Below are 57,671 nucleotides of genomic sequence, written 5' to 3'. Positions count from 1 at the left end.
CCCGGCCATGACCCAGGCTGTTTTTGCCCTGTTATATGCCCGCCTGGGTAACGGCGATAAAGCATATCATTTTTTTAAAGACGCTTACGAGCCAAACCTTAACCCGCCATTCCGCGTAATTGCCGAAACCAAGGGTGGTACCAATCCCTATTTTGCCACAGGCGCGGGCGGTATTATCCAAAGCTTACTCATGGGTTTTGGCGGTTTAGATATAACCCCCGCAGGTATTACACAGTTAAAAAGCAAGCTGCCATCCAACTGGAAATCGCTAAAGATAACCGGCGTTGGGATGGATAAACACACTTACGTTATTAAATAATTACTTTAACCGCATTTAAAGGAGGCACCTACGGAGCCAAATTAAAGCATTTTGATTCTATAAACACGTGACTCCGCCGGAGTCTCCGCAATGCTATTAAGTTAAGCGTTTTCAACCCTGTAGGGGTATGACATTTGTAGAAAAAAATAGAAAAATAATGCTCCGTGCCGTAGGTACGGAACTTATGTAGCGTACCTACGGCACGCAAAAATGTTAAATTACAATGTGCTACAAATGTTTTGCTCCGATGGAGCAGACTTAATAGCATTGGAGGCCTTGTTCTGATCCCTGTATCTTACCGGACAGCCGTTTTATTAATTGCTTTGTTATTATTCCTAATAATAACAAATACACTTTTTTAGGCTACAGCGTAGCCCCGTGTTTATAGTAAATGACAGGTGAGGTTGGCTCCGTAGGTGCCTCCTCTTGTTTGTTAATTCCTTGAACCTGGCCTTGTTTTTATCGGCTTAAGCTTCTGCTTTTTTCAATTCTGGTTTTCCGGCAAATCTTTGCTTTCATGTTCGGTATCAATATGGTACCGGTTAATCAGGTGTAGCAATACCCCGTTGGTCCAGCCGAAGCCATCCTGTAAGGGGTATTCGCCGCCGCCTGCGGTAAGTTTGGTATCAACCACATTATATTTTTCAAGCAGCTTGCCGGTTTGTTTAAATACCCGGATGTTTAAGCGTAGCCAGCGCGTGGCAATTTCTTTGGCCAGGGCGTTGTAGTGGTAGTTTTCCAGGCCATCAATGGCCATATACTGTAAAGGCGCCCAGCCATTTGGGGCATCCCATTGCTGGCCCGAAAAGTTAAGGGTGGTAACCAGGCCACCGGCTTTCAGGAAATTTTTCTTCAATCCTTCGGCTACCAGGCGGGCCTGTTCAACAGTGGCAATCTTAAATTCCAGCGGGAATTCGGCTGCCAGCGTAGGTACATTTGATAGCTGGTTTAGCTGCCAGTTGTAATCATCAAACCAGCCCGTTTTTTGGTTCCAGCAGTACTTCAAAATAGCGGCTTTACGGTGGGCGGCCCTTTCGCGGTATAGCTTGGCCAGCTTGGCGTTTTGAATTTGGTTAAGGCTGCGGGCTATGGTAAGTTCAAGGTTATAAAGCAAACAGTTCAGGTCGACTGGCACCAGGTTGGTGGTTTGTATGGTTGGCAGCTTGCCCGATGCATCAAACCAGCGCGTGCTGAAATCCCACCCCGAGGCTGCTGCCGCCCTGATGTTATGGTAAAATTGTGGCAGCGGTTGTTGGGTTTCTTTGCCGGCGGTTACATCCTGCACAAATGATTCTTCGCGTGGCTGGTCGCTCTCGTCCCAGTAGCGGTTCAAAAGTTCTCCGTCTGCCATCTTTACAACCCTGTGCGAGGCCTGGTTAGCAGCCAGGCCTTCCCAGCCCTGCATCCAGTACAGATATTCTTTGATTAACTGCGGCCTGAAATGGATCAATACTTTCTCCCTTTCGTTTTTGGCCAGCAGGTTTACCATCATAGCAAAAAATGGCGGTTGTGACCGGGTAAGGTAATAAGCCCGGTTACCATTAGGTATAAAGCCATATTTATCAATCAGGTATGCAAAATTCTCCACCATATTGTGAATCACCTTTACCTGGTGACTTTCCTGCAGGCCCAGCATGGTAAAGTACGAATCCCAGTAGTAAATTTCCCTGAACCTGCCACCCGGTACTATATAAGGGTTTGGCAAGGCCAGTGATGATGAAAATGGTTTAGCCTCATCGGGCCGGCGCTGTAAAACATGCCATAAAGTATCAATATGTTTGCGGATGCCCGCTTCAATATCTGTTTGAAACGAGTTATGCGATACCGGCATATCAAAATGTGCCAGTACAAATGTTTTAATATCAAAGCCGGGTTTATCCTTTTCATCCTGGTAGGCTTTCATGACCATGGCCGGGTCCTGCTTGGGCACAGCATCTACAAAAGTTTTATTATCCGGAAAAATCTGGCCAAGCTGAACAGCTTCAAACAAGCCCGGAAATTGTTGCCGCGGTGTTAGCGTTTGTGCTTTAACGCTAATGGTAAAAAATAAAAACGCGAGTAAAAAAAGTCTTCTCATTTAATATATCGATGCGCCTTTTTAAGGGTAAGGCAGTGGGTTTATAATAGTGTATAAATTTAATGTTTTTAAGTATAAATGTGTATCATTAACACTATTAATTTGCTGAGTTTTTTAAACATATTTTGAAGCATGCATAAAATGTCATAACTTGAACATTATTACCAGGAACGCCAATTTAACCTGCTGCTTTTTAGTTGTTTGCTAACCATGAAGATTTTTACCCCGCTTATCATAAGTGCTGCCTTTTTGCTATTGGGCGGTAATTACAGCTGTGCCCAAAACAGCCTGCCCAGTAAAGATAGCCTCGATCGTAAATGGTGGAAAGAGGCTGTGGTTTACCAGCTTTATCCGCGCAGTTTTAATGATGTAGATGGCGATGGCATTGGCGATTTAAAAGGAATAATTGCCAAACTTGATTACATCAAAAGTTTAGGGGTTGATGCGGTTTGGCTTAACCCGATATATGGGTCGCCAAATGACGACAACGGTTATGATGTGAGCGACTACCGCGACATTATGAAAGATTTTGGCACCATGGCTGATTTTGATGGCATGCTTAAAGGCATGCATGCCCGCGGCATAAAACTGGTGATGGACCTGGTAGTAAACCATAGCAGCGACGAGCACGAGTGGTTTAAAAAAAGCCGCAGCTCGCGCAACAGTCCTTACCGCGAATATTACCATTGGTGGAATGCCGAAAAAGGCAAACCGCCTTACCGTTACAGCCTTTTTGATGTAAACCATGATGCGTGGCGATATGATTCGCTTACCAATGCCTATTACCTGCATTATTTTTCGCGCAAGCAGCCTGATCTTAACTGGGAAAACCCCAAGCTAAGGCAGGAAGTATACGATATCATGAAGTTTTGGGGCGATAAAGGGATTGATGGTTTTAGGCTGGATGCATTCCAGTTTGCGGCAAAAGATACCACCTTTCCGGCTTTCCCAAATGGGTTTGAAAAAAACTTTACCCAATATTACGGTATGCAGGGCAACCTGCATGGTTACCTGCAGGAAATGAACCAGCAGGTGTTAAGCAAATACAATGTAATGAGCGTAGCTGAGGGGGCTGGCAATACTTTTGAAGATGCACACAATTTGGTTGATGCCGACAGGAATGAACTGAACATGGCTTATGCGTTTGAAGCAGTAGACATAGCCAAACCCGAAGGTTATAGCCTGCTGCGACTAAAGCAGATATTTACCAAATGGGATAGCGCGTTTGCTGCAAAAGGATGGCTCTCCATTTTCTTGGCCAATCATGACCAGGCAAGGCTGGTTACCCGGTTTGGCAACGATAGTCCGGAGTTTAGGGCGGTATCATCAAAAATGCTGACCACCTTTTTAATGACCATGCGCGGTACCCCTTATTACTATAATGGCGACGAACTGGGAATGACCAACGCCGGATTTAGTAGAGCTGAAGATTATCGTGATGTACAAACCCTGAACGAATACCATCGCCAGAAAAACCTTGGCACCGATATGCAAAAGTATTTACAGCGCATGAGTTTTGAAAGCAGGGACAATAGCCGCACACCCTTTCAATGGAACAACAGCAAAAATGCCGGCTTTTCAACCGGAAAACCATGGATTGCGGTAAATCCCAATTATACAACCATTAATGTAGCTGCCCAGGAAAAGGACGCCAATAGTACCCTTAACTATTTCAGAAAAGTTGTAAAACTGCGCAAAGACAACCTGGTACTGGTTTATGGTAAATACACCTTGCTTGATGGCCAAAACGACGATACTTACAGCTATACCAGGGAGCTGGATGGTAAAAAAATGCTGGTATTATTAAATTTTAAAAGTAAGGCGGCCACCACCAACACCGGGGTAGATTTTAGCAAAGCCAACGTTTTATTGGGTAATTATTCCCAATCTTCCAAAAACGGAACGCTTAAACCTTATGAAGCAGTAGTTTACGAGCTGAGATAAAGTGTTTGAAATCAGTTATTTGATTGCGAATGGCTGCGATTATTGCGGCCATAGGTTTTATGTGATTATACCTAATGGCGAGGTCTTGGTTGTAGCCTTTAAAAAATCTATAAACTCCACACAAATTTATTGGATAATTACCACTGCATTTGCGGGTACAATGCTTATGGCCTCCAGGTATTGGAAAACAGGTGGATGTAATTAATGGGGGATAGCCATATTTTTTTTAAAAGTATATGTCCTATTATGCATATCTCAATCGCTATTAGGGCATAAGTAAAACATCAATAAATAACACCATGAAACAACGACTCAATGTTTTTGAAAAAGGCCAGGGCGCTATGAAAGCTTTGTATGGCCTGGGCATTTACCTGGCTAAATCGCCGGTTGAGCAAACGCTTTTAAATTTAATTTATTTCCGGGTATCGCAGGTTAACGGTTGTGCCTATTGCCTGGATATGCACTCGAAAGACTTACGGGCCAACGGCGAAACCGAGCAGCGCCTGTATATGTTAAATGCCTGGCGGGAAGCCCCTTTTTATACCGATAGGGAACGCGCAGCATTGGCATGGGCCGAAGCTTTGACAAAAATTGCAGGTGGTCCCGTACCCGACGAAATTTACGCAGCAGCCCGCGAACAGTTTACCGAAGAAGAATTGGTTGATTTAACTTTGGCTGTTATCACCATTAACAGCTACAACCGCATTAACCTTGCATTCCCTAATGTGGCTGCTGTTGGTACGTACAAAGTTGGCGCGCACGCCGTTCAATAAATTGGCAAGGCATAAGGTAGTAAATTGAACACCTTAATTAAATAAGCCCGGTTATTATCTTTTGATAAATACCCGGGCTTATAAATACAATTCAAATCGACGGTTAGCCGGTTTTTGGTTTACGCCTTAAAAATCTGGCCACTAATTTTTTAGCCCTTGCCGAATTCTGAAATTTCAGGACAATAACCGACCAAGCGGCAATCAATAATGCAGCAATCATAACGTTGTTGTAAAGTGTTAGTGAATGAGGATACAGAAGCTGTTAGTGTATTGATTTGAAAACAAATACGTTATTGCCTTATTTGTTTTTTAGCTTCTGTAATAGCAGGATAGCATCAAATGGTTACGACCAGGCGCTGCCCGTCGGGGACATCTAAATTCCAAAGTTCGGCAATGTCTTCCAGTTTAACGGTGATGGTATCCACTTTGAGTTTTCCTACGGCCGCAAGGGCAAACATTTCGGGCAGTATAGCGGTAAAAAGCTGGCCAACCTCCTGCTTTGACCATGCGCCAAGCCCCGATCCGGTGAGCTGAAGATCGACGCTCCGCAAATTGGCGGCAGATAGCTGGATGATATCGCCGGCCATGCTACCAACCGATACATACCTTACCTTGTTTGTAAACGAACCATCGCCCTTTAAACAGGCAAGTATCATTTCGGCGGTATGGCCCCACAGGTAATCTATAATAACGTCAATGGGGGTTTGTGCGTGAATAGCTTTAATACGGGCCTTAAATTGTTCATCATCCTGCAAAACAGAAACAGCCTCATCACCACCCATCGTCAGCAGGTCATCAAGCGATTTTTGATTTCTGCCGGTTACAATCACCCTTTTTGCACCATAATGTTTGGCAATTTGCACGGCTACCCGGCCTGTAAAACCGGTAGCGCCATTTACCAGTACCACATCGCCCGGCTTAATATCGGCTTTAAACCGTAAACCCATTGCCGCGCCTATTATGGCGTTAGGCAAGGCAGCCGCAGCCGCATCATCAAGTCCATCGGGTATTTTTACTATCCGGTCTTTGTTAATGGTTGCTTTTTCGGCCAGCATACCACTCACACCCATGCCATAAACCCGGGTTCCGTCTTCCAGCAGGCAAACGCCATCGCCCCCAATTATCCGGCCGCTTGCCGCAGGGGCATCGCTTGAGTAGTGTTTGCCGGCGGCACGCCCCTTATCAAAGTGTTTAATGGCCACGGCTTTTACCGTTACCAATAGCTCATCGCTATTTTGAATTGCCGGCTCTGGAAAATCAACATATTGAGGTAATTCCCCTTTTTGATACATTACTGCTGCTTTCATCTTTTTATTTTTTTGTTAAGACAAAATTAGCCCGCAACATAGCGCCGCAACGATAACATATGTTATCAAGTTCAGAAATGTAATTTGCCTTTTGCAAGCTTGCTTTTAATGCGGCTTAAGTGTACTTTGCTGATACCCAGGTATGAAGAGATATAATGTTGTGGTACCCTCTGGACAATATGCGGCCTTTCGTCCAACAGTTTTTGATAACGCTCTTCGGGCGTATCCCTGATAAAAGAAACAAACTCGTTGATGTAATGGGTTTGCCTGCCGGCAGATAGCTGTAATATCATTTGAGCAAAACCGGGTTCCCGGGTTAGCTCATCCATCAATTGAGTAACGTATTGTTTGGGGAGTAAATAGACTACTGATGGCTCTATCGTTTCAACCGTGAATGCGCTTGGCGTGTTATTGATAAAGCTTTCGAGCGAAGCGAGGCCTTCATCCTCAAAAAAGAATTGTACAGTTTTGTCATCCCCTTTATTGTAAAAAAACGTACGCACACAGCCTTTCTCAATAAAAATATAGTGCTGTGATACTTTTCCTTCTTCCAGCAAAATAGTTTTTGCCGGTACCTCCAGCCGTTTCTGATATTCCAGGTACTTATCCCAAAAAGGGTTCAATTGGGGGAATTTATTTCTGAAATGGAAAATCATAACCTGTATAATTAATATGCTAAGATAAGCTCCCTTCCTATAAAATAGAGATATTAAAAATAGAAGTGCGAAAACCGGTATTAACGATCAAGAAGGTCAAAGAGCCATTTGCGGCAGATAGCCCGCGCTAAACGCATTGACCGTTGATCGGGGTGTGAGTACAGTAACCTGTTCCGCCTTTATTGGCAAGCCCGTTTTTTCATACCCCGCAGGCGTCCAATGATAAAGCTGGTTATCGGCTACCAGGTAGGGTTCGCCGTTAACCTGTATAAAAGTACCGTTGGGCAGACCCTGTACATCGGCATCGAACGTTACTTTGTTGCCGTTTTTATCTATCCTTTCCTGGTGTGTAATCTCGTCAATTTTCCCGATGGCGGTTTTATTATCAAACCCAAACCCAGCATTGCCCTTAAGCCAGGATGTTTTAAACTTGTTGGCATCATCGCGGCGGCATTCAAAACAAGGGCGATGGCCGGCTGCAAAAGCGGTGGCCTCATCCAAAAAGAACAGTTCTGTCCACAACCCCGGCGACATCACCTCGCGGTGCCTGCCTTTAAACTGCAACAGGCAGGTAATCCAGGCTTTAAGCTTAAAGGGGCGCAGTATGGTTTTGGTATCACCATGCAACTGACCTCGGTTACCTATCCAGGCACCCCGTGCACTGGTTTTGATAATATCGCCCTGAGGGTTTACCCGATTTTGCAGCATGTTAAATAATTAAAGTTTACCAAAAAGAGCCTGTTTTTTTGCTTTCTGCCTTAGGCCTTCGGCTTTCAGCTCCTTCCCTAATCGCACTCAATATTGTGGCCTATCCGCAAAATGTGCCCATCGGGATCTTTTACCAGCATCTCGCGCATAAACCAGGGTTTATCTTCCGGTGTCGATAAAATTATAGCGCCTTTTTCTTTAATAGTTGCATAATATTCATCCACATTATCAACATTAAGGCAAAGCCATGTTCCGGCATGGCCCTGGTCGCCTTTGCAAAAAAAGATGGTGGTGTCGCCTGTCAATGCACCGCCAAACGTTGGCGGGTCGTCCCATGTCCATTGTTCTTCAAAACCCAGTACCTGTGTATAATAGGCAAGGCTGCGCGCAACATCATCAGAATAAAGTATCGGGATAACAGAGTCTATTTTCATGACTAAAGGATATGTATACGAATATATTTAATATAGCGGATAACCTGTCAATTATCGCAACGTGTTATTATTCCTTTTTCCAGTCCGAATATTTAGTCTCCTCCGGTACGTCTGTCGGGCTTTCAAAATCCAGGTTATAGCCGTCGGGGTCCTTTATTGTAACTACCCACATATTGTTTCCAACAAAAGGCTCATTGGGTTTAAGACCATGTTCCACAAACTCGTGATATAATGCCAGCGCATCCTGGCACTGAAAGCACACAGATACCCCCAAACCGCGCCCGGGCGTCTCTTTATGCAGGGTTTGCAGCATAAGTGCACCGCCGCCGCGCTGAAGCCAGCACCATTCTATTTTATCTTTTGGTACCCATTGATTAACCAGCGTAAAGCCTAATTCTTCCACATAAAAGTGTAATGATCGCTCCATTTCGGTGACCATAAAAAAAGGTACCGCTTGAGTAATGTTTGGGGCTTTGGTGATTTGATTGGCCATGGCGTGGAGGGTTAATAGTGGTGGATACCACAAAGTTAAGGTGTAGACGTATTCGGGCAAATAGATATTTGCCATCAATTGCAATATTCCAGACTTGTAGTTTCAGAATTTTACAACTATCTATGGCGTGTTGGGTTTTTGAGGCGGGCGGGCCTGTCAGTCTGAGCCTGTCGAAGACTCGTGCGTAGAGGCCTTTGCCCGCTTGGTTCGACGGGCTCACCATGACGCCCCTTTTACAACGTTATTCACCCTAATCAATCACCCCATTAATATCAGTCACCAGCGCCTCGCTCATATAATCTAAAAAGGGGCGCATATCCCGCAATGCCTGGCAAACACTTTCAAAAAAGCCGGAACTCAAAAATTCATCATCGGTAAACCGGTGCACAACCAGGTATTGCTTGTACCGCAACAAGTCGATAGCTTCATGATCGGCGGGGTAACCTTTAGGAGTGGTTTTCACGGTTTCGCCGCGTAAGGTGCCAAAGCTTTTGATAAAAACTGCACTGTTGAGGATCTTACGCAAGGGCTTATCATCAAAAGCAATGTCATCCCTGATGCGTTTTAAATCCTGCGGATTGGGCGCCCAAAAACCACAGGCAACAAAGGTGTTTCCGGGTTCAAAATGGTAATAGTAGCCGCCGCGCCTGTATTTGGTAGCACGCCTGAAACCGCCGCTCCAATTGGTTTTATAGGGCGTTTTATCTTTGCCAAACCGGGTATCGCGGTAAATGCGGTGCATGCTTTTTTTACCTGTTGGCGTTTCAATAACATCGTGCAGGTTTAAGTTGGCCAGTATGGCATCTACAAAACCCTCCACAAAACCAAGCTGTTGCTGGTAAAACTCTTTATGCGCGGTAAACCATTCCCGGTTATTGTTATTTTTCAGGTCGTTTAAAAAGTCGATAGCAGAAACGGGCAATACAGGTTGACTCATGGCATCAAAAATAACTATTTGCGCCTTAAGGTAAGTACTGCAATTTCGGGCCAGATACCTATACGGCCCTTAAGCCCAAGAAAACCGAAGCCCCGATTTACGTATAAATATTTGCCGCTTTGCTCATAAAGGCCGGCCCATTGTTTGTACACATACTTAATGGGGCTCCACTTAAAGCCAAACAATTCAAAGCCAAATTGTGCACCATGTGTGTGGCCGGATAAAGTAAGGTGAACATGCTGGTGGTGCCCCATAGTTACCGCATCCCAATGCGATGGATCATGCGACATCAATACTTTAAAAGCATCATCGGGCACACGTGCGGCAGCTTTTTCCAAATCGCCATATTTATGGAAACCGCCCTTGCCCCAATTCTCTACGCCGATAAGCGCCAGCGACTCGGCATTTTTATCGATAGTTAACGATTCATTTAAAAGCAGGCGGAAGCCTATTTCTTTATGCACATTTTTTAGGCGTACAAGGTTGGCATGCTTGTCGTTCACATTATCCCAGCGCATATAGTCGCCATAATCATGGTTGCCCAATACCGAATATTTGCCATAAGGGGCTTCCAGTTTGGCAAAGGCCGGTATCCAGGGATCCATTTCGGCAGCGTGGTTGTTTACCAGGTCGCCTGTAAATAGTATCATATCGCTCTGTTGGGCATTCACCAGGTCGAGGCCTTTTTGCACACCTTCGGCATCGCTGAAACTGCCGGAATGAATATCAGATAACTGGGTGATGGTAAAACCATCAAATTCCTCAGGCAGATCTGGGAAGTACAACGTCTCGCGCCTTACTTTGTAATAATGGCGACCGCGGGTAACACCAAACAACAGCAGCAGGAAAAATACACCTGCTATGATGAGCACAAACTGGCTTACGCCCACGCTATGCGGCGGAAAGCCACGGAACAGGCGTGTAACATCTTCCAGTAATAAAACAATGCTGCCAATAAGTTTGGGCACAAATGATAACAGCATTAATGCCATTAACCACGATATAACTTTGGTTTTACCGGTAAAGGCGCTGAAAACGATAGTAGCACCTAGCAAGCCATCAAAAAGCCAATAGGCCAGGTAAACCGTTGTATTGGCGGTAAGCGTTTGTACCGCCGCAAAAAAATAAACATCAATGATAAGCCATAGCAATACAATGGCAGGGACTCTTTTCTTCATACTTAGGTTAGACGAACAAGTATCAAAAAGATTTTAAACATTTAAACTTCATTGCGTTAAGATGACAAATGGTTTTGTAGAGACGCATCACATGCGTCTCCCGCAGGATATTCACAATTTGCCGGTCGGGTTTGCATGTGTGATTTGCATGGGGGAGACGCATGTGATGCGTCTCTACAAAAAGGGAAAATATAAAATCATATCACCACCCTAAACGTCAAATTAACCCTGGCTTTCATCGGTTTTACAGATTTTGCTATGCGGTGTTCCCAATGCTCCTGCAATCCGGCCTTCATCAGCAAAAATGAGCCATGCTCCAGCCGTACCGAATATTTTTCATGATGATGCTGTTTGCTGCGGATATCAAAGCTGCGTACCTGCCCAAAACTTACCGATGCGATGACCGGGTTTTTGCCCAGTACATCTTCGCGGTCGCTGTGCCAGGCTACCGAGTCGTTGCCATCGCGGTAATAATTAAGCAGTACACTGTTAAATTGGATGCCGGCCAATGGCTCTATTTTATTTTTAATCATCAGCAGTTCGGGCGTCCAGTAGTTGGGCTTGCTTTGGGTTAGTGAGGCATAGTCATAAACTTCTGGGTCGCCGTACCAGGCGGTCAGGCGCGGGGTGATGATGCCTTTATCATAAATCCTTTGCATCCGCTGTTTCCAGGGAGTTTCGGCAATAAACTTTTGGAGCAGGCTGTCGCTTTCCTGCTCATTAAAAAGGCTGGGGCGGTAATCTAATAAATGGGTGGGCAGGCCCTTACTTTGCCCGGCATCGGGAAAAAAACATAGCTGTTCCATATCAACCTCCAATTTTTGCTAAAACAAATCTGTGCTAATTTTTTTTACAAAGATATTAAAATACTAATATTTTTAGTATTAGATTTGTAGTCTGTTTCTGATGGAAGAATTTTATATCGATGTGAAGATCAGCCGTGGCATGACCCGGATACAGGTGGACGAGGTGCCGCCTGAGCAATGGGATTTGCCCTATGCGCCGCAATTTATCATCGAGTTTTATAACGGCCGGGAATTTATTACCATGATGCTGCAACTGGAGCAGGGGGAGTGGTATGATCGTAATGCCCGTGTACAGGATGACGATATACAGCGTTATTTTGAACCTGTGCCTGATCCGCGTAATGCCGATTATGAAAGCCCGTTAAATGTACAGGCCATCCAGGAAATTGGCCATGCTATCAGCAGGCACATGGTAGTGCACCTAACAGTTTATATGGGGTTATTTATACCTGTTTTTCGTGAACCAACTTTAAACTGAAACTCATGGAAGCAAAAGAGGATATTATCAGCCAGCTGAAAAAAGATATTTTATTGTGGGAGGGTTTTAAAGTACCCATTGCCGGGGCCGACGATAGCTTTGGCCTGGGGCCTATTGAGGCTGCTTTTCCAAACGGTATTTTCCCGGTAGGTGCAGTGCATGAGTTTTTAACTACCGAGCCCGAACACGCCGCGGCCACCAGCGGCTTTATTGGCGGCATACTGGCCCAGTTGATGCGTACCAATGGGGTTTGCTTGTGGATAAGCAAAGCGCGTACAGTTTTCCCGCCTGCGCTTAAAGTATTCGGCGTACCGCCCGAGCGGGTGATATTTATAGACCTGCAGCGCGAAAAAGATTTGCTATGGGCAACCGAAGAAGCCCTGAAATGCGATGGCCTGACAGCTGTTATTGCCGAATTGCCGGGCATCAACTTTACCCAATCGCGCCGTTTGCAGCTGGCGGTTGAAAGCAGCAAGGTTACCGGGTTTGTTTTACGTACCGATGCTAAAAAGTTAAGTACCACCGCCTGTGTATCCCGCTGGCAAATAACGCACCTGCCCAGCGAGTTGGAAGATGGTTTACCCGGCGTAGGCTTCCCGCGCTGGCAGGTGGAACTTTTAAAGGTGCGTAACGGCAACCCGGGCTGCTGGCAGGTAGAATGGGTGGCCGGCAGCTTTGTACCTGTTATGGAAGAAAAAGTGGTAACAGAAATAGCATACCAGCAATATGCCTAAGCGGTTTATGTCCATATGGTTCCGTCATTTAACTACCGACTGGCTTACCCTGAAGCAGCCGGAGTTGAAAGATGTGCCTTTTGTTTTTGCGATAAAAGATCACGGGCGCATGCTAATAACCGCCACCAACCGTGCCGCCGAAGTGCATAGTGTAAAAGCAGGCATGGTTGCTGCCGATGCCAAAGCCATAATAGTTGGCCTGCAGGTGATAGATGAGCAACCCGACCGTGCCGCCAAATTATTACATGCCTTAGGCGAGTGGTGCATCCGCTATACGCCCATCATCGCCATTGATATGCCCGATGGGCTGATCCTTGATGTATCTGGCTGTACCCACCTTTGGGGCGGCGAACGGGAATACCTGAAAACGATAGTACTTAAATTAAGAAGCAAGGGCTACGATGCCCGCGCCGCCATGGCAGATAGCATTGGCACGGCCTGGGCCATTGCGCGTTTTGGCAGGCTGAGCCCCATTATTGAAAGTTACGGGCAGGCCACGGCCTTGCTGCCATTACCGCCGGTGGCCTTGCGGCTGGAGCCGGTTATTACAGATCGTTTGCAAAAACTGGGGTTGCGTACCATCGGCAGTTTTATCCGCATGCCACGGTCGGTACTACGCCGGCGGTTTGGGGAGCATCTGCTGCTGAGGCTTAACCAGGCTTTGGGCAACGAGGATGAACCGATGCAATTATTACAGCCCGTTGAACCCTACCAGGAGCGCCTGCCCTGCATGGAACCCATCAATACCGCCACCGGGATAGAGATAGCGATCAGACGGTTACTGGAAAGTATGTGTAAACGGCTGCAGCAGGATGGCAAAGGGTTACGAACGGGTGTACTGAGGTGTTACCGGGTGGATGGTAAGGTAGAGCAGGTGCAGATAGGCACAAACCGCGCATCGCACCATGTGGAGCACCTTTTTAAATTATTCGAGCTTAAAATAGCCACGATAGAACCTGCCCTGGGGATTGAACTTTTTGTGCTGGATGCCCCCAAGGTAGATGATGCCGACCCTGTACAGGAACGCCTGTGGGGCGAGGTTGGCGGCCTGGATGATACCGGCGTAGCCGAACTGCTGGACAGGATTGCCGGTAAAATAAATACCAATGTTATACACCGTTACCTGCCCGACGAGCATTACTGGCCCGAACGTTCTATTAAAAAAGCCGCTGCCATACTGGAGAAACCTGCTACCGCCTGGCGCATCAGCAGGCCACGGCCCACACAGCTTTTGGCCCGGCCCGAACCTGTTCAGGTAATGTCGCTGGTGCCAGATTATCCACCAATGCATTTTATCTATAAAGGTAAAGTGCATCAAATTAAGAAAGCCGATGGCCCCGAACGCATTGAGCGCGAATGGTGGCTGGAAAATGGCGAACGCCGTGATTATTACCATGTTGAGGATACAGATGGCAAGCGTTACTGGATTTTTCGGCTGGGTAAGTACATGGAAGGCGAAATTAATGAATGGTTTATTCATGGTTTTTTTGCGTAAATATGGAGTATACAGAATTACAGGTTACCAGCAATTTTAGCTTCCTGCGCGGCGGCTCGCATCCTGCCGAACTGGTGGAGGCCGCCGTTAAGTTGGGTTATACAGCCATTGCCATTACCGACCGTAATACTGTTGCCGGTGTAGTACGTGCCCATGCCGCTGCAAAAAGTGCCGGCATCCGTTTTATCCCGGCTTGCCGGCTTGATCTGTTGGACGGTCCCAGTCTGCTGGCTTATCCTACCGATATTACTGCGTGGGGGCGTTTGTGCGCTTTGCTAACCAAAGGCAACCTGCGTACCGAAAAAGGCAAATGCGAGTTGTATAAAAATGATGTATTCGAACATGCCGAAGGCATAAAATTTATAGTGATTCCCCCCGATGAATTAAACACCTGGTTTGATTTTGATGACTCATTTAAGCAGGATTTAAAGGAGTACCAGGCAGCTTTGGGCCATGATTTGTATATAGCCGCAACCCGCTCATATCATGGCGATGATGCCAAACGCTTTTACCGGCTTTCACAATTAACCATCCCTATGGTGGCTACCAATGATGTGCATTATCATGAGGCCGAAAGGCGCGAGCTACAGGATATAGTAACCTGCGTACGCGAAAAGTGTACCATTCACAATGCCGGTTTCCGGCTGCACGCCAATGCCGAAAGGTATTTGAAGCCGATTGAAGAAATGGAACGCCTGTTTCAACAATACCCAGATGCCCTGGCACGTAGCCGGGAAATTGCTGAAGCCTGTAAATTTTCATTAGATACTTTAAAATACCTGGAGCCGGAGTGGATTAGCCCTGATGGGCAGACGGCAGATGAACACCTGGCATCCCATACCTGGGCCGGTGCCAAAAAAATATTTACTGATGCCGAATTTGAATTACAGAAGGGACAGATCCAATTCGAACTCGATTTTTTTAAGAAACGAAAACTGGCCCCTTATTTTTTACGAATTTTTGAATACACCCAGAAGGCTGAAGAGTTAAAAATCCTGCACCAGGGGAGGGGCTCGGCGGCTAATTGCGCGGTGTGTTTTTGTTTGGGGATAACCCCTGTTAACCCGGCCAAATCAAACCTGTTGTTTTCGCGCTTCATGTCCGATTCCCGGGAGGAGTGGCCCGATGTGGATGTTGATTTTGAACACGAGCGACGGGAAGAAATTATCCAATGGATTTACCAAACCTATGGCCGCGAACATGCGGCTATTGTTGCCACGGTTACCCAGGAGCGGCATAAAGGCGCAATCCGTGATGTGGGGAAGGCTATGGGGATTTCTGTAGATACCATTAGCCGGCTTGCGGGCGCTATCTGGGATTTTTCGGAAGAGGCTTTTGACCGGGAACGTATCATTTCGCAGGGGCTTAACCCCGATGATCCGCTGTTGACAAAGGTACTGCAACTAACTGATGAACTGATGGGGTTCCCGCGGCAGTTAGGGCAGCATACAGGTGGCTTTGTAATTATGCGCTGTAAACTCTCGGACATTTGCCCGGTTATGAATGCCCGCATGGAAGACCGTACCCAGCTGGAATGGAACAAAGACGACCTTGAAGACCTGGGCATTTTAAAAGTAGATGTACTGGCCCTGGGCATGCTTACCTGCATCCGTAAAGCATTTGACCTGGTTAAGCAGCACTATGGAGAGGAACTAACATTGGCCAACGTACCGCAGGATGATAAGGCAGTTTATGATATGATATGCCAGGCCGATACGCTTGGTGTTTTCCAGATAGAAAGCCGGGCACAAATGTCGATGCTGCCACGATTGAAGCCCAGGGAGTTTTATGACCTGGTGATAGAAGTAGCCATCGTACGCCCCGGCCCCATACAGGGCGATATGGTACACCCTTATTTACGCAGGCGCGATGGGATAGACAAGGTTGAGTATCCTTCGGAAGAATTAAAAAAAATACTGGAACGAACAAAAGGTGTGCCTTTATTCCAGGAGCAAGCTATGGAGATTGCCATGGTAGCGGCAAATTTCACCGCTGCCGAAGCCGACCAGTTGCGCCGAAGTATGGCTACGTTTAAGGCCAAAGGATTGGTGAGTAATTTTCGTGATAAACTGGTGGCCGGTATGATGGGCAAAGGTTATACCGAAGAATTTTCCAAACGTATTTTTAAGCAATTGGAAGGCTTTGGCAGCTATGGTTTCCCCGAAAGTCATGCTACTTCATTTGCCCATTTGGTTTATATTTCATCATGGCTTAAGTGGTATTATCCTGATGTTTTTGCCGCGGCGTTGCTCAACAGCCAGCCAATGGGCTTTTACCAGCCGGCGCAGATAGTGATTGATGCCGAAAGGCATGGTGTAGTTGTGCGCCCGGCAGATGTAAATCACTCCATGTGGGATAACACACTGGAAGAAAAAGATGGTAAGTTTTGCGCCGTTCGTTTGGGTTTTAGGCAGGTGAACGGCCTGCGCGAGGATGATATGCAGGCGCTGATAGCGGGGCGGGGAACAGGTTATACCAGCATCAGCCGATTAAGCGATGCCGGTGTGCCGCAGGCCGCCATTGAAAAACTTACCGATGCCGATGCATTCCGTTCCCTGGAACTGGATAGGCGCGAAGCTTTATGGGAAGTACCCGCGCTTAATGATAAACCCATCGGCCTGTTTGCCGGCCAGCTATCCGAAAGCGCTATGGAGGCACAGGTTACGCTGCCGCTGATGACCCAGGCCGAGCATGTGGTGCAGGATTATGCTTCTACAGGTTTATCGCTAAAAGCACACCCCGTTAGTTTTGTGCGCGAAAAACTGGATCTGTTGAAAGTAACAGCTACCGGCCGGCTGGCACAGCTAAAAGATGGCGACCCGGTTAAAGTTACCGGCCTGGTAACTGTACGTCAGCGCCCTGGTACGGCCAAGGGGATTTTATTTATTACCATTGAAGACGAAACCGGCTTTGCTAACCTGGTGGCCTTTGAAAAGGTTTTTGATAAATACCGAAAAGAAATATTGCAATCACGCCTGCTGATGGTAGAGGGTAAATTGCAGGTAGAGGGATTGGTAATCCATGTGATAGCGCACCGTTTTTTTAACCTGTCGCCCTTATTACGTGGCCTTACGGCGGCTCAAACCGAAGATTTGCCGGTACTAACTTTATCGCGTAGCGATGAAACAACATCGCCGGTTACCCCTGTTAAGGAGGTTTTTCACAAAGGCAGGAACTTTAAATAATAGCAAAAATGAGAATCAAGAGTTGAGAATCAGGAGTCAAGATAAAAACGAAGAAGTGTTTAAATTGATTTACAGGTAATGGAAATGTCGATAGCGCATGGCGGTGACGACTCACCCCGACGACCCCTATAAATATCGGAGCGTCTTCCCCTCTCTCCGACTGCGTCCATAGCGGGGCTTGAAAAGAGAGAAAAGACAAAAGATATAAGACAAAAACTAATAAAAAAATGAGCTACACCCTCTTTGCGGCGCAGCCGGAGAGAGGGTCGGCCAGCGCAGCGTAGCCGGGGTGAGTCGTGACTGGCGTTCAAAACCGCATTGCTACAAACGCTAAATGTTCCTGAAAAATCAAATTTTAAATAGCTTCTGATAAACCGAATATAAAAATTGCTGCTTGAAAAGCTGTTTGTTAATTGAAGTTGAGTGTTAACCATGAATATTTATAATATATTAATTATCAATTGTTTATAATTTAATTTTTTAAAATGTGTTAAGTTATGTTAACCCAATTTATATGCGTTTGCCAAATTCATGACTTTAATATCCAGCTCAAATAAAATTTATATTAACATTGCAACCGAAAAGATGAAAGAGACAAACCCGGCAATGCAGATGGCTTTTGATTACCTGGAAACAACCAATACGGTTGTTTTTTTAACGGGTAAGGCAGGTACGGGTAAAACCACTTTTTTGCAGCGTGTAAGGCAGGAATCAAAAAAGAAAATGGCTGTTGTAGCGCCTACTGGCGTGGCTGCTATCAATGCCGGTGGCATGACTATTCACTCGCTGTTCCAGATCGCCTTTGGGCCTATCATCCCGGCAGGGAATACCCGGCCCGAGATGCATTACAGCCCGGAGAAAAAAGAATTGCTTTCCAGCCTGGAGTTGCTTATCATCGATGAAGTGAGCATGGTCCGCCCCGATGTGCTTGACCAGATAGACCTCATATTACGCAACCTGAAAGGCACCACCCAACCTTTTGGCGGTGTACAGCTTTTGCTCATAGGCGATCTTTCGCAGTTAAGCCCCATTATCCGCGATGACGAATGGATAATGTTAGGCCGTTATTACAGCACCCCCTATTTCTTCAGCAGCCTGGTGATGCAAAAAGCACCTTATGTAAAAATCGAGCTCGATCATGTGTACAGGCAAAAGGAACAGGCCTTTGTTGATATTTTGAACGAGGTGCGTAACCAAACCATCAGCCCTGGTAACCTGGAGTTGCTGAACGCCCGGCACCAGCCCGGTTTTCGCCCCACGGCTACAGAACCATACATTACCCTTACTACACATAACTCCATTGCCCAGCAGCTGAATAACGAATTTGTAGAAGCATTGGCAGGGCAGGAGTTTGAATTTGCGGCCATCATCCGGGGGGAGTTTCCCAAGGATGCATACCCTACAGAAACCAACCTAAAGCTTAAAACAGGTGCCCAGGTAATGTTTGTTAAAAACGATAGTTCGGCCGAAAAGCTTTTTTATAATGGCAAAATAGGCGTAATCACCCGCATAGAACCCGACACTGTCTTTGTGCGCTGCGGGCAGGAAGAGCGCGAAATTGCCGTACAGGCTTTGGAGTGGACCAATATTAAATACCAGCTGGAAGATCAGCAAATTAACGAGACCAATGCCGGTAGCTTTGCCCAGATCCCGCTTAAACTGGCCTGGTCTATCACCATTCATAAAAGCCAGGGTTTAAGCTTTGACAAAGCCATTATTGATGTAAGCGAAGCTTTCGCCCACGGGCAGGCATACGTGGCGCTCAGTCGCTGCCGGACACTATCGGGCATGGTATTGCGTAACCCCATTGCCGCGCATAATATTATCGGCGACCCTGCAGTTGCCCATTTTAATGAGCAGGCCAAATCATTAAAGCCGGATGAAGAAAGACTGGAGCGCGACCGGGAGCTATATCGCCAATCGTTGCTGGCCGAGTTGTTCAATTTCAGCGGTTTACAAAACCGGATCACCGGATTTGAAGAGGCGGCGCCCGATATGGAAAAAGATATTTTTAACGTGGCCGAAAAGTTATCCCAGCAATTATCCACTTATCAGCCCGAACGCATCCAAAAAGCGGCCCTCTATTTCAAAGATAAACTGGCTGAAGCCATCGGAAACCTCCATCAGCAAATCCCGGTGCTTATGGGCTTATCTAAAGATAAAGAGACCAAAGCAGCCAAAGCAGATAAGCTGATCCAATGGATGATGCCCCGGATTGTGTTAATGGACCACTTTTCCAAAAACACGTTTACCGCAACTACATATCTTGAAGAAAAGCGAAAGGCCCAGGATCGGGCTGGTTCAAATCAAACAAACACTTATGTTAAGGCTTTGAACGAAAAGCCAAATCAACAGCTTTTTGACCAGCTAATGGCTTGGCGCGATACTGCGGCTGAGAAGGAAAATATAATGCCGGGAATGGTGTTATCCGAGAAAACAGTCGCGACCATTGCCGAAAAATTGCCGCCCACCATCAAAGTATTGGGTGCCATTAAAGGGGTAGGCCCGCAAAAAGCGACCCAATATGGCCCGCAGCTTATCGCTATGATCCGGTCTTATTTGCAGGAAACATTGGGTGCCGAAATGGAGCAAGGGAATTTGTTTTAGGTGTAATGTGTTGAAATCCGAATAAAACAGTACCCCGGTTAATAAAGTTTGAAGTATCTTAGACTATTGAAGGATGGTGTTTATTATACTATCTGTCATATACTACATCTATAAAAACAAACTTCGTTAAAAATGGTCAGCAAAAAGATATTTGCCATTATTCTCATTGCTTTAATTTTATCTGCCGGTGTGCAGGCACAGCTTTATAAAAATCCCAAAGCACCTGTACAGGCCCGCGTAGCCGATTTGTTAAAACGGATGACACTGGAGGAAAAAGTTGGGCAAATGAGCATGTCGTCGCTAAGCGAGGCAAGTAAAAGCAAGATTGCTTATGGCGTATTGGAGAGCCCTTTTACCAATGTTTATGATATTGCCCAACAATCGATTGCCGCCAAGAAATACTCGCGCGAGCATACCCGGCTTGGTATCCCACCTATACAAATTGGCGAATGCCTGCATGGGCAATTGTCGGCCGGCGCTACTACATTCCCGCAAGCGATAGCGCAGGGTAGTACCTGGAACCCGGCACTGATTGAGCAAATGGGGGCTACCATTGCTTACGAGGCATCAACATCGGGCGTTGATGAAGCGCTTTCGCCACTTTTTGATTTGATCAGGGATGCCCGCTATGGCAGGGTAGAGGAGTGCTTTGCCGAAGATCCATACCTGGTTGGCCAGTTAGGTTCGGCATTTGTAAGGGGCATGCAGGGCGATCCAACCAAAACAAAAACAAGCTTTGCCTTTGATAAAGTAATGTGTACCGGTAAACATTTTGCGGCTTATAGCAAGCCAATTGCCGGTATTAACCTTGCCCCATCTGAACTTGGTGAGCGTGAGCTACGATCAATGTTTTTACCACCGTTTAAAGCAGCGGTACAAGAGGCCAATATAGCGGCTATTATGCCATCATATAACGAGATTGACGGCATCCCGGCCCACAGTAACGAGTTTTTGATAAAACAGATTTTGCGTAAGGAATGGGATTTTAAGGGTTATGTTTTCTCTGATTATGGCGGTTTAAGTCAACTGTATAATTTCCATAAAGTAGCCAAAACCGCTTCGGATGCTGCCCTGTTGGGTATCAAAGCCGGGGTAGACCTGGAAGCTTCACGTCCGGATGTTTATGGTCATTTGGTTGAATTAGTAAAGGCAGGTAAAGTAAAGGAAGCACAGATAGATACAGCTGTAGCGCGTATTCTGACCATGAAATTTAAAGCAGGTCTTTTTGAAAAACCGCTGCCCGATACGGCACGCATTAAAAGCAGGCTGCACACAGAAGAGCATATCAAATTATCTCGGCAAATAGCCGAGGAGTCTGTCATCTTACTAAAAAATGAAAAAAGCCTGTTGCCTTTAAATATCAGCAAATTGAAATCGATAGCTGTTATTGGCCCTAATGCTAATAAAGTGCAGTACGGCGATTATAGCTTTACCCGCGATAACCTATCGGGGGTAACTGTTTTAGAAGGGATAAAGCAGTTTGCAGGCAACAGTGTAAAAGTAAATTATGCTAAAGGTTGCGAGCTATCGGGCCTGGATAAGAGCGGCTTTGATGAGGCTGTAAAAACCGCCAATGAGAGCGACGCAGTTGTTGTGGTGCTTGGCACAACAAGTGTAGTATGGTCGGGTGTGGGGTGGAATGGGCAGGCGCCGGGTAACGAGCCTAAAGATCCTTTTACCTGTGGCGAGGGTTATGACGTGACTGACATTAATCCGCAAGGCGTTCAGCGCGAGTTGTTGCAGGCCGTTTATAAAACCGGTAAGCCGGTGATATTGGTATTGGTACACGGCCGCCCATGGAGCATCAGTTGGGAGAAAGATAATGTGCCAGCTATTTTAGAAGCCTGGTACCCCGGCGAAAAAGGCGGCACTGCCATTGCCAATATTCTTTTCGGGAAGGTAAACCCATCCGGCAGGTTAAACATGAGTGTGCCACAATCAACAGGGCATATCCCGGTATTTTATAACTACGTTAACTCATCAAAAGGGATTAACCGCCAGCACGGCACCATTGAAAAGCCGGGGCAGGATTATGTGTACTCGTCAACCGATCCTTTGTTTGCTTTTGGCTATGGCTTAAGTTATACCTCTTTCCAGTACGATAATCTCAAGGTATCTAAACCCGTATTTAGTAAAAATGAACAGGTGACAGTTTCGGTAGATGTTAAAAATACCGGTGTGGTGGCCGGTAAGGAGGTGGTACAACTGTACCTGGGTAATAAAATAAACTCGGTAAGCACTCCCGAAATGAGCTTAAGGCGATTCAGTAAAATAGCCCTTGCGCCCGGCGAGGTAAAAACCGTGAATTTTACTATTAACAGTAAAGATCTGGCTATCTGGAACCGGCAAATGAAATTGGTTACCGAGCCGGGAACCTTTGATGTAATGATTGCAAAAGCCGCCGATAATGTGGTGTTAAAAAAGCAGCTGGAATATAGATAGGCCTAATTGCCGGTTGTTGATTAATGCGAAAGGCTATAAGTGTTTAAAATGGTTTATTTTAAACACTTATAGCCTTAGCCAGTTGAATTACCATGAAATATTAAAATGCAATTTTAGTATTTCATGGTAGGTATTATAGCTACACTATCTTCATCTCTTCCGCATTCCACTTAATTACCTTGTTTTCAAAATAGCTATCGTTACAAGCCAGGCAGGGCGCTGCAGCCCTGAAACCGAATACGGCGTCTTCTACCACTGGTTTACCTGTACGTATTGAATCGAAGAAGTTGGCAAAGTGATCATTTGATGCATTGTACCCTTCCGGGGCGCGGTAGCTTTCGCCAGGGAGCGTGGGCTGCTGCTGGTCTGCCTGTGAAAAACGTTTATTATAATCGTCCATTAACGCTTTTTGCTGGGCTTCGGTAAAAGTTGATAAAGAATCCCAGCCTCCGATACCCGTAGCTACCGGCATTTTGTTTTTGCGGATAGAAAAGCTATCATCGCCCATCAGGTCCATCACGCCTTCCGAGCCTACTATTTTGGTGGTGCTGTGATCACCCTCGCCGCTGATGAAGTTTACCCGTAGCGTTACCTGGAAAGCGGGATGCTCTTTCGTTTCGCCGTAATGGATCACTGCGCTCATTACATCGGGCACGTTGCGGCCATCTTTCCAGTACGCCAGATCGCCGATTGAATAGATTCTTTCGGGACCTTTGGAGCCGGTTATAAAGTGTATGCCGCTTAGCAGGTGAACAAAAAGGTCGCCGGCAACCCCGGTACCATACTCGCGGTAATTACGCCACCTGAAAAAACGTTTGCTATCATAATCATATTTCAATTTGGCGTTTGATTGGAACCTTGCCCAATCTACTGTCTGCGGCGATGCATCAAAGGGAATAGTGTATTGCCAGGCCCCAAGCGCGCTTTGCCTGTTAAATGATGCCTCGATAGAGTTGATTTTGCCAATGGCGCCGGCTTCATACAACTCCTTTGCTTTTTTATAGGCGATGCTGCTTACCCGCTGGCTGCCAACCTGTAAAACCATTTTTGTTTCCTGCTGCGCCTTAATCTCGGCAAGGCCCTGGCTTATCTGGTGTACCATGGGCTTTTCGCTGTAAACGGCTTTGCCGCTGCGCATAGCATCAATGGCTATTTGGCTGTGCCAGTTATCGCTGGTTGCTACAATAACGGCATCTATATCCTTGCGGGCCAATATTTCGCGATGATCGCCGGTAGTGAACAGGGTAGATCCATAAAGTTCTTTAGCCCTGTCAAGGCGGCCTTTGTAAAGGTCGCAACAAGCCACCAGCTCAACACCGGGTACAGTTAGCGCGGCCTTGGTATCGGCAAAACCCATAATACCCATGCCGATGGTAGCAATCCGGATTTTATCATTCGGCCCCACGCGCTTTTCGGCACTCAGGATGCGGAGTTCATTTTCTTCTTTGGCGGACAGGCTATTAAGCGTAGCCGAAGTAAGCAAAACGGAAGCACCCAGGTGCTTAATGAATTTTCTGCGGTCGGTTGACATGGTAATAAATTAAGTTTTTAATAATATTGGTATAAACCGCAAGGCGCGGTTACATAGGTTTGCAAGAGGCAATTTAGCAAACCAAAACTAAAATGCAACCAAAATTTATTTAATCCTCAATTCTCGTAGCGGGTGCCGAAAAGCAGACGGTCATAAAAAAACGGCAACAAATAGGCTTTTGTATTTGCTGCCGTTTTTTTTGGTGGGCTTTTCAATCGGCTTTGGTATGTTTTACCTCAGCCCTTTCTCCTTCAAAAATTTTACTAATAAGGCAGGATGATCTGTTTGCAGGCCTTTTAGGCCTTTCTCTAACGCTTTGTTCCAATCGTTTGGCCCCTCGCCTGCGCTTTGGATATCGGGCCAGGCCGGGATGTTGTATTTGGCTGCAAGGGCTACCATATCGTTGCTGTATTGGTTGTATGAGCCGTCCAGGATATCGGGCTGATATTTATTGATAAAACTTTCCATTGCTGCCACGGTTTTAACGCTATCGGGCATGCTCAGCATCAGGGGCATTTTTGGCGCGGCCTTGCGCCAGCCGGTAAACTGGGCTGCACTGTTAATGTATACCAGCACTTGTTTTTCCATACCATATTGTTTTATCATCTGGTAGGCTTGTTCCGGATCTGCAGCTTTAAAATCAAGGTAAATATTGATTTTGTTTTTACAAACTGTAAGTATCTGCTTAAAGGTAGGTATACGGTATACGGTTTTATCTGTGGTATCCTTGCTTTTTACCTTTAGCTGTTCCAGTTCGTTAAGGGTAAAATCTTTAACATTGCCTTTGCCATCGGTCATGCGGTTAATGGTGCCGTCGTGCATGCTCACCAGTTCGTCATCTTTGGTGGTGCGAAGGTCAATCTCTACATAGTCAGCCTCGTTCCTGATGGCTTCCTCATACGCAGCTAAAGTGTTTTCGGGATAAATAACATGGTCTCCACGGTGGGCCGCTATAATAAATTTATGTTTTGATTTTGGGGCCGGGTTGGGCGTAAACGAAGTTAGGCCTGCTATGAAGGCTATAATAGTGATAAACGAAAAATTCATGATTATTGGTTTAGTAAAATAATAAAGCCCGGTTAAAACCGGGCTTTTTGGCTAATAAGATTTAGTTAACTATTGTGCCCGATGTTTTTTTGCCTTTTTGCTTATAATGATCGTTGCGCTCGCGGTCTTCATCATCCATATCAACACCTTTTTTAATTTTGCGCCAGTTGGTGTTTTTGCTGTAACGCGCCATTGCCTTTTTAGTATCAAATACGCGCGTATCGCCTGGTATAAAAGTATATGGAGTATAGTCGGGCTTATCGGTAAAAAAATCCTGTAATAGCGATGCTGTAACATCGTACTGGTTTACATAGGGCACATCCAACACGTTATAAATGGTTTTTAATATCGAACCAAAATTGGCATGTGTGTGGCTTACATAGCCTTTTTTAACATACGGACCAGCCAGCATCAGGATAGAGCGGTGGGCATCTATATGATCTACACCGCCTTGCGGATCATCCTCGGTAATAATAACCAGCATGTTTTTCCAGTATTTGGTATGCGACAGAAAATCGAGCATGCGGCCCACAGCCAGGTCGTTATCGGCCATGTACGATTGCCTGTACGGGTAACCGTCTTTTGGCCTTACATCTGCTCCGTGGTCGTTAGGTACCTGCATGGTTATCAGCGAAGGCATTTTCTTTTTACCGGTGATCCACATTTTAGTAAACTCGCTTTTAAACTGCTCTACACGGAATTGGTCGGGAATGTTGGTGTTAAAGCCGGCGTAGTTATGGCTGGTGCGTGTGTATAGCGCTTTTTGCATAGGCACCATAACAATATGGGCTGCACCTGTGTTGGTATCTTCCCATTCTTCGCGCACGTGAGCGGTTTCGTTAGCCTCGCCAAAATTGTAAAAGTCTACATGCTTGCGCTCAAGCGCTTCCCAAAGTCCACCCGTTTCGGCGTAGTCTTCGGGATCCATACTGCCTGTTGAACCGGGAAAACGGCGGCCGGGGGCGTTTGAAAATAGTTTAGCGGTTTTGCTTACATTGGAGTTGGCTTCCACCCATTCGTTGGGGATAACACCCATCATCCAATGGTGGCCGTGTATAGATGCATCACTATCGCAATAGTAATTATCACTGAAAGCGTACTGTGTAGCTACTTTTATATGGTTTGGCGATACATTCAGGTTAGGAAACTGCATCCGGGTAGCATCGGGCAAAGTATACTCGCAATGCACGCCGAAGCGGGCCAGGGTACTATCGCCTTTGGCGTTGGGCAACTGGCCTAAAACTTCGTCATAGGTGCGGTTTTCTTTGGTAATGTATACAATGTATTTGATAGGGGTGGACGATGCGCCTGGCAGTACAGGTAATGGGTTGTTGCTAGCAACATCAACCGATTTACTTATAAAAGTATTGCTAATTACTTGTTTGGTGTACCCGGCCAGTTGGGCATTATCCGGCATGGCAACTTTTTGAAAGGTGCCTAACTGTATATCGCCGATATAGGTACCTTGCGGCGGGGCAACAAAGCCATGGCCGCCGTTGGGCCCGGCGCCGTAACCACGGCACGATGTAATATAAAGTTCTTTTTCATCGGCCGATAACCTTACCCTTGATGTTCCCCAGCCGGTTGGGATAAGGCCTTTGGTGGTTTGGGTAGCGATATCAATAACAGCAACCGCGTTAAAACCTAAAAGCGCTACGTAAAGCGTTTTTTCATCTTTACTTAAACTGATGCCGAAAGGTAACAGCCCGCGGAATTTATCAATACGGGTATCAACTTTAATAGGGATATCGCCCAGCAGTTTGTGATTTTTGTAATCGATAATGGTGATGTTATCATTTGTAGCATTGGTAACATAAGCATACTGGTTGCCAACAGCTATTGAATTTGGGCTTGCCCCACCTGTTACTTCGGCATCTTCCAGCATTTGGCCAACCTGGTGGCCGGTTTTAAATTTATTGATCACCTTGTTGGTGGCCAGGTCGATAGTGAAAACACTCATGGCCTCGGGTGATGAAGGGCTGCCAACACCGGGGATCTTTCGGCCTTCAACAATAGTTCCCTCGCGTGACTCTTTGGTGTTATCGCCATAAGGATGTCGGGAGATCATGATCGAATCGGCATTTTTAGGGGTAGCGCCTGTTATTAGCGGGTATGAATACATACCCACGTTGGCCACAAAGGCAGTTTTTTTGTCAGGGCTTAAAGCCAGGCCAAAAGGCTGGCGGCCTACATTGATTGATGTAGTTATTTTTTTTGTTGCCAAATCAATCCGCACCATGCGGAAGTTTCCCCTATCCAGTACCAATAACTCATTTTTATCGGCATTAAATAACAGGTCGGATGTGAAGCTGTCATCATAATCTTTATTGCCAACGCGGCCATTTAATGATAGCGAATCGGTTTTTATAAACTTTTCGGCGTCGTATACAATTACGGCGCCATTATCTCCACCACTCAGGTACAAGGTTTTTGAATCGGGCGAAAAGACTACACCCAAAAACGAACCGTTAGATAAAGGCGAAGCGATCTTTTTATCATAAGATGGTACCCTTTGGCCGCCCATAGTGGCAATATCAATAAGGGTGATAACACCGTTGTGCAGCGTTACCGCCTTTTTGCCATCGGGCGATATGGATAAGCCAAAAGGATCATGCGTTATGCGAATGGTTTGGCCGGCCGGCGTTATCAATCTTCCACTGGGTAAAACTGAAGTGCCGGCAGTATCTATTTTACAGTATTGATCAATCCCCGGCACCTGTAAAATGTTTACCTGCTGTTTTTGGGCAAAGGCGCTTGGCATAAGCCCAATGCCGATAGCGAATGATAAAAGAACCTTTTTTTTGACTGGCATAGATAAATTGTTTTTAACCAAACAAAGGCCCCCGTTTGATGAGGGCCTTTGCAAAGTTCAGGTTAATAATTTTTATTTAAGAATGTACATTTTACCGTTAATGTCGTCGTTGCCACTATATTGATCGGCTAATGCTTTGTTATAATTAACTGCATTTGAAGTACGCTCGGAACCCGGGTACTGGAAACGCAACGCTATACGACCGCTATTGCCTGTACCCGGACCAGTTGTAAATGTTGGCACGCCGGTACGGCGGTAGTTGTAGTAGGCTTCTAAACCTGAGTGGCGGAACAACGCCAGGTATTTTTGCTGTAATATTTTGGTAAGTCCGGCAGCATCGGCGGTATACTTAACGCCTGACTGTGCATAGTAGGTAGCCCAATCAACATTAATAGTATAGTTGTCATAATTTGCCGGGTTTGCAGTACTTGTTGATCCCGGACGGTAGAAAGATGCTGTGAAAGTACCTGTTCCCGTTGGGATGCTGTAATAAGCAAAAGATGCCTGGATACCTTTGATGTAATAATCTTCGGCGTTACCGGTTGCCCAGCCGCGGTTAATCCCTTCGGCAATGTTAAACATTAATTCTGGGTAACCAACCTGGATGCTTGGTTCGCCGGTAAAAGTAGAGTAATAACGTTTACGGTTCAGGAATGAATATTTCTGCAAACCGGCATTATTATACATGTCGCCTAAATCCAATCCTGGGTCGGCACCAATGAACGATGAAAACGCCGTAGGGCTTTGGTGCAGGTTATCAACGTTATAACGGGCAGGTTCGGCGGTTACATAAACGCGCGGGTCTTTTAAATTTGTTAATAAACCAATATAAGTAGCCGAAGTGTTTTGTCTTGATCCGTTTTGACCAAAATTATCAGGTGTTTGCGGATAGTAATTGGTAGGCACTAAAAAAGTGTATTGCATGTTATCCGCAGCGCTGGTCATTACAGGATATTTGGTTGGGTTGCCAACAACTGTAGCAAACTGGCTTGCAACATCAATATCGCCGGCTTTTTTACTTAGTTGTACCAATAACCTTATCCTGAATGAGTTTACTACTTTTTGCCATGCGGCAAGGCTATTGCCCAGGTAAATATCACCAGCAAAGGTGGTGTTGCCTGATGCAATCAGTGCGTTCATATCGGTATTCGCACTTTCTAACCACGCTAATGACTGTGTCATTACGGCCTTTTGCGTATCATAAGCAGGGGTAAGGTTTTTTTCGCCCTGTAAAGCCTGGGTCATCGGGATATCACCTTCTTCCATGCTCATTTTGCTAAAAAGGTAAGCCCTGAAGAATTTGCCCAAAGCGCTGTATGGGTTAACAGCCGGGGCACCGGCCTTAACAGCCTGATCTTCCATTGCTACAACGTTTTTTAGCGTAGTATAGTAATTATCGCCGCTACCAAAATCATAACGGTTGTTACCATAATAATCGTAATTGTAAATGTAGTACTGGCCGTAAATTTCCTTTGAACCATCCGGAAATTCGGCAATGTTGTTTAATATACCGTTTAAAAGGAGCGAAGCAGGCACCGAGTTGGGTACGTTTTGATTAACCGTTAATTCCTGGAAACTCTTTTTACAGCTGGTTACTGTCAGTATCATGAATACCGGCAGTAGGTAAATTTTAAATATCTTTTTCATATTCATCTGCAGTTTAGAATGATAAATTTAAGTTGAAGCCGTAGCTGCGTACAGTTGGCGATTGCAATACAGTTTGAGCCTGGGCTCCGTTGTATTGGTCAAGATCCACATCCTTAAAGCGTTTGTCTTTGTAGAAATACAACAGGTTGCGACCGTAAAGCGATGCAGAGATCTTCTGGATAAAGCTTTTTTGCAGCCATGCTTTAGGGAAATCGTAGCTAAAAGTTACTTCGCGTAGTTTGGTGAAAGTTTTATCCATCAGGTTTGACTCATCCACGTTGTAATATTTACTCACGTAATCCTGTACCAACGCCTTTTGTTTGTTACCAGAAAACTGTAACGCGCTGTAGTTAAGGATGGCGCCGGTTTTTGAATCAAGATTGATAGGAACAGGTTTGCCATCGGTACCAAGGTTTGATACATATACACCTGGCCCTACATAGGTACCGTTGTAACCCGCTACACCAAAGTTTTTCCAATCCTGGTAACGTGCATCACCTAAAGCGCCTGTTGCGGTTTCGATATTAGCACCACCACGCATGGTTTTATTGTGCATATAATCAATGATAACACCACCAACACCACCATCAAACTGGAAGCCCATGCTAAAGTTTTTGTAACGGACTTTGTTGGCAATACTCCAGTTGTATTTGGCATTCATGTTGCCCAATACCTGGCCACCTACTGATCTTGGCTTACCGGCTTCGTCATTAATGATCTGGCCTTCTTTAGTTCTTAAAAATTTGCTGCCCCGCAATACATCGGTACGGTCGCCAACTTTGTAATAACCTTGATAGGAACCATCCTGACCCGGAGGCAATTCTTTGTAAACTTCTTTATTGGTTGCAATATTCACCAATACATTCCATGTAAAGCCACCCATGTTTTTAACTGGAGTACCCTCTAATGATCCCTCGTAACCTGAGCGCTTGGTTTTTAAGGTATTTAAATACAGCGTAGTATAACCAGTTGCTGTTGAAATTGAACTTGGGAAAATCCTCGGTCCGTCAATGTATTGGAACGCGCTGGCGCTAAAACCTAAACGGTTTTGCAGGAATTTAATATCAAAACCTTCTTCGTAGTTTACACGGGTAGATGTTTTGATGTTGTTGGCATACAGGTAATCTGTTGCATAGCCTGCTGTTTGGCTGTTGTAAGGCTTGTTGGTTTGGAAAGATGTATTCAATGAATAATCCGGACCGTTATATGGCGAGGTATAAGTAGAGCCATAACCCAGCGGGTTGTTAAACAACGAAGCACCTGTGCTGCCACCAAAAGCGGTAATAGAGCTGAAAGGGGCAGGGCCAATTGTCGAGCTTGATGCATCAGCCTTAACGTTTGCGTATGATCCGCGTAATTTCAGGAAAGAAATTACACTTGGCAACGGGATGTAATCTGAAACTACAGTGGCTACCGATACACTTGGATAAGTGTAAGTGGTTGGCACCTGGAATGCGCTGGTATGATCGCTACGGTAAGTTGCCGATAACGTGGCATATTTTCCAAACGACATATCTAACGAAGCGTAGTAGCTAAATACACGCTCGGATGATTGGAAACTTGTAGCCTGTATAGGATTTTTTGAGTTGCTGAAAGCGTAAACCTCAGGTACGTTCAAATAATCTGTTGATACCCAGCTTGAATTGTACGACATGGTACGTAAGTTTGAACCTACTAAGCCCGAAAGATTTAAGAAATTCTTAATGGTATAGTTATAGTTCAAAATTAACTCGGTGTTGTTATCAAACAAATCACGGCGATCTTCGCGGTAGTCGCCCTGGTTACCTTCACGGCCATAAGGGTGAGCAGAGAATGGAAGGTCTTCGGTACGTAAAATGTTATACGTATCAATTTGCGAGCGTAACCTTAAGTTCAGGTTGTCGTTAAATTTGTAAGTACCGCCCAAATAACCGTAAGTGTCATTTTTGTAATGACCACGGGTCCATTTTTGGGTTAACAAATATGGATTATGATAGCGCTGATACTCGGCAAATTGTGATTGAACACCTGTTTTACCTGGCTGCCATATAGCTTTAATGTCAGGTGCGTTAACATCCCAATCGGCACCGGTCCATACAGAGATATTGTAAATGATACTGTTGGGACCGTATTGAACATCAGGGAAATTATCGGTTGATTGCCTGTTGAAGTCGATATTACCTTCAAACGTCAATTTTGGAGTTGGCGTAAATGAAGCGTATAGGTTGGCATTGGCTATATTCAGATACTGTGAAGGAATATAGCTGGTTTGGTGTTGTTGTGAAACAGAAAAACGAGTTGTGTAGTTATCGCCTACAACGCCTAATGCAACGTTATTATTTGTTTGCGAACCTACTTTTAAAAAGTTTTTCAGGTTATTCTTACCACGGGCTATCCATGGGGTGCCCTGGCGTACACCATTAACAACAGGGCTATCGTATTGCGGAATTAACTGGCCGTTAAAATAAGGACCCCAAACATCATAGTCACCATCTACGCCGCCTGGTGCACCACCTTTACCGTCAACAAACTCGTAAAAGGTGTTTTCACCAGGTCCGAATGTGTTTTGTGTACGAGGGAAAGCCAGGAAGCCCGAGTTTAATACGGTACTGCTGTTGATATCAACCGTTAAGCCTTTTTTGTTTTTATCGCCTTTTTTGGTGGTGATCAGGATAGCGCCATATTGTGCGCGGCTACCGTAAAGCGCTGCAGCGGCAGGGCCTTTCAATACAGTATAGGTTTCAATATCATCCGGGCTGATATTATAGGTGTCTGTGTTGATAGGGAAACCATCAACAACATATAATGACACTTGGTTACCACGAATTAACACATTAGGATTGCCCAATAGCTCGGCAGACGGGCCTACCGATACACCAGCTACTTTACCAATCAGGCCCGCAATAGGGTTAGGGTCGCGGGCTGTAGTCAAGGCATCACCCTGCACAGTTTGAACGGCATAACCTACGCGCCTGGTTTCTTTTTTTACACCAAGAGCGGTAACAACTACTTCGTTCAAAGTTTTGGAATCGCCGGTAAGACTCACATTTATGATCAGTTTATCGGCAACCACAACAGATTGTGTAGTGTAACCGATAAACGAAAATGATAATGTTTGTCCCTGGCTTGCTGTAATGATGTAACGGCCCTCAATATCGGTAACCGTACCTTTGTTTTGTTCTTTAATGCGTACACTCACGCCGGGTACTGGTAAGTGGTTCTCGTCGGTAACTGTACCGCTTATTTTGCTTTGAGCTAATAATATAGATGGCGCAATACAAAATAACAAAACCGTAATAACGGTTTTTAATCTCTGGTAAAACTTATTCATCTGCTAAAATTTAAGGGTGAAACATTTGCTTTTTTCATACAGCAATGCTAAACTTTGTTTATTATTAGTAAACCAATTTAGTATTAAACTATACTTAAGCTTTTGTTTACCCTGTGTTAAGCAGGTAGTTTTTGTAACGAAAATATCACATACCCTTTATAGAAAATTAACACACCGCCATTAAGGGTTAACCTGTTGTAAATGAGTAAGTGCAATGCCTTTCAAATAGTCGATGTTGTCAACGGGCGTATTCATTTCTTTGGCCATATCGTCCCAGTATCTGAGTCTTACAATCAGTTCAGCGTCAGGGTTTAGTTCGAAGTCGGCGGCCTCATCAGCAGTCATTACGCCGCCCTGGAAATTAAGGGTAGCTTTGCTGGCGTCCGACAATCGGTTATAGTATTCAGGGTATTTAAAGGTGAGGTATCTTTTGGCAATTACGTGTCCTTGTACCAGGGCAGCAACTCTTTCGGAAAAACCACGCTCCAGTAAAAAATCGGCGCCAATTTGTTCATGATCAACATTGCCCATGCCGTCCATACTTTCAGCTTCGCCGGCTTCTGCACATAAATGGCCAATGTCATGAAAAAAAGCGGCCAGTATTACTTCGTCGTCGAATCCCTCGGCTTTAGCCAGGGCAGCAGCCTGCGACATGTGCTCCAGTTGCGAAACGGGTTCGCCTATATAATCTTCGTCGCCATATTTTTCATAAAGAGAAAATACTTCTTTCACCACTGCCTGGGGGTTATATGCAGAATATGTCATGTTGTTAGGTTTTTATTGCAAATTAAGCCGATTGAGGTTACTATATTATTAAATGTTTGTGAAAAATCCCGCTAACCCCCTGAAGGGGGAACATTTTGATTGATACGTTTTTTTATCTGTTTTATGTATAAGATACCAAAAATTGAACAGTCAAGTTTATTATAATAATGTAGGCAAAGCTCCATGCAATTCAAAAGCTCCCCCTTCAGGGGGTTGGGGGGCTTAACAATTTTTTTTACTTTGCGAGTGTTTACCAATACTAAACAAAATGGAACAAGATATACTGATACAAATCAGTAACCGGATAAAGGAACGCCGACGCGAAAAAAATATCACCGTGCAGGAACTGGCCATACGCGCCAACGTAAGCAAAGGTCTGATATCGCAAATTGAAAATAGCCGTACCATACCATCGCTTATTGTATTAATAGATATTATTAAGGCGCTTGAGATTGATATGAACGATTTTTTTAAAGATATACGGTCGAAAAGTAATTATTTCCCGGTACTTATTAAACGTAAAGACGAGTATGAGCATTTTGAAAAGGAGCATGCATCGGGCTTTCATTACCATAGGATATTTACACAATCCATTGGCCGGTCAACAGTTGATATCGTGGTGCTTGACCTTATGCCCGGTTCATCGCGGCCAATGGTTACCACCGAAGCTTTTGAATACAAGTATATTTTAAGTGGCGATGTGGAGTATCATTTTGACGACTATAAGGTACTGTTAAAACAGGGTGATTCGATGCTGTTTGACGGCCGCTTACCGCACACGCCTAAAAATCCGGGCAGTACAACTGCAAGCATGCTGGTTGTTTATTTTTTTGAGGAAAAGAAGTGAGTTGGTGAGTGGTTGATTAAGTGAGTGGTTGATTGAGTTAATTGGCGGATGTTAACAGTGCGTGCTTTTTTAACCATTCACCTAATCAACTTAATCAACCATTCACCAATCCCAACATTAACCAAACCTTAACATAAACTTAGTTTGTCATTAATGAAATAAGTTTAGTATTGCTAAACATTTGAATTTGTAATCCAATTAATCAATAAGCAGGCATGGTGTTAATAGAACAGTTAAGAGCCAGGGTAGCCAAATGGCCTTATTCGCTGCTATCGGCAGTGGCAGCGGTTTCGGCTTTTGGCTTGTATACCTCTATGTATGCGTTCCGCAAAGCCTTTGCTGCAGGTACTTTTACCGGGCAGCAGTACCTACATATTGATTATAAGGTTTGGTTGGTTATAGCGCAGGTAGTGGGTTATACTTTCAGTAAATTTTATGGTATCAGGTTTATTGCCGAGGTAAATGCCAAAAACAGGGGCCGGTACATATTAACATTAATTGGTATAGCCTGGGCGGCATTGCTTTGCTTTGCTTTTGTGCCTGCGCCATGGAATATTGTTTTCCTTTTTATTAATGGTTTCCCCCTGGGGTTGATATGGGGACTTGTTTTCGGATACCTGGAAGGCCGCCGGTCTACCGAGTTTATGGCAGCTGTATTATCTATCAGCCTCATATTTGCATCGGGTTTTGTAAAAACGGTGGGGCGCACACTGCTTACTGTATTTCATGTAAACGAATTTCACATGCCTTTTTTAACGGGAGCTATATTTGTTTTGCCCCTGTTATTGTTTGTTTTTTTTATGGAGTTAATGCCCGCACCCACGCCGGAAGATATCAGCCTGCGGGCCGAGCGCAGCCCAATGAATGCTGCCGAACGTAAAGCTTTTTTGATGCGCTTTTTGCCCGGCATTATCCTCACCATTATCATTTATGTATTGCTGACCATTATGCGCGATGTACGCGATAATTTTGAGGTGGAAATATGGACCGATCTTGGTATAAAAAGCAACAGTATTTATACAGGAATTGATTCTATAATCTCGGTGATTGTACTTGTAGGTATTAGCTTACTGATATTGGTTAAAAAGAATTTAAGGGCGTTTAGCATCATTCACCTGTTTATAATAGGCGGATGCGTATTGGTAGGTGGTGCCACTTTACTTTTCTCGCTTAAAGTAATAGGCCCTGTAACCTGGATGACCATGGCCGGCCTTGGCCTTTACATGGGCTATGTACCCTATAATGCCATCTTTTTCGATAGGATGATAGCCACCTTTAATTACCGCAGCAATGTAGGCTTCATTATGTACATAGCCGATTCGATGGGCTACCTGGGTAGTGTAAGTATCTTATTTATAAAAGAACTTGGCCGGCCCACCATCAGTTGGGGTGCTTTTTTTAAAGAAGGCGTAATGATAGTGGCTGTAGTAGGCGGCATATGTGGTGTATTATCGCTGTTGTATTTTTTACAAAGCGCCAAATTAAGTCAAAATTCAAAAGTAAAAATTCAAAATGAAAGCGGTGACCTGGTGACAGGACCAACGAACTAATGAACCATTGAACCAATGAACAAAAATGCAATAGTAATAGGCGCGGGCATAGTTGGCCTGGCTACTTCGCGGGCACTGGCTTTGCGTGGGTATAAAGTAACTGTATTTGAACGTAATGAGCGCGCGGTTGGTGCATCTATCCGCAATTTTGGGATGATATGGCCCATAGGGCAGGCTACCGGCCCTATGTATGAGCGGGCCATGCTATCGCGCAGCATTTGGAAAACTATTTGCACCGAGGCTAAAATATGGCATGATGAAGTTGGCTCCCTGCACCTGGCTTACCATGATGATGAGCTACAGGTGATACGGGAATACGTAGAAGCCAACCAGGCCCATCGTGATTGCGCATTGATTAGCCCTGGCGAGGCATTTGTAAAATCGCCGGCCATTAATACCAATGGTTTAAAAGGCGCGTTATGGAGCGGCGAAGAAATGATCATCGAATCGCGCGAGGCTGTTGGGCAGGTGGCGGCATACCTGGCCGATAAATATGGCGTTGAATTCCATTGGAATACCGCTATCAGCCGTATTGAGCATCCAAGAGTATATTCGGGAAAAAGTACCTGGGAGGCCGACGAAATTTACGTTTGCAGTGGTGCCGATTTTGAAACGCTTTACCCCGAATTATTTGCTCAAACAGCTATTACCAAATGCAAGCTGCAAATGATGCGGCTGGTGAGCCAGCCTGATGGCTGGCGCATTGGGCCATCGCTTTGTGGTGGGCTATCTATGATCCATTATCCAGGTTTCCAGGTTGCTGCTTCGTTGCCAGCTTTGCGCGCGCGTTACCAGGAACAATATGCTACACATCTGAAATGGGGCATCCATGTAATGGCTTCCCAAAACGGCAGTGGCGAACTAACCATCGGCGATTCGCACGAATATGGCCTGGTACATGACCCATTTGATAAGGCGTTTATTAATGAAATGATAACAGGTTACTTACATACCTTTGCTAATTTTAAGGACTGGCAATTGCTGCAATCATGGCATGGAATACTGCCGAAAATGACCAATGGTGCAACCGAACTTATTGTTGATGTGGAGCCGGGCGTAACTATAATTAATGGCCTTGGCGGCAACGGGATGACCCTTTCATTAGGGCTATGCGAGCAGGTGATAGCAGCCAAATCATAGTTTTCTTAAAAAGCTTTCACGTATAACGTAACAAATATAACTTATAACCTAATAATTATGCTCGATTCAAGACGGGATTTTCTTAAAAAAGCGGCTTTGCTAACCGGGGCAGCCGGATTAACAAGCCTTTTGCCCGAATCTATTCAAAAGGCTATGGCCATTAACCCTGAGCCGGGCAGTACATATCTTGATGCCGAACACATCGTGATCCTGATGCAGGAAAACCGCTCGTTCGATCATACTTACGGTACGCTTAAAGGTGTACGTGGCTACAATGATCCAAGAGCTATTGATTTGCCTAATAACAACAAGGTTTGGCTGCAATCAAACCATAAAGGCGAAACTTATGCGCCGTTTCACCTTGATATTAAAAATACAAAAGCCACGTGGATGAGTTCGTTGCCGCATTCCTGGGCCAACCAGGTAAATGCCCGCAACGATGGTAAGTTTGATCAATGGCTGAATGTTAAACGCAACAGTATCAAAGAATATTCGGACATGCCATTAACCATGGGTTTCCACAATCGTGAGGATATTCCTTTTTACTATGCCCTTGCAGATGCTTTTACCGTTTGCGACCAGAATTTTTGTTCGGCCTTAACGGGTACCAATCCCAACAGGCTTTTCTTTTTTACGGGCACCATCCGCGCCGAGCAGCATGAAAATTCCCTGGCGCACGTTTGGAATGATGATATGGATTATGGCACGCTGAACTGGGGCACGTTCCCTGAGCGTTTGGAAGATCATGACATCTCCTGGAAACATTACCAAAACGAGATTGCCATAGATACTGGTTTGGTTGGCGAGGAAGATCCCTGGTTATCCAACTTCCAGGATAACCCGCTGGAATTTTTTGGGCAGTACAATATTAAATTGTATGAAAGGCACATCACCCATCTGCAAAAGCAATCGACAGATTTACCAGGGGAGATAGATGCGATTGAAAAGCAAATTGCTGCGCTACCAGTGGGCGATGCACATATCGATCACCTTAAGAAACAACTTAAACAAAAGCGCCGGGACCTGGAGAGTGTTAAGAAGGACATGGCCAGCCTTAATCCGGGTAAGTTTGCCACATTATCGCAACGCGAAAAAAACCTTCACGAGAAAGGTTTTGTAACCAATACCAACGATGAGCATTACCGTACACTAAGCCCGTTAAAATATAATGATAATGGAACCGAGCGCGAGGTACTGGTGCCTAAGGGCGATGTATTACACCAGTTTAGGGAAGATGTAAAAGGCGGCCATTTGCCCACTGTTTCGTGGTTATCGGCACCCGAACATTTTTCTGATCATCCCAGCTCGGCCTGGTATGGTGCCTGGTATGTATCCGAAGTGATGGATATATTAACACAAAACCCCGAGGTTTGGAAAAAGACTATTTTTGTTTTGGCTTACGATGAAAATGATGGCTATTTTGACCACGTACCGCCGTTTACAGCCCCGCATCCGCATAAAGCAGGAAAAGGAAAGGTATCGGAAGGGATTGATACCAGCGTTGAGTTTGTAACCTACGAACAGGAAAAAGCAAGAAAAAACTTTCCCGAAGTTTTTGATCGCGAAAGCCCTATCGGCCTTGGCTTCCGTGTGCCATTAGTTATCGCATCACCCTGGAGCAGGGGAGGCTGGGTAAATTCGGAGGTTTTTGACCATACATCAACCCTGCAGTTTTTAGAAAAATTCCTGAGTCATAAAACCGGTAAAAAGGTTGTTGAACCCAACATAAGCAACTGGCGCCGCACGGTTTGTGGCGATCTTTCAACCACGTTCCGTCCGTACAATGGCGAAACCATTCCCAATCCTGAATTTGTAGCCAGGGAGGTGTTTTTAGAAGGCATCCATAAAGCGCAATTTAAAAAACTGCCAAATGATTATAAGTTGCTGACTGCCGAAGAGATAGCGCTGATTAACAAAACTCCGCAGGCGTCGCCTTACATGCCGCAGCAGGAAAAAGGTATTAAACCATCATCGGCCCTGCCATACCAGTTATATGCTGATGGAAAATTGAGTGCCGACAAAAAATCATTCGGGATAAAATTTAATGCGAGCAAACAGTTGTTTGGCGATAAAGCTTTGGGTTCGCCGTTCAATGTGTATGCGCCCGGCAAATATGCCAGTTTTAAAGATCCGCAAAAAATGGAGCCTTTGCGTACCTGGGCATACGCGCTAACCGCTGGCGATAACCTTGCAGATATTTGGCCTTTACACGAATTTGAAAATGGCGAGTACCATCTGCGTGTGTACGGACCAAATGGTTTCTATCGCGAATACAAAGGCAACGCGGCCGATCCGCTGCTGGATGTGGCCTGCGATTATCAGCAAGCCAACATCGCATTGAAAATAGCCAATTTAAGCCACGATGTGGCCTACAGTGTGCAGGTAACCGACCATGGTTATAAAACCAATAACCATAAAGTTGTAGTAAATAAAAAAGGTCAAAATGTGTTAGTGCTTGATCTGTCCAAAAGCCACGGATGGTATGATTTCAGCGTAAAAGTAACCGGGTCGCACGCTTTCGAAAAAAGATATGCCGGCCGGGTAGAAACCGGTAAACATAGCTTTAGCGATCCATTGATGGGTAAAATGGTTTAAAACTTTCATTTGTACGTTTATTTTTAGCCCGGTAACTTTGTTAAGTTGCCGGGTTTTTTGTTAGCGGGTAACTCAATTTTGGCTACTGCGAAATTGCCTGAAACAAAAAAGAATTTTTTATTTAAAAATAATCTTGTAATTATGCCTATCCAATTCAGAAACCGTTTTACAGTCCATTTATGCTTCCAGGCGAGGAATATCAAATGTGGCCCGATGGTAAATTGTTAGATTTACTAAGGCTGGATGACCGTGAGGCATTTGAATTGCTGTACAAAAGATATTCGGCCAAGCTATTCCACGCCGCTTACAACCTTTTTCGCGATCGCGATGTTTGCGAAGACCTGGTTCAGGAGTTGTTTATTGCACTATGGACAAAACGCCACCAGCTTAACATCACCTCGCTCGAATCGTACCTGAAGGTGGCTATTCGTCACCGGGTTATCTACTACATCCGTACCAAAAAGGCCACGCTTGATTTGGAAGTTGTGGAAGAACTGATAGAAAAATATACAGCAGACAGTAAGCTGTTACAGAGCGACATCAGCCAGCTGCTGGAAAACAATGTGGCCCTGCTACCCGAAAAATGCCGCCAGATTTTTACGCTAAGCCGTAAAGAATACCTCTCCAATAAAGAGATAGCCTCGCGACTAAATATCTCCATAAAAACTGTCGAAAACCAAATAACCATAGCCCTACGCTTTCTGCGCACAGGCTTAACAGATTACCTGCCATCAGTTATTGCCCTGTTAATGGTGTATATGATGCAATAGGGATTATTCATCCGACCGTATTTAAAAACTATTATTTAAATTTGTTAGTACCGATAGCAGCCCGGCTTGTTATCGGTCTCCAGTTACAAACTTTACCGGTTACCTGTTTATAATTCACGTCTGTTAAAAAAACTACAATGAAAAAGGTATCGCTTTTTTTTGTGTTCCCTGCTATTTTAACAGGGATCTGCTTGCTTGCGTTCAAGCTGCATAATTCACCCGGCAAAAAAATTATAAAAAAGAGCTACCCGGTTACCTGTGGATCATTTGCTGCTGAGAACATTGATACCGCAGCCAGTGGAAAATATATAATAAAACTGCCTGGATGGGGCGATTATAGCTACGCCATATCAACCCATAATGATAGCGCCCAGTTTTACTTTAACCAGGGCTTAACTATGTATTATAGCTACCATATGAAAGAGGCGTTGGCATCATTTAAAGAAGCTGCCCGGTTTGATCCGGCTTCGCCGATGACTTATTGGGGGCAGGCTTTAACTATGGGGCCTTACTATAATGCGGTTCATCTTTATAAAGTGCCGCAGGGCCTGACTGACGTTTTAAAGCAGTTAAATACAACCGCCGGTAACGCGTCTGAGAAAGAAAAAGCGCTTATCAAAGTCATGAATTTAAGATATCCATTGGTGAAAAATCAAACAACGCATGATGAAAACGCTTATGCGCAAGGCATGCGGAAACTGGTATCTGCATATCCCACAGATGTGGATATGAAAATGCTGTACATAGATGCGATGATGCTGATACACCCCTGGGATTTTTGGACCCCTGATGGACTGGCAAAAGAATGGACGCCCGAACTGGTGGATTTATGCAAAGGCGTATTAAAAGTAAAACCTAATAACCCGGCCGCTTTGCATTATTATATTCACCTCACAGAAGCATCCCAAAATCCCGAAGTGGCGATTGCCAATGCCGAGGCTTTAAAGCGGATTTTTCCGGCGGTAGCGCATATGGTGCATATGGCCAGCCACGTTTATCAACGCAATGGATTATATTTTCAGGGAGTTGATGCCAACGAAAAGTCGGCTAAAAGTTCGGCGTTGTATGCCTCGATGGTGAAAAATATGCCCCTGGCAAAGTCTGTTCCGCATGTTTACGCCGTCGAGACGTATTGCGCCTTTAGCGGGGGGATGTATGAAAAGGCCATGGAAGTTGCCCAGCGTTGCCGTAACAGCATTAAACCGACCGTAGCAGATAGTTATACCCAATATTTGTACATGATGCCGGTACTTACAATGGTACGCCTGGGTAAATGGAACGAGATATTGAATAATAATAACCCACCGGCTGCGGGTTGGACCTACGCGCAAATACTCCATAGCTTTGCAAAGGGGTTGGCTTTTATTTACACAGGCAAGCCCGATTCGGCAAACAGGCAGCTCCAGTTGATACGCGATAATATTAACGCCCCGGCTTTAAAAATAAGAGACATCCCTTTTAATACACCATTTGAAGGCGCCACTATAGCCGAAAATATATTGGAAGGTGCGATTTTATTAACACAGAATAAATACGAAAGTGGTATAGCCAGCCTTAATAAAGCTATAGTGGTGGAAGATCGCATGATTTACTCCGAGCCCGCCCAATGGCCTATTCCTGCCCGGCAATTTTTGGGTGCATATCTTTTAAAAAACGATGATAATATAAGGGCCGAAGAAGTTTACCGGGTAGACCTGGTGCGCAATCCTGGCAATGGCTGGTCGTTATTGGGGTTGTACCAAAGTATTAAAGCGCAAAATCACAAGCAAAACCTGGCCGAATATAAAGCTGGTTTCCTCAGGTCGTTTTCGCATGCGGATGTTGTGCCAACGGGTTCGGTTTTTATGAATTAGGATCCACCATAACTCCATTTGAGCTGGTTTTTTTGGAAAAAATAAAAGTCCCTAAGCGCTCGCCGCCGGGACTTTAAACCTAAACCTTATCACAAAGAGGCCGACAGGATGTCAGCCCCAAGTAAGACCAGCAAATTGCAAAATTTCTATCGTAATTCCAAATCCGAAAGGTGAAATTCTCTTTCTGTGTTCAATTTGTTTAGACTGCTGCAGCACTGCGAAATTAAGATGGCCTTGTATCGTCGTTTATAAAATTCAGGGAATTGCGGCGTATAATTGCAACTGTAAGCGGTATTACCGAAATTTATCCAAATAAAGCTCAGTTGTTTTATAATTAAATACACCATGCCCAACGGAGCCTTTAAAATTTATTACTTAAGTGAAGTAGCCGTTACGGTTGAGTTTGGGCAACAAATTGCCGAAAATTTGTTAAACAGGGTTAATGGCTTAAACCGATTGCTGTATCAAAAACCATTTCCCGGTTTTAACACAACGGTGCCGGCTTATGCTACTTTAACCGTTTTTTACGACCCTGTTTTGGTTATCAAATCTGATTTACCGGGGATCGGCTGCTTTGAAAAAGTATCGGCTTACCTGAACGATTTAAACCTTCAAATGACAACGACCAAGCCAGCCGAAGGGGATATAGTGACTATCGAAGTATGTTACGGTGGCACGTTTGGCTCTGATTTAGCCGAGGTAGCCACTTTTAACAGCTTAACTATCAACGATGTAATTAAGCTGCACAGTGCCGCCTCCTATAAAGTTTATATGATAGGTTTTGTACCAGGTTTTGCTTATTTAGGTGGAATCGATGAACAATTGACAACACCGCGACGGGCAACACCCCGGCCGTTGGTGCCAGCCGGGGCGGTTGGCATAGCCGGGCAGCAAACGGGGGTATACCCACTGGACACCCCTGGCGGCTGGCAAATCATCGGTCAAACACCTTTGAAATTGTTTGACCTGGACCGCAGTCAGCCATCATTATTAAAGCCTGGGGATACGGTTATCTTTAAGCCTATCGATGAAAAAGAGTTTAACAGATTAGCAGCCAGGTGATTATTATGCAGATCAAAGTATTAAAACCCGGCTTAATGAGCACCATACAGGATATGGGGCGTCACCAATATCTCTCGCAGGCGGTACCTGTATCAGGCGCTCTGGACCTGTTATCGGCACGTATTGCCAACAAGGCTGTGGGAAACGGCGATAATGCCGCGGTAATTGAATTTACCTATGCTGATGCAGAATTTATTGCCGAAACCGACCTGCTGATTGCTTATGTTGGAGATGGCGCGATTTTTCAATCTGGCGAACAAGTATTACCGTCGGAGCGCCCTCTGTTTATCCCATCGGGGGCCACCATAAAATTGATAAATAACCCGGCCGGCAGCCGCACCTGCCTGGCCGTTGCAGGGGGCTGGGATGTGCCCGAAATTTTGGGAAGCAAAAGTACCTGCCTGGTAGCCGGGTTTGGTGGGTTGGAAGGCCGGTTGTTAAAACGTGGTGATGTGCTCATAAATGAACAAAATTTAACTAATAATGCACAACAAATCGTGCAAAATCTGAAACAAAAAGTACAAAAAAATGCAATAAAACATACAGTCGCTTATCCCCGGTGGAGCATTCCCCGGCAAGTGTATTTACCGGCCGATTGCAAAACGATAAGGGTGGTACCGGGGAACGAATTTGGCTGGTTTAATGGGCGGAGTATCGCCGGATTTTTGTCGGCACCGTACATCATCGGCCGGCAAAGTAACCGCATGGGGTATCATTTGGAAGGGGCGGTTTTAGCGCGTATCAAAAAGGACGAATTATTGAGTACCGCCGTAACGCCGGGCACCATACAGGTTACCGGGGGCGGCAGCATGGTGCTTTTAATGGCCGATTGCCAAACAACCGGGGGCTACCCACGCATAGCACAGGTAGCGGCGGTGGATATGCCCTTATGCGCCCAGCTTAAACCAGGCGACTCCATTTTTTTTAAAGAGATAAGCCGGCGTGAAGCAGAAATGCTGTATATTGAACGTGAACAACAATTGCGACAGCTAACCGTTGCTGTGCAATGCAAATTTTTATAAAATAATACCATGCAAAGCATAGACCTGAACTGCGATATGGGTGAGGCATTTGGCAACTACCCCATGCCTAATGATGATACCCTGATGGACTACATCACATCGGCCAATATAGCCTGCGGGTTTCACGCGGGCGACCCCGAAGTAATGCAGCATACTGTTGGCATGGCGGTGAAAAAAGGCGTGGCCATTGGCGCGCACCCCGGCCTGCCCGATTTGCAGGGCTTTGGCAGGCGCGAAATGAAAATATCGGCAAATGAAGCCTACCAGATGACCCTGTACCAGGTTGGCGCCCTATCGGGCTTTGTTAAAGCTGCTTACGGCAAGCTTCATCACGTAAAGGCACATGGGGCATTGTACAATATGGCGGCTAAGGATGTTAATTTGGCTAAGGCTATTGCCGAGGCCGTGCACGATTTTGATTCCTCATTGATATTATACGGGCTGGCCAATAGCGAAATGATCACCTGGGCGAAAAAACTGGGTTTGACAACCGCATCCGAAGTATTTGCCGACCGTACTTACCAGGACGACGGCTCGCTTACCCCGCGTACCCAGAGCAACGCGCTGATTACCGACGAGCAGCAATCTATCAGCCAGGTGCTGATGATGGTTAAGCAACAGCAAGTGATATCGGCCAATAATAAAACCATCAGCCTTAAAGCCGAAACGCTATGTCTGCACGGCGATGGCGCGCATGCCGTTGAATTTGCTAAAAAGATAAACGAGAAACTGAAAGCCGAAGGCATAAGCATTAAAGCACCGGCGCAATAAATGAAAAAACAGCGCAATTGGAGTGTTTTGATGGGCGCCGCCTTCCTGATGGCATCATCGGCTATCGGGCCGGGGTTTTTAACACAAACCGCTGTATTTACCGCGCAGCTGGGCGCCAGCTTTGGTTTTGTGCTATTGCTTTCGGTGGTACTGGATGCTATTGCCCAATTAAACATCTGGCGCATTATTACCGTTGCCGGTAAACCTGCACAAGATATTGCCAACCAGCTTTTGCCCGGCTTGGGTTATTTTATTTCGTTGCTGGTGTTTTTGGGTGGTATGGCGTTCAATATAGGCAATATTGCGGGGGCGGGGTTGGGCCTCAATGTGCTGTTTGGGGTAAGTGTTGGGCAGGGGGCAGTCATGAGCGCCATTGTAGCCATCGGTATATTTATATATAAAGAATCGGGTAAGGCGATGGATTTGTTTGCCAAATGCATGGGTTGCCTTAAAATAGCGCTGGCCTTATACGTTGCCTACATCAGCAACCCGCCACTGGCCCAGGCGGCCATAAGGGCGGTAAATCCCACGCAGTTTAGCTTTACCGCGGTACTAACTATTGTTGGCGGTACTGTTGGCGGCTACATTACCTTTGCCGGGGCACACCGCCTGCTTGATGCAAAAATCACCGGTCAGCAAAATTTGCCGGTGGTTAACCGGGGGGCCTTAAGCGCCATTGGGTTGGCATCGCTGATGCGGTTGTTGTTGTTTATAGCTGCTTTGGGGGTCATAACTGCCGGCGGCAAGCTCGACCCGACCAATCCGGCGGCCTCTATATTTCAACTGGCTGCGGGGCAGGTTGGTTATAAGCTGTTTGGGGTTATCATCTGGGCGGCCGGGATCTCTTCGGTAGTGGGCTCGGCGTATACTTCGGTTTCGTTTATCAGGAGTTTTAGTCCGCTGATATTGAAATGGAACCGCGAGATTATTATTAGCTTCATTGTGATCTCCTGCTGTATATTTTTGGCGATAGGCAAGCCGGTGAAAATACTATTGATAGTAGGAGCCATCAACGGTTTTATATTGCCCGTTGCCCTGGGCGTAATGCTGGTTGYGGCTTACCGGTCAAAAATCATCGCAACATACAAGCAACCTTTATGGCTTACCATTTTAGGCGTGCTGGTAGTTGGCACCATGACCTGGATGAGCATTGGGGCGATAGGGCAGATGTTGGGGTGGTGAGTGGTGAGTGGTGAGTAAGTGAGTGAATGGTCAGAGTCAGATTTTTTTGACTTTCTACTGGAGACTTTCGACTTAAGACTCAAACGGATGATTATGCTGATAGTCTCCGGCTATCGAATGATAAGGTATAGGTCGGGAATTGCTAAATATGAATATAATAAACTATCGGGAACTGAAGGAAATCCGATAGATGCGTGGGCATTATCCTAAATTAAAATAGGTAATTATGAGGAAAATAATATTATTACAGCTGTTTTTATTGGTAAGTTGTTCGATTTATAAAAAAGATGTACCGATTATGGCGTTACATCAAGTTAGATTTTCAATATCGCCATATATCGCAAAAAAGGAAGGTAAATATTATCTCATTTACCAGGTAGATACTACAGGAGAGAAAATTTTAAACAGATTAGTCATAAGAGAAAAAACGGTAAATAATAAATTCTATTATTTTTTTATTGGGAAATCAAGCTTTAGGGAGTACAATAATATGGTCATAAGACCCTTTAAACCAGATGCCTATAATATTTCTTTAATTGATAAAGATTTATGTTTTTGGTTAAACCCAGATAATTCTGAAGTCAAGTTAAAAATCATATCTGAATAGAAGTGATTTGAACTTTCGGTTGACAATATTTAACACATTTAACTCCGCTATCCGATTCTCCGACTTCGGATGACTATGCCAATAGTCTATGACTATTGAATGATAAGGTGATGGATGGGCAATTGCTCAAATGAACCAATAAATATATTGGCAAAGGCGGTAATAATCCTGTAGTCAGAGAAACAGGCGTTGTGGTTCGACGTCGGAGAAATCGAACAGCAGGGGTAACAAAAACGATACTTTTCACTTGCAAAAAAAGTATCTTTTTTGTTACTTTTGTTTAAGCAAAACAAACCTGAACTATTGAAGTCGAACGAACTATTAGCAAAACTAAAAAAAGCCGGCTGGTACGAAGTTAGGCAAACCGGCAGCCATAAAATACCCGCCCATACCGATTTTATTTACACCATCACATTTCCTTATCATGGTAGTAAAGAAATGAAAACCGGCACCGCAAACAGTATTTTAAAGCAAGCCGGACTTAAATAGAGTAAAAATGAAAAAATTTGATTTTAAAGTAGAGAAAACGAGTGATGGGTACACTGCTTTTCATGAAATGACAGACGGCAGCATAATATACACCGACGGGGATACGCTGACAGAATTGAAGACCAATATATTAGATGCATTAAACCTTACGCTCGATTATAAAAAGAAAAAAACAGTCGACGAAAGCCGCATCAATTTAGTTATCGATCTGGCAAGTTTTTTTGAGTATTACAAAGTGATCAACACCACACAATTGGCCAGCCGGTTAAAAATAAACCGGTCGTTATTAACGCAGTATATCACTGGTGTAAAAAAGCCTTCGCCTTTGCAAACGCAAAGAATATTAAATGGTGTTAAGAGCCTCGGTAGAGAATTATCGGCCATAGAATTTTCGTGACCTATTGGTTGTGATTTGCTGTCAATCTTTAAACAACTGATATTTGGTACACCGCCCGCTGTCCGCAGTCTCTTCGAACAACGGGAGAACACGGCCTTGCTTAGCCAAAATTTGCTAATGACTAAATCAATCGACGACTTGATGTCGCAATTTGCGACTTCAAGTAATAACTACAATTAATAATTATAAAACGTAAAAATCAGCTCTATTATGCCGGAGAAATTAATCATACCTGACGAAATTATAATGAACAAGATCTTTTATATCAGGGATCAAAAGGTTATGCTTGATAGTGATTTAGCGGAATTGTATGGTGTTGAAACAAGACGATTGAATGAGCAGGTCGCCAGGAATATTGATAGGTTTCCCGAAGATTTTATGTTTAGGTTAAGCGACAAAGAATTTGAAAGTTTGATGTCGCAAATTGCGACATCAAAACGGGGAGGCAGGAGGAAACTGCCGTATGTTTTTACAGAGCATGGTGTGTTAATGCTTTCCAGCGTATTAAACAGCAAACAAGCTATTCAAGTTAATATACAAGTGATGCGAATATTTACACGCATCCGCCAAATGTTTATGGATAATACCGAGTTGCGCCTCGAAATAGAAAAAATAAAAACCAAACTTGATAACCACGACAAGAATATGGAAGTTGTATTCCGATACCTGGACGAGCTGTTAGAGAAAAAAGAAGAACCAAAACCACGCAAAAGAATAGGGTATAAATCGGATGATCTGTAACTGTTAAAAGCGAAGTGGGCGTCATTTCTTATTCACCACTATAACGATTTGGCCCAACGCCGGGCAAAAGTAAAGGATATATCCGCCGTCCGATTCTCCGACTTCGGATGACCATTCAGGTGAAATCTAAAGTACTTTTGTAACTTAGAATTTCAATTAAGCAATATGGTAGCCCAGCGCCCTTACATTATTTACAAATTACCAATGAGCAGAGTTACACAAGCACTCATCGGAGGAAAAATAGAAAAGGTTTGGAAAAATGTAGAACACTTCTTGACAACTTGTACTACTGCCGATATTGAAAACCCGCAAAGTATTTCTATGACTGGTTACACCGCAGATGAAGAACATGGTGAACAACCTGAATTGGCAGATGAGATATTAAAAAAAGTAAAGAAGGTTTTTGGGACGGGGAAAACTGAACCTATTGGTTATTTATATCCGGCAAATATACCTTCGAAACAAACTAAAACCGAATGGGAATTAACTAATAAGGATTTGTCACGAGTTTTGGATTATTTGATAAATGAACAACCTTTACCAAAATATAACCTTGGCCCAATTGAATTGATAATATCCTATGACTTTAAATTAACTGATCCACTTACAAAAAATGAACTGCCAAATCAACAGTATGTTTCGAGTTTTTTAATATGGCTCACAAGGAATAGTTGTGTTAGTGCAAGTTTGTGCTTCCCTTTTACCGAACCGAATCAAGAATTTTGGAATTATGTTAATAGCATTAGGCCATTCATCCCTTTTAAGTTTGACAGCAAGCATTTAAGGTTAGGGCGATCTAACAAACGAGGCACCTCCAATATGTTTTCAAAACTATAGCGATTCCTCCGCAGTCCGATTCTCCGACTTCGGATGACTATGCCGATAGTCTCCGACTATCGAATGATAAGGTGAAACTTGCGCTACAAAAAACGAGGTTGGCCTTTCTGAGCCAACCTCGTTTCTTTATCATTTTTATTGATGCTTATTTCTTTCTTAAATGATCTGGCAGGGGGTGCTTGCGTAAAAATTCTTTGGCTTTTGCAACTTGATCCAAAACAAAAGGATCATTGGCATGGCTCCTAACATCGTCGCTCACAATGGGCTTACCGTATCCTTTTTCTGTAACCGTTGTTTTTTTAACTGAAGGCATAATAATTCCTTTCCTTATTCTTATAATCAAATTTAATGCTTTATTTCCTTTTCACCAAAAACGCTTCATAATTTATATTCTGCCGAAACGGGTGCCAGTCGCCATCTTTATAACCATACACGTCAAAGTTTATGCTAAGTTCTTTCCAAAGACTTGAAATGCCCATTTGATAAAGCCTTGTTCTGGATGGGGTACTTCCTGTGGCGTAAATATAGTGATTGCCATATCTGTCGCTAAAATCATTAATGGTATTAGCTACCGTTGCAAGAATGAGGTCCCTGTCTTGATTATTAGTTATAGCCTTGTCGTCAATGGTACCGGTAATAGGATGATCATCTCCGAACGCTAAATTATAAGTGATAGGATCATCATGGATTTTTGAGTATACAACGGTTTTTTTAACCTCACCTTTAGGCCCCTCGCTGTAAAAGGAATAGTCATGGTAGTCGTTTGTTGCGAAATAAGGATAGCGTTCTAAATTCATTAATTAAATACTGTAATACAGGTAGCCCAAACTTAATAATTTCTGCTTTTATGCTGGTAGTATTTACCTTCTATTTTTGATGATCCGACTTACAGCGATGCGCCCTTTGCAGGTTGAAACAGGGCGTATACTTAGCATGCGGGCCACAAGCCGGGGACGCTTGCGGCAGCGAAGGGATGCTTGCTGTAGCCGAGTGGCACTCTAGTATTTATCTTGTATTCGTTTAGTAAGAAATTCTAAAAAATCGTCAGCATATTTAGTATGTTCTCCTGCAAACATTCGACATACTGGATATTCCCCATTATTATCAGCATGGTGTAAATCAAAATAAAAAAACTCCGCCCTGTCAGTTACTTGTATGAGTAATTGTGTCGGGTCAGTGATTTTATTTCTTCTATTTAGTTCATTTACATAAACAACATCACCTCCGATAACCTGATCAAAATCCATCTCATACACACTGAATATTTCTTCACCCAATATCTCACCGCCGCCATAACTTTTTAACCACCAAACATATGACGGCGCAAAATCGACAGTTAAACGCTCCTGCGCCTTATTAACCCAAAAATCAGATGTCCCATCACCAAAATCAGCGAAATTTACAAATTCTCTGTTTTTATCAATTAATTGAACTATTGACTCGTAACTTTCCATTTTCCGCTAAAATTAAACATTATTACTTCGATAGATTTTTTTTATTTCATTAGCTCGATGTTCCCAATACTTCCCCGATTTTAGCGCAGTCTTGTGTTGTGGACATTGAGCGATGGCGGACTTGTGACTTTCTTAGTCTGAAAGTTTTGCTTCTATGAAGTGTCTCGTCCAAAAAAAGTTCCGGATATCACAAGTCAGCCACCCACATCCAAACCCACAAGACTTGCGCCAAGGAGGGGGGAAGACTGTATTCGAAAAAGCCGGTTAGTATTCAAAAAACTTTTTAAGAGCCTTTAGATAAAAATTTGAAGGCTCTTTTCAGTTAGAATATTGTACTTTAGATTTTAAAACCTTTACCAAGTTAATGTACAAGCAAAAGATAGCGATAACCATAAATTCCGATGTTGATAAAGAGGAACTATTTGATGAATTTATGATTCTGATGGAAAGCCTTTGTCGAACAGGTCAAATTATGGGAGGGATTGAATCTCCTTACTTTACCGGGAACGAAATAATTTCCTACCAAACCACATTAGCGTTAAACTCGCTGGATACACAATATAATGATGAGTGGGTCAATCTTCGAATTAAAAATTTAGAGGCTGGATGTAATTCTAAATTGAATACCGAAGTTGTTGGACAACACATTCCATTTTATAAAGATATCTGTGCTTGCGATCATCGTGAGTCTTATATTCTTTTTACTACCTATTCAAATGAAAGTTCGCCTATTGATTGTGGTATTTGCGGGCGACCGGTTCCTATCTATCAAATAAAAGAGTTAACAGATAAAGATCGTACTGATATTGAATCCTGGGAAGGAGATTATGTATCCTGTGATAGCCTTAATATGGGTTGTAACGTTGGAGAAAAATGGGCAATAAAACAAATGTCCGACGCTAAATCTCAGCTTTCGCAATTCGGCCGGGATATTTGTAATAGAATATCAAAAACAACAGGAGTGCCAACTTATTATTACCTTTTCAATTATCGGAATATTTCAGCCCTGAGAGATAAATCAAGAAAATGTCCATCGTGTAACGGAGAGTGGTTCCAGGGTAAGAAGTGGCTGGATTTCTACGATTTTAAATGTGAAAAATGCCAATTAGTTAGCACATTAACAAGTAGGAGTTAACTATCCCCGGCATTGGCACAAAATAAACTCCGCTAACCGAAGTCGGAGACTTCTGTTATGCCAATTCGAAGTCCGGAGGAATCGAACAGCGGGGTTTTATTCTTGTTGACCTCAACTTGCCACCAAGCGCATTTTGCGGGTTGAAACAGGGCGTATACTTAGCATGCGGGCCACAAGCCGGGGACGCTTGCGGCAGCGGGGGGTGAACCGTGAATAAAAAAGTTGATTAATCTATCAACGGTTTTTTAATAATTCAGGTATTCTGTAAACCCCAATTTTAGCGCAAGTCTTGTGCGTTTGGATGTGGGTGGCTGACTTGTGATATGGGGAACTTTTTTAGGACGAGACACTTCATAGAGGCAAAACTTTCAGACTAAGAAAGTCACAAGTCCGCCATCGCTCAATGTCCACAACACAAGACTTGCGCCAAGGAGGGGATACAAGCAATTTCGAATGTTCGGCTTCTGGTCGTTGTTTTTACCACATCAGACCGAAGTTTATGTATTGAAGCGATCCCTTATTTCCCAACAGTCAATGGTCTTTTTCAGAAAACAAGATCATTTAAGAAGATGGTGCGGTGAAAATACCGATCATAAGCTGAATAATAAAGCCCCTCTTTTTCATAAGGGGCAGTCAAAGGATTTCAATAAATTTCATAGACCAATTTTGATAAGACTATTTCTTTTTCGTCTGTGCCAAATCTGATGCAGCAACGCTTTTCTCTGCTTTAGTTGATTTAGAATTACTTAAAATTTTGGAAGCAATTGATGCTACCTTTTTAGATGTTTGTTTTGAATTCGGCATTTTATAATATGTAGTTGTTTTGTCTACATTATAAATTTACTAATTTTTTTAGCTATTTATTTATTTACTTTTTAACAATAGCCAGAGTTGTTAACACTTAACACTTTTCACTTTAACAATAGGACTTACACACAGTCACTGTTATCAATGCGAAAGAGTCATTTTCTTAACTTCTTGCACTTTATTAGTGTTGTCACAAACAAATTTCGGCATGCACACGGCTTTAGCTTCTCACTAAATACTTTCTTAATCGATTAACTTTGGCTTGTTGGCTACAACACCAACAAGGGCGGAAAGTAAATGAACTTTTAAGCCTTAGGATCTGGCCCTATTTTTACCTGTATTTGTCTTCCTTATATTATTGAGATAAATCGAATACGGCTTACGATCTGTATTCATGGAGACTTCTGCCTCAGCTTTTTCAATGATTCTCTTTGGCGCGTCAATTCGGTCTTTAAAAACATCAATGCCGGTTATATTTTGTTCTCGTCTATAGCTTGTTTTTCTATAGCTAATTTTGAAGGTATTGGCTTCCCCCTTAACTATATTAAGAATTCTCTGATGTAAATGCTTGAAGCTTTTTGTCGAAGAAAAAGTCAAATCATCAACAAACCTGGTATAGGTGATCTTGTGTTTGCTGCAAAGGCCAATCAGTTTCAGGTCTGTCTCCATGAATACAAGATTGGCAATGTGGCCGCTTGTAGGCGTACCTTGAGGCAGTTCATATTTCAATGTAGTCAATTTAGTTAGATAGTGCGAAATATGGGTGGAAAAACCAAGCCCTATGAAAGTACGATAAACCTGATCTGACGTTACGTTAGGATAAAATGCTTGTAAATCTGTAGTAAATACGAAATCATTGCCTTGATGTGCTTTGGCATTAGTAATGTTACTTTTTGTTTTTACTCCACCATGCACCTGTTCAGGCAATTTTATTGGTGTAATGATTTTATCTTTTATCCTTTTTTGAATTGCTTTCAGTTCACGAAGTGAAGCACGGATTGTCCTGGATTTTATCGTTCCATCCATGTAAGTTTTTGGAATACCTGTTTCTTTGTTCTCTTTTATCTCGATCCACTCCCTATAATAAATGTCAAGTTCGTTCAGCGTTTTTAATATACGTTGAGGAGTGAAGCCGATAGAGGCTCCAAGCTTTTTCAGTTCGTTAACTTTATATTTCGAAGCATTCATTGATAAGATTCTTTACCGATGGTGCTATCAGTTCAAAGTCTTTACGCTTGGCGGCCTGGACATCATCTTCATTCAACGATAAGAAAAATAAAATAGGCAATGGAACATCAAGTCCTTCGCTTATGTTTTTTAGCGTTGACAAATTAGGCTCTTTTGAGTTGTTTTCGATCTGCGAAAGGTAAGTTTGAGTAATACCACAAACAGCAGCAAACTCATCTTGGGTTTGACCTTTCTGTTTTCTGATCTTTTTAATTATGCTTCCTAAATCCATTTTGAGTAGTTAAAAAAATTTAAGGAGTGCTCGGATCTAATTTCGACATTGGCATTTCAAAGGGTGTTTTCAAACGAAGTATATAATCAGCAAGGTGGTTATTTTCTCAAGCTCTGCTTGAATTTGTTTATTTGTCTTACCTTTTTTCCGTTTAAGAATCCTAAGTCTTTCCAACACCTCAGTTAGGACATCTCTGTCACCATCCGAAGGAGAACACTGGTTCTGGGTGATAGCTTCAACAAGTTGAATAACGCTATCAATGTTTTGATTTTGTTTTAACCTACTCATATTATTACATTTTTATTTGACACTATTGTCTGCTTTTTCAATAATGTCAAATATGAGTGGTTGGTACGTTTTCACTGAATGCGTAGTTTGTGTTCTCACTACACTCACTTAAAATTCTGCTTAAATAAAAACTAAGCTAACATCTACGGATAAAGATTCAATCGGTCAACGACAGGGCGCATCACGATCGAATTCAGCATCTGCAAAATTACCCGTTAGGGTTGCCTTTTCAGACTTTCAATTGGACTCCATTCAGAGATTGGTATCAAAACATGTTTCAAAGAACTATGTCCAAAGATATATAATATTACTGTCAGTTAATAAATAAAAATCTAAAAAATTTTAATATGTTAATAATCAATGAGTTAGTTTTATGATGGATCGAAGCCAATAACTTCCCAAAGCTGGCGTACCCGTGCTGCGTGTGCCCCGTATGCAAATCACAATCTCATTGTAAAGCCGCAACCCCACAATTTCCCCACCTTCGCGTTAGGGATATTAGCGGATACCGGCCTCGCGCCTAATGCCTTGTGCGCGTATGCGTTTAGCCCGGCCCGCTTCTACCAGCGGGAACGCCCTGGTTAGATAGGAGATATTAGATTTGAGACTTAAAACAAGAGGTGAAAGGTAAAAGGTTAAAGGCGAAGGGTAAAAATTCTTCGATGTCCGATTCTCGGATTTCGAACCAATATGCCTATATTCTGCGGCTGTAGAATGATAAGGTTATAGATCGGCAATTGCTAAACGAACACAATAAAACAATCGTGCAAAGCCGGTAATAATCCTGTAGTTAAGAAACTATAAGCATAATGGCTCGTGCCGGAAAATGCAACAGTGGTGTAGTATTTATCAAGTTAAGTTGACCGATAGTTATTCTTACTATTTATTTATAGATTTGGTATTCTTTAATTATGAACCTGCCTAAATACGATTACACACCTAACGATAACTTTACCAATTATGAGTTTTATAGCGACGGCCCTAACGGAAAGATCAGAAAAATGATCATTTTTAGTGAAGCTGTGTCAAAGCCTTTTTTGATTTACAATCTTGCATTTGGAGATGTTAATGAACAAACCGGTGATATTGATGATGCTATAACAAGTAATAACCAGGATAGAGATAAGGTTTTGGCCACCGTTGCCAGTTCGATTCATGATTTTTGCGATATCAACGGGAATCACCTCATTTACGCAGAAGGTAGCAGTGCATCAAGGACACGGCTTTACCAAATGGGTATCACCAGAAATCTGGAGGAAATTAACAAGGAATTTGAAATTAAAGGATTGGGGCCTAATGGGTGGGAGCAATTTCAAAAAAATGTTAACTATAAAGCATTCTTGGCAAACAGAAAATAAAAATTTATATTTGTGTAGATATGGCACGAAATACACATTACATAGCTGAAAAAAACACGTCGAACGCTGAAAATGCTAAAGTTAAAGATTACAGCAATTCGCCGAATGTGATAAAAAAGACAGAACAGGCGCGTGAAACACTTGCGAAGTTCCCTGTACCGGAAAAATATGCAAAATAATTAAAACTAAAATAATTTTGAAAGCTGGCTTGCCGGCTTTTTTTATGCAATAAAAAGCACTGCGCTGTGAAAGTTGCAGAATTAGTCAGCGGCCTAAACCGCGACGGTTCGACTCCGGCGCTGGGTACTATTTATGGCAATAACAAATTTTTATGAAACTGCTAATTGACAATATCGAAATAGAATTCAATCAATTTGTTGGTCATCAAACCAATTATCCGCGGAATGAATGGTTTACATCAATCGAAATAGACAAGTCAAAACACCAAATCACTTTCAGTGAAGAAATATTCAGAGATGATAGTGGTGAAGAGACTACTATAAATTGGGAGTTTATAAAATTGGTGGTAAAGGAATTTAAAGAGCATGTCGAAAGTTTAATACTCCAATCTACTAAAGTCCTCATATCTCTACACCAGCAAATTTTCGGGAACGAATATCACGAAAGAGGGGGTTATTTTGATTTTGACGGGATGGAAATAATTAGGTATGATAGTTACAAATACCTCCCAAACAGTTTTAATTATCGGATAGAATTAGGATTTTTTCTTGAATCATATCAAAGTTTTGATATGGATTCGCTGTCGTATTCTTCAATATTTGAAAGAAATCAAATAAATACATTCACTACGGTGTGAACCGTGAATAAAAAAGCTCTCCGAAGCTGGTGCACGCGTGTCGCGTGTGCCCCGCATGCAAATCACGATGCTTTAATAAACCCCCAATCCCACAATTCCCCCACCTCCGCGTTAGGGATATTAGCGGATACCGGCCTCGCGCCTAATGCCATGTGCGCGTATGCGTTTAGCCCGGCCCGCTTCTACCAGCGGGAACGCCCGGTTTAGATATGAGATATTAGATTTGAGATATGAGACAAGAGGTGAAAGATAAAAGGTTAAAGGCGAAAGGTAAAAATTCTTCGCTGTCCGATTCTCCGAGTTTGAACCATTATGCCTATATTCTGCGACTGTTGAATGACAAATCTGTAGATCGGCAATTGCTAAATGAATACAATAAAACTATTGGGCAAAAGCGATAATAATCCTGTAGCCGGAGAAACGGGCATTGTGGTTAGAAGTCTGGAGAGTTGGACAGCGGGGGGCTTTCGACTCAACACTCAGAACCCAAAACTCAAAACAACCGACCATATGAAATTATGTAAACTGATACTGTTTTTGTTGAGCTTAAATGTTGTGGTATATGCACAGCAGCGGGTTAAACCTGTACCTGTTGAAACGGGGGTATCGTACGGGTTGGCGCAGTACAGGCATTCGGTAATCAGTAATGTGGAATATGAGCTGTCGTTTTTGGTGCCGTTGAAACGGGCTGATGATATTGCCGGTGTGGCGCATATCGCATTTAATTTAAAAAACACCGGCCAGCCGCTGCAAATTGATTTTAAGCAGGATGCGCAGCATATTAAAAATGTGCGGTTGGCCCAGG

General features: G+C 43.9%; 51 protein-coding genes (2 of these 51 cut by a window edge). 29 read left to right on the top strand and 22 right to left on the bottom strand.

Features of this window, described 5'->3' with window-relative positions; translation table 11 throughout:
- Positions 1-319, top strand: partial view of a glycosyl hydrolase family 95 catalytic domain-containing protein gene (locus AC1DU2_RS08515; protein ID WP_477383724.1) — the end only. 1,724 nt of this gene lie to the left of the window's left edge; the window shows 319 of its 2,043 coding nt (coding positions 1,725-2,043); its start codon lies off the left edge, out of view; it ends in the stop codon at positions 317-319.
- Positions 320-803: 484 nt separating this feature from the next.
- On the opposite strand, the gene treF is transcribed toward AC1DU2_RS08515, so the two are convergent.
- Positions 804-2,396 (bottom strand): alpha,alpha-trehalase TreF, encoded by a 1,593-nt coding sequence (treF, locus tag AC1DU2_RS08510; RefSeq protein WP_477383723.1) that lies wholly within the window; start codon positions 2,394-2,396, stop codon positions 804-806.
- Between the two features lie 210 nt (positions 2,397-2,606).
- Between treF and AC1DU2_RS08505 the strand changes: the two genes are divergently transcribed.
- Positions 2,607-4,340, top strand: coding sequence for a glycoside hydrolase family 13 protein (locus AC1DU2_RS08505; RefSeq protein WP_477383722.1), 1,734 nt, complete (start codon positions 2,607-2,609; stop codon positions 4,338-4,340).
- Between the two features lie 299 nt (positions 4,341-4,639).
- Positions 4,640-5,113 carry a carboxymuconolactone decarboxylase family protein gene (locus tag AC1DU2_RS08500; protein WP_477383721.1) on the top strand — a complete coding sequence of 158 codons (474 nt, stop codon included), beginning with the start codon at positions 4,640-4,642 and terminating at the stop codon, positions 5,111-5,113.
- A 335-nt stretch (positions 5,114-5,448) separates the two neighbouring features.
- On the opposite strand, the gene AC1DU2_RS08495 is transcribed toward AC1DU2_RS08500, so the two are convergent.
- From AC1DU2_RS08495 to AC1DU2_RS08460, 8 genes are all read right to left on the bottom strand, one after another.
- Complete coding sequence (locus tag AC1DU2_RS08495; protein WP_477383720.1) at positions 5,449-6,420, bottom strand: quinone oxidoreductase family protein; 972 nt, start codon at positions 6,418-6,420, stop codon at positions 5,449-5,451.
- A gap of 71 nt (positions 6,421-6,491) precedes the next feature.
- Positions 6,492-7,076, bottom strand: a complete 585-nt coding sequence (locus tag AC1DU2_RS08490; RefSeq protein WP_477359879.1) for a Crp/Fnr family transcriptional regulator — start codon at positions 7,074-7,076, stop codon at positions 6,492-6,494.
- A 96-nt stretch (positions 7,077-7,172) separates the two neighbouring features.
- A complete protein-coding gene (locus tag AC1DU2_RS08485) occupies positions 7,173-7,784 on the bottom strand; it encodes a hypothetical protein (RefSeq protein ID WP_477359881.1) in 612 nt (203 codons plus the stop codon).
- 77 nt (positions 7,785-7,861) lie between these two features.
- A complete protein-coding gene (locus tag AC1DU2_RS08480; protein ID WP_477383719.1) occupies positions 7,862-8,218 on the bottom strand; it encodes a VOC family protein in 357 nt (118 codons plus the stop codon).
- 67 nt (positions 8,219-8,285) lie between these two features.
- Positions 8,286-8,711: a VOC family protein gene (locus tag AC1DU2_RS08475; protein WP_477383718.1), complete on the bottom strand. Its 426-nt coding sequence runs from the start codon at positions 8,709-8,711 to the stop codon at positions 8,286-8,288.
- 250 nt (positions 8,712-8,961) lie between these two features.
- Entirely contained in the window at positions 8,962-9,648 is a 687-nt protein-coding gene (locus tag AC1DU2_RS08470) for a DUF2461 domain-containing protein (RefSeq protein WP_477383717.1), read from the bottom strand.
- Positions 9,649-9,662: 14 nt separating this feature from the next.
- Positions 9,663-10,826 carry a metallophosphoesterase gene (locus tag AC1DU2_RS08465; RefSeq protein ID WP_477383716.1) on the bottom strand — a complete coding sequence of 388 codons (1,164 nt, stop codon included), beginning with the start codon at positions 10,824-10,826 and terminating at the stop codon, positions 9,663-9,665.
- Between the two features lie 197 nt (positions 10,827-11,023).
- Positions 11,024-11,632, bottom strand: coding sequence for an alpha-ketoglutarate-dependent dioxygenase AlkB family protein (locus tag AC1DU2_RS08460; protein WP_477359895.1), 609 nt, complete (start codon positions 11,630-11,632; stop codon positions 11,024-11,026).
- A gap of 100 nt (positions 11,633-11,732) precedes the next feature.
- On the opposite strand from AC1DU2_RS08460, the gene AC1DU2_RS08455 reads away from it, so the two are divergent.
- From AC1DU2_RS08455 to AC1DU2_RS08430, 6 genes are all read left to right on the top strand, one after another.
- Positions 11,733-12,110 (top strand): hypothetical protein, encoded by a 378-nt coding sequence (locus tag AC1DU2_RS08455; RefSeq protein ID WP_477359897.1) that lies wholly within the window; start codon positions 11,733-11,735, stop codon positions 12,108-12,110.
- A 5-nt stretch (positions 12,111-12,115) separates the two neighbouring features.
- Positions 12,116-12,844: an ImuA family protein gene (locus AC1DU2_RS08450; protein ID WP_477359899.1), complete on the top strand. Its 729-nt coding sequence runs from the start codon at positions 12,116-12,118 to the stop codon at positions 12,842-12,844.
- Positions 12,837-14,339 carry a Y-family DNA polymerase gene (locus AC1DU2_RS08445; RefSeq protein WP_477359901.1) on the top strand — a complete coding sequence of 501 codons (1,503 nt, stop codon included), beginning with the start codon at positions 12,837-12,839 and terminating at the stop codon, positions 14,337-14,339. Before AC1DU2_RS08450 ends, AC1DU2_RS08445 begins: the two co-directional genes overlap by 8 nt.
- Before the next feature lie 2 nt (positions 14,340-14,341).
- Positions 14,342-17,524, top strand: a complete 3,183-nt coding sequence (locus AC1DU2_RS08440; RefSeq protein WP_477383715.1) for an error-prone DNA polymerase — start codon at positions 14,342-14,344, stop codon at positions 17,522-17,524.
- 585 nt (positions 17,525-18,109) lie between these two features.
- On the top strand, positions 18,110-20,131 hold the full coding sequence (locus AC1DU2_RS08435) for an HRDC domain-containing protein (RefSeq protein WP_477383714.1): 2,022 nt from the start codon (positions 18,110-18,112) through the stop codon (positions 20,129-20,131).
- A 132-nt stretch (positions 20,132-20,263) separates the two neighbouring features.
- Positions 20,264-22,573, top strand: coding sequence for a glycoside hydrolase family 3 N-terminal domain-containing protein (locus AC1DU2_RS08430; RefSeq protein WP_477383713.1), 2,310 nt, complete (start codon positions 20,264-20,266; stop codon positions 22,571-22,573).
- Positions 22,574-22,712: 139 nt separating this feature from the next.
- Here the strand turns inward: AC1DU2_RS08430 and AC1DU2_RS08425 are convergent, their stop codons facing one another.
- The 6 genes from AC1DU2_RS08425 to AC1DU2_RS08400 all read right to left on the bottom strand — a co-directional run bounded on the left by AC1DU2_RS08425 (position 22,713) and on the right by AC1DU2_RS08400 (position 33,685).
- Complete coding sequence (locus tag AC1DU2_RS08425; protein ID WP_477383712.1) at positions 22,713-24,104, bottom strand: Gfo/Idh/MocA family protein; 1,392 nt, start codon at positions 24,102-24,104, stop codon at positions 22,713-22,715.
- A 231-nt stretch (positions 24,105-24,335) separates the two neighbouring features.
- Positions 24,336-25,151, bottom strand: coding sequence for a glycerophosphodiester phosphodiesterase family protein (locus AC1DU2_RS08420; RefSeq protein ID WP_477383711.1), 816 nt, complete (start codon positions 25,149-25,151; stop codon positions 24,336-24,338).
- Between the two features lie 61 nt (positions 25,152-25,212).
- The gene (locus AC1DU2_RS08415; protein WP_477383710.1) at positions 25,213-27,963 is read right to left on the bottom strand and encodes a bifunctional YncE family protein/alkaline phosphatase family protein; all 2,751 of its coding nucleotides are present in this window, start codon (positions 27,961-27,963) and stop codon (positions 25,213-25,215) included.
- Positions 27,964-28,035: 72 nt separating this feature from the next.
- Positions 28,036-29,610 (bottom strand): SusD/RagB family nutrient-binding outer membrane lipoprotein, encoded by a 1,575-nt coding sequence (locus AC1DU2_RS08410; RefSeq protein ID WP_477359916.1) that lies wholly within the window; start codon positions 29,608-29,610, stop codon positions 28,036-28,038.
- A gap of 13 nt (positions 29,611-29,623) precedes the next feature.
- On the bottom strand, positions 29,624-32,920 hold the full coding sequence (locus AC1DU2_RS08405) for a SusC/RagA family TonB-linked outer membrane protein (protein ID WP_477383709.1): 3,297 nt from the start codon (positions 32,918-32,920) through the stop codon (positions 29,624-29,626).
- Positions 32,921-33,100: 180 nt separating this feature from the next.
- Entirely contained in the window at positions 33,101-33,685 is a 585-nt protein-coding gene (locus AC1DU2_RS08400; protein ID WP_477359921.1) for a phosphonate degradation HD-domain oxygenase, read from the bottom strand.
- 268 nt (positions 33,686-33,953) lie between these two features.
- On the opposite strand from AC1DU2_RS08400, the gene AC1DU2_RS08395 reads away from it, so the two are divergent.
- From AC1DU2_RS08395 to AC1DU2_RS08325, 15 genes are all read left to right on the top strand, one after another.
- Entirely contained in the window at positions 33,954-34,532 is a 579-nt protein-coding gene (locus AC1DU2_RS08395) for a helix-turn-helix domain-containing protein (RefSeq protein ID WP_477383708.1), read from the top strand.
- A 215-nt stretch (positions 34,533-34,747) separates the two neighbouring features.
- Complete coding sequence (locus AC1DU2_RS08390) at positions 34,748-36,082, top strand: DUF5690 family protein (RefSeq protein WP_477383707.1); 1,335 nt, start codon at positions 34,748-34,750, stop codon at positions 36,080-36,082.
- Positions 36,083-36,097: 15 nt separating this feature from the next.
- On the top strand, positions 36,098-37,222 hold the full coding sequence (locus AC1DU2_RS08385) for a TIGR03364 family FAD-dependent oxidoreductase (protein WP_477359927.1): 1,125 nt from the start codon (positions 36,098-36,100) through the stop codon (positions 37,220-37,222).
- Positions 37,223-37,279: 57 nt separating this feature from the next.
- Positions 37,280-39,817, top strand: coding sequence for a phosphocholine-specific phospholipase C (locus AC1DU2_RS08380; protein ID WP_477383706.1), 2,538 nt, complete (start codon positions 37,280-37,282; stop codon positions 39,815-39,817).
- A 179-nt stretch (positions 39,818-39,996) separates the two neighbouring features.
- Positions 39,997-40,587 (top strand): RNA polymerase sigma-70 factor, encoded by a 591-nt coding sequence (locus AC1DU2_RS08375; RefSeq protein ID WP_477359931.1) that lies wholly within the window; start codon positions 39,997-39,999, stop codon positions 40,585-40,587.
- Positions 40,588-40,724: 137 nt separating this feature from the next.
- Complete coding sequence (locus AC1DU2_RS08370; RefSeq protein ID WP_477383705.1) at positions 40,725-42,440, top strand: hypothetical protein; 1,716 nt, start codon at positions 40,725-40,727, stop codon at positions 42,438-42,440.
- Positions 42,441-42,785: 345 nt separating this feature from the next.
- Complete coding sequence (gene pxpB / locus AC1DU2_RS08365; protein ID WP_477383704.1) at positions 42,786-43,502, top strand: 5-oxoprolinase subunit PxpB; 717 nt, start codon at positions 42,786-42,788, stop codon at positions 43,500-43,502.
- A gap of 5 nt (positions 43,503-43,507) precedes the next feature.
- A complete protein-coding gene (locus AC1DU2_RS08360) occupies positions 43,508-44,524 on the top strand; it encodes a 5-oxoprolinase subunit C family protein (RefSeq protein WP_477383703.1) in 1,017 nt (338 codons plus the stop codon).
- 9 nt (positions 44,525-44,533) lie between these two features.
- Complete coding sequence (gene pxpA / locus AC1DU2_RS08355) at positions 44,534-45,295, top strand: 5-oxoprolinase subunit PxpA (RefSeq protein WP_477383702.1); 762 nt, start codon at positions 44,534-44,536, stop codon at positions 45,293-45,295.
- Positions 45,296-46,477: an NRAMP family divalent metal transporter gene (locus AC1DU2_RS08350; protein WP_477383701.1), complete on the top strand. Its 1,182-nt coding sequence runs from the start codon at positions 45,296-45,298 to the stop codon at positions 46,475-46,477. It abuts the gene before it with no gap.
- A gap of 226 nt (positions 46,478-46,703) precedes the next feature.
- Positions 46,704-47,084 (top strand): hypothetical protein, encoded by a 381-nt coding sequence (locus AC1DU2_RS08345; protein WP_477383700.1) that lies wholly within the window; start codon positions 46,704-46,706, stop codon positions 47,082-47,084.
- Positions 47,085-47,387: 303 nt separating this feature from the next.
- Positions 47,388-47,573 (top strand): type II toxin-antitoxin system HicA family toxin, encoded by a 186-nt coding sequence (locus AC1DU2_RS08340; protein WP_477383699.1) that lies wholly within the window; start codon positions 47,388-47,390, stop codon positions 47,571-47,573.
- 7 nt (positions 47,574-47,580) lie between these two features.
- Positions 47,581-47,970, top strand: coding sequence for a hypothetical protein (locus AC1DU2_RS08335; RefSeq protein ID WP_477383698.1), 390 nt, complete (start codon positions 47,581-47,583; stop codon positions 47,968-47,970).
- A gap of 246 nt (positions 47,971-48,216) precedes the next feature.
- Positions 48,217-48,711 (top strand): ORF6N domain-containing protein, encoded by a 495-nt coding sequence (locus tag AC1DU2_RS08330; protein WP_477383697.1) that lies wholly within the window; start codon positions 48,217-48,219, stop codon positions 48,709-48,711.
- 204 nt (positions 48,712-48,915) lie between these two features.
- Positions 48,916-49,548 carry a hypothetical protein gene (locus tag AC1DU2_RS08325; protein WP_477383696.1) on the top strand — a complete coding sequence of 211 codons (633 nt, stop codon included), beginning with the start codon at positions 48,916-48,918 and terminating at the stop codon, positions 49,546-49,548.
- Positions 49,549-49,693: 145 nt separating this feature from the next.
- On the opposite strand, the gene AC1DU2_RS08320 is transcribed toward AC1DU2_RS08325, so the two are convergent.
- The 3 genes from AC1DU2_RS08320 to AC1DU2_RS08310 form a co-directional block, all read right to left on the bottom strand.
- On the bottom strand, positions 49,694-49,861 hold the full coding sequence (locus tag AC1DU2_RS08320) for a hypothetical protein (RefSeq protein WP_477383695.1): 168 nt from the start codon (positions 49,859-49,861) through the stop codon (positions 49,694-49,696).
- A 40-nt stretch (positions 49,862-49,901) separates the two neighbouring features.
- Entirely contained in the window at positions 49,902-50,345 is a 444-nt protein-coding gene (locus AC1DU2_RS08315; protein WP_477383694.1) for a DUF6934 family protein, read from the bottom strand.
- A 201-nt stretch (positions 50,346-50,546) separates the two neighbouring features.
- Positions 50,547-51,002, bottom strand: a complete 456-nt coding sequence (locus AC1DU2_RS08310) for an SMI1/KNR4 family protein (RefSeq protein WP_477383693.1) — start codon at positions 51,000-51,002, stop codon at positions 50,547-50,549.
- Positions 51,003-51,366: 364 nt separating this feature from the next.
- Between AC1DU2_RS08310 and AC1DU2_RS08305 the strand changes: the two genes are divergently transcribed.
- Positions 51,367-52,137 carry a DUF2310 family Zn-ribbon-containing protein gene (locus AC1DU2_RS08305; RefSeq protein ID WP_477383692.1) on the top strand — a complete coding sequence of 257 codons (771 nt, stop codon included), beginning with the start codon at positions 51,367-51,369 and terminating at the stop codon, positions 52,135-52,137.
- Positions 52,138-52,812: 675 nt separating this feature from the next.
- On the opposite strand, the gene AC1DU2_RS08300 is transcribed toward AC1DU2_RS08305, so the two are convergent.
- From AC1DU2_RS08300 to AC1DU2_RS08285, 4 genes are all read right to left on the bottom strand, one after another.
- On the bottom strand, positions 52,813-52,941 hold the full coding sequence (locus tag AC1DU2_RS08300; RefSeq protein WP_477383691.1) for a hypothetical protein: 129 nt from the start codon (positions 52,939-52,941) through the stop codon (positions 52,813-52,815).
- A 315-nt stretch (positions 52,942-53,256) separates the two neighbouring features.
- A complete protein-coding gene (locus AC1DU2_RS08295) occupies positions 53,257-54,132 on the bottom strand; it encodes a reverse transcriptase family protein (RefSeq protein ID WP_477383690.1) in 876 nt (291 codons plus the stop codon).
- Complete coding sequence (locus AC1DU2_RS08290) at positions 54,113-54,403, bottom strand: helix-turn-helix domain-containing protein (RefSeq protein ID WP_477383689.1); 291 nt, start codon at positions 54,401-54,403, stop codon at positions 54,113-54,115. Before AC1DU2_RS08290 ends, AC1DU2_RS08295 begins: the two co-directional genes overlap by 20 nt.
- Before the next feature lie 69 nt (positions 54,404-54,472).
- Complete coding sequence (locus AC1DU2_RS08285) at positions 54,473-54,691, bottom strand: hypothetical protein (protein WP_477383688.1); 219 nt, start codon at positions 54,689-54,691, stop codon at positions 54,473-54,475.
- Between the two features lie 911 nt (positions 54,692-55,602).
- On the opposite strand from AC1DU2_RS08285, the gene AC1DU2_RS08280 reads away from it, so the two are divergent.
- The 4 genes from AC1DU2_RS08280 to AC1DU2_RS08265 form a co-directional block, all read left to right on the top strand.
- Complete coding sequence (locus tag AC1DU2_RS08280) at positions 55,603-56,049, top strand: DUF6934 family protein (protein WP_477383687.1); 447 nt, start codon at positions 55,603-55,605, stop codon at positions 56,047-56,049.
- A 20-nt stretch (positions 56,050-56,069) separates the two neighbouring features.
- A complete protein-coding gene (locus AC1DU2_RS08275; protein WP_477383686.1) occupies positions 56,070-56,228 on the top strand; it encodes a hypothetical protein in 159 nt (52 codons plus the stop codon).
- A gap of 152 nt (positions 56,229-56,380) precedes the next feature.
- On the top strand, positions 56,381-56,866 hold the full coding sequence (locus tag AC1DU2_RS08270) for a hypothetical protein (RefSeq protein WP_477383685.1): 486 nt from the start codon (positions 56,381-56,383) through the stop codon (positions 56,864-56,866).
- A 366-nt stretch (positions 56,867-57,232) separates the two neighbouring features.
- A protein-coding gene (locus tag AC1DU2_RS08265; RefSeq protein ID WP_477383684.1) for a M1 family metallopeptidase crosses the window boundary here: on the top strand, positions 57,233-57,671 show its 5' portion. It continues 2,273 nt past the right edge of the window; 439 of the gene's 2,712 nt are visible here — the first part of the coding sequence; its start codon is at positions 57,233-57,235; its stop codon lies off the right edge, out of view.

The organism is Mucilaginibacter sp. P4_C11 (assembly GCF_056402115.1).
This window is presented reverse-complemented; position numbering and strand designations above follow the sequence as displayed.

What these genes read in the sequence shown, in the direction of transcription:
- treF (WP_477383723.1), bottom strand. Translation starts at nt 2,396, where the DNA reads ATGAGAAGACTTTTTTTACTCGCGTTTTTATTTTTTACCATTAGCGTT.
- AC1DU2_RS08505 (WP_477383722.1), top strand. Translation starts at nt 2,607, where the DNA reads ATGAAGATTTTTACCCCGCTTATCATAAGTGCTGCCTTTTTGCTATTG.
- AC1DU2_RS08500 (WP_477383721.1), top strand. Translation starts at nt 4,640, where the DNA reads ATGAAACAACGACTCAATGTTTTTGAAAAAGGCCAGGGCGCTATGAAA.
- AC1DU2_RS08495 (WP_477383720.1), bottom strand. Translation starts at nt 6,420, where the DNA reads ATGAAAGCAGCAGTAATGTATCAAAAAGGGGAATTACCTCAATATGTT.
- AC1DU2_RS08490 (WP_477359879.1), bottom strand. Translation starts at nt 7,076, where the DNA reads ATGATTTTCCATTTCAGAAATAAATTCCCCCAATTGAACCCTTTTTGG.
- AC1DU2_RS08485 (WP_477359881.1), bottom strand. Translation starts at nt 7,784, where the DNA reads ATGCTGCAAAATCGGGTAAACCCTCAGGGCGATATTATCAAAACCAGT.
- AC1DU2_RS08480 (WP_477383719.1), bottom strand. Translation starts at nt 8,218, where the DNA reads ATGAAAATAGACTCTGTTATCCCGATACTTTATTCTGATGATGTTGCG.
- AC1DU2_RS08475 (WP_477383718.1), bottom strand. Translation starts at nt 8,711, where the DNA reads ATGGCCAATCAAATCACCAAAGCCCCAAACATTACTCAAGCGGTACCT.
- AC1DU2_RS08470 (WP_477383717.1), bottom strand. Translation starts at nt 9,648, where the DNA reads ATGAGTCAACCTGTATTGCCCGTTTCTGCTATCGACTTTTTAAACGAC.
- AC1DU2_RS08465 (WP_477383716.1), bottom strand. Translation starts at nt 10,826, where the DNA reads ATGAAGAAAAGAGTCCCTGCCATTGTATTGCTATGGCTTATCATTGAT.
- AC1DU2_RS08460 (WP_477359895.1), bottom strand. Translation starts at nt 11,632, where the DNA reads ATGGAACAGCTATGTTTTTTTCCCGATGCCGGGCAAAGTAAGGGCCTG.
- AC1DU2_RS08455 (WP_477359897.1), top strand. Translation starts at nt 11,733, where the DNA reads ATGGAAGAATTTTATATCGATGTGAAGATCAGCCGTGGCATGACCCGG.
- AC1DU2_RS08450 (WP_477359899.1), top strand. Translation starts at nt 12,116, where the DNA reads ATGGAAGCAAAAGAGGATATTATCAGCCAGCTGAAAAAAGATATTTTA.
- AC1DU2_RS08445 (WP_477359901.1), top strand. Translation starts at nt 12,837, where the DNA reads ATGCCTAAGCGGTTTATGTCCATATGGTTCCGTCATTTAACTACCGAC.
- AC1DU2_RS08440 (WP_477383715.1), top strand. Translation starts at nt 14,342, where the DNA reads ATGGAGTATACAGAATTACAGGTTACCAGCAATTTTAGCTTCCTGCGC.
- AC1DU2_RS08435 (WP_477383714.1), top strand. Translation starts at nt 18,110, where the DNA reads ATGAAAGAGACAAACCCGGCAATGCAGATGGCTTTTGATTACCTGGAA.
- AC1DU2_RS08430 (WP_477383713.1), top strand. Translation starts at nt 20,264, where the DNA reads ATGGTCAGCAAAAAGATATTTGCCATTATTCTCATTGCTTTAATTTTA.
- AC1DU2_RS08425 (WP_477383712.1), bottom strand. Translation starts at nt 24,104, where the DNA reads ATGTCAACCGACCGCAGAAAATTCATTAAGCACCTGGGTGCTTCCGTT.
- AC1DU2_RS08420 (WP_477383711.1), bottom strand. Translation starts at nt 25,151, where the DNA reads ATGAATTTTTCGTTTATCACTATTATAGCCTTCATAGCAGGCCTAACT.
- AC1DU2_RS08415 (WP_477383710.1), bottom strand. Translation starts at nt 27,963, where the DNA reads ATGCCAGTCAAAAAAAAGGTTCTTTTATCATTCGCTATCGGCATTGGG.
- AC1DU2_RS08410 (WP_477359916.1), bottom strand. Translation starts at nt 29,610, where the DNA reads ATGAAAAAGATATTTAAAATTTACCTACTGCCGGTATTCATGATACTG.
- AC1DU2_RS08405 (WP_477383709.1), bottom strand. Translation starts at nt 32,920, where the DNA reads ATGAATAAGTTTTACCAGAGATTAAAAACCGTTATTACGGTTTTGTTA.
- AC1DU2_RS08400 (WP_477359921.1), bottom strand. Translation starts at nt 33,685, where the DNA reads ATGACATATTCTGCATATAACCCCCAGGCAGTGGTGAAAGAAGTATTT.
- AC1DU2_RS08395 (WP_477383708.1), top strand. Translation starts at nt 33,954, where the DNA reads ATGGAACAAGATATACTGATACAAATCAGTAACCGGATAAAGGAACGC.
- AC1DU2_RS08390 (WP_477383707.1), top strand. Translation starts at nt 34,748, where the DNA reads ATGGTGTTAATAGAACAGTTAAGAGCCAGGGTAGCCAAATGGCCTTAT.
- AC1DU2_RS08385 (WP_477359927.1), top strand. Translation starts at nt 36,098, where the DNA reads ATGAACAAAAATGCAATAGTAATAGGCGCGGGCATAGTTGGCCTGGCT.
- AC1DU2_RS08380 (WP_477383706.1), top strand. Translation starts at nt 37,280, where the DNA reads ATGCTCGATTCAAGACGGGATTTTCTTAAAAAAGCGGCTTTGCTAACC.
- AC1DU2_RS08375 (WP_477359931.1), top strand. Translation starts at nt 39,997, where the DNA reads ATGCTTCCAGGCGAGGAATATCAAATGTGGCCCGATGGTAAATTGTTA.
- AC1DU2_RS08370 (WP_477383705.1), top strand. Translation starts at nt 40,725, where the DNA reads ATGAAAAAGGTATCGCTTTTTTTTGTGTTCCCTGCTATTTTAACAGGG.
- pxpB (WP_477383704.1), top strand. Translation starts at nt 42,786, where the DNA reads ATGCCCAACGGAGCCTTTAAAATTTATTACTTAAGTGAAGTAGCCGTT.
- AC1DU2_RS08360 (WP_477383703.1), top strand. Translation starts at nt 43,508, where the DNA reads ATGCAGATCAAAGTATTAAAACCCGGCTTAATGAGCACCATACAGGAT.
- pxpA (WP_477383702.1), top strand. Translation starts at nt 44,534, where the DNA reads ATGCAAAGCATAGACCTGAACTGCGATATGGGTGAGGCATTTGGCAAC.
- AC1DU2_RS08345 (WP_477383700.1), top strand. Translation starts at nt 46,704, where the DNA reads ATGAGGAAAATAATATTATTACAGCTGTTTTTATTGGTAAGTTGTTCG.
- AC1DU2_RS08335 (WP_477383698.1), top strand. Translation starts at nt 47,581, where the DNA reads ATGAAAAAATTTGATTTTAAAGTAGAGAAAACGAGTGATGGGTACACT.
- AC1DU2_RS08330 (WP_477383697.1), top strand. Translation starts at nt 48,217, where the DNA reads ATGAACAAGATCTTTTATATCAGGGATCAAAAGGTTATGCTTGATAGT.
- AC1DU2_RS08325 (WP_477383696.1), top strand. Translation starts at nt 48,916, where the DNA reads ATGAGCAGAGTTACACAAGCACTCATCGGAGGAAAAATAGAAAAGGTT.
- AC1DU2_RS08320 (WP_477383695.1), bottom strand. Translation starts at nt 49,861, where the DNA reads ATGCCTTCAGTTAAAAAAACAACGGTTACAGAAAAAGGATACGGTAAG.
- AC1DU2_RS08315 (WP_477383694.1), bottom strand. Translation starts at nt 50,345, where the DNA reads ATGAATTTAGAACGCTATCCTTATTTCGCAACAAACGACTACCATGAC.
- AC1DU2_RS08310 (WP_477383693.1), bottom strand. Translation starts at nt 51,002, where the DNA reads ATGGAAAGTTACGAGTCAATAGTTCAATTAATTGATAAAAACAGAGAA.
- AC1DU2_RS08305 (WP_477383692.1), top strand. Translation starts at nt 51,367, where the DNA reads ATGTACAAGCAAAAGATAGCGATAACCATAAATTCCGATGTTGATAAA.
- AC1DU2_RS08300 (WP_477383691.1), bottom strand. Translation starts at nt 52,941, where the DNA reads ATGCCGAATTCAAAACAAACATCTAAAAAGGTAGCATCAATTGCTTCC.
- AC1DU2_RS08295 (WP_477383690.1), bottom strand. Translation starts at nt 54,132, where the DNA reads ATGAATGCTTCGAAATATAAAGTTAACGAACTGAAAAAGCTTGGAGCC.
- AC1DU2_RS08290 (WP_477383689.1), bottom strand. Translation starts at nt 54,403, where the DNA reads ATGGATTTAGGAAGCATAATTAAAAAGATCAGAAAACAGAAAGGTCAA.
- AC1DU2_RS08285 (WP_477383688.1), bottom strand. Translation starts at nt 54,691, where the DNA reads ATGAGTAGGTTAAAACAAAATCAAAACATTGATAGCGTTATTCAACTT.
- AC1DU2_RS08280 (WP_477383687.1), top strand. Translation starts at nt 55,603, where the DNA reads ATGAACCTGCCTAAATACGATTACACACCTAACGATAACTTTACCAAT.
- AC1DU2_RS08275 (WP_477383686.1), top strand. Translation starts at nt 56,070, where the DNA reads ATGGCACGAAATACACATTACATAGCTGAAAAAAACACGTCGAACGCT.
- AC1DU2_RS08270 (WP_477383685.1), top strand. Translation starts at nt 56,381, where the DNA reads ATGAAACTGCTAATTGACAATATCGAAATAGAATTCAATCAATTTGTT.